The sequence below is a fragment of the Bradyrhizobium canariense genome (genome assembly GCF_018130465.1).
Classification (GTDB): Bacteria; Pseudomonadota; Alphaproteobacteria; order Rhizobiales; family Xanthobacteraceae; genus Bradyrhizobium; species Bradyrhizobium canariense_C.
In genome coordinates this window covers 843,812-900,777 of record NZ_JAFCKJ010000003.1, presented here as the reverse complement: position 1 = coordinate 900,777, position 56,966 = coordinate 843,812, and the positions used below count along the sequence as shown (strand labels likewise).

The following is a 56,966-nucleotide window of genomic DNA, read 5'->3' as shown; positions in this document are numbered from 1 at the left end:
TCTTCTTCTCCTCGATGGCGAAGGGGCGCGCCGCCATGAAGGCGGGATTGCTGGCGCCGACCAGCGATAGCCTGGGCGACTGGTCCGGCGGCATCTTGGTGCCGATGGCGGTGTGGAAGCGGCGGTAGGATCCCTTGAACGTCCCGCCGTTCCAGACGGTCTTCAGCGTCCCCGTGAACAGACCGTTGAATGTGCCGTCCTGCGAAAGCTGGTTGTCCTGGCAGCCAGAGATCAGCAGCACCGACGCCTTGAGCTTGCCGAGGGCCTCGGAGAGGTCGCGCCGCTTCAGGATCGGATCATAGGTCTTCCGGTTGGTCTGGTAGACGCGCAGTGCCACCTCGTCGGGCATCGCGCGAAAGACGGTGCCGGGGATAGCGCGGGCCCTGGCCTGATAATGCAACGCCTTGCTCACGCTGCCGCTGTGGCAGCTGTCCGAGAGCAGCAGGACGCGCACGCCTGCCGCAAACGCTCCCCACGACGAATACAGTTCGTCGTCGACGAGCTCGCCGTCGTAGAGGCACCAGGTCTCGTCCTTGCCGTCCGGCTCGTCACCGTTGAGGTCCGGCAGCTGACCGCCGTGGCCCGAATAGGTCACGAAGAACATGTCGCCGGATTTGAGGGTTTTTGCCGCGTGTTCGATGCCGTCGAGCACGGCCTTGCGCGTCGCCTTGCGAGTGAGGAGCTTGGTCGACGCAAAACCGTTCGTATGGGCGAGGTCCGCCATGTCGTTGGCGTCGGCCTCGCAGGCGTTGAGGGGACCGCTCCAGCCTTCGTAATGCTGCGGATCGACCGAGTTCAGTCCGATATGCAGGGAAATGCCGTTTGCCATGATCAATTCTCCACAGCCTTGTCGCTCGAAATTCACGATTGCTATTTCTTGCTCGCCGCCTTCTTCGTTGCGGGCGCTCGCCTTCCGTTCGCCTTGCGCGATCGGCTGGACGATATCTTCGGGCCCAGCGCCGCTCCGAGCTTGGCAGGGGGCTCGCCCTGTAAATTGCCCCACGGCACCGGCGCGTTGCAGCGGACCTTGGCGCCGACCAGATTGGGCGTCTGGTTGTATCGCATCCGCCTCAGCTTCTGCGTGACGAGGTCGTTCAGCTTCTTGAACGAGGGATTTTCGCCCTTGGTTCGCAGCTCGCGCAGCGCGGCGGCCATCGAATAGGTGTAGACGCCGTAGGACGTGACGCCGTCCCGGTATTCGTAGGAGAGCTGCTGCTCCTGACAGGCCTCGAGCAGGATCGGCATATACGGGCCGAGATGGTCGAGCTCCTTGCGTGCCTTGTCGTATTCCTTGTCCGGCTTGGTGCGCAGCATCATCGCGCGCCCCAGCCGTTGCGTTGCGCCGTTCTTTCCGAGAAAGTCCGCGCCGTCCTTCCGCTTCTCAAGGCTTCTGTTCAGAGGCGTGAAATCCCGCGGCAACCACATTCGCTCGGCCGCGTCCCACTTCAGCGCACGGTGACGGATATCGTCAGGAGGGCTCAGTCCGCGGACGCGGGGGCCGCCGTCGCGCGTCAAGCCGCCCGAATGACAGCAATCGAGCATCGCCACGAAATAGCTGTCATAGGGCAGTTGCGAGTACAGCTCGGCGAATTGGCGATCCAGGATGGCGTGGGCCGGGGACCAGTCGAAATCATAGGGCACGAGACATTCGTCGACGTGGTCAGGCTCGCCCTGGATGTTGTAGCGCGGAATCTGGGCGCCGTGTCCCGAATAGAACAGCATGCGCTCGTCGCCGTCGCGTACGCCGTCGAGCAGCCAGTGCAGCCGGTCCATGATCCCTTGGGTCGTCGCGCGGTCGTTGAGGACGATGCGGATATCCTCCGGTTCGAAACCGCTCTCCTGGAGCACTGAGCTCATCAGGAAGACGTCGTTGACGCAGCCTTCGAGCCTGCTGGCGGGATCGGGATAGTCGTTGATGCCGATCAGCAGCGCGCGGCGGTTGGGCTTGACCGCCAGGCTCGCCATCTCGCGCGCAGCGCTCATGATCGCGCGGGATACGGGCGCGGGGGCTGCGTCGTGCCAGACGGTTGCAACAGCGCTGGTGTGCGACAGGTACCACGTCGCATCGTGATTGAGCGCGTCGTTGGGAATGTCGAAGGACGTCGTGACCTGCTGATAATTGTCGGCGCGAACGTCGAGCGGGTAGGTCAGGACGTGATCGTTCGGATTGTAGAGGTGGTACCACTTTCGGCAGGTCAGCGGCTGAATGCGGCCGGCAAAGACGTCGCGCACCGCGGGGTTGCCGATTTGCGATCCGAAGCTGACGAAGATCGCGTCCTTGATCGCGTCGGTGTCGTGCAGGAAGGTGTCGTAGCAGATCAGCGAGCCGAGGCTGTGGGCCAGCACCATGTCGTAGGTCCTGGCGCCGATCTTGTCGAGAACGACCTGGCGCAGGTCCTTGCGCAACTGCTCGTCCGTCGACCACTGGGCGACCATGCCGGCGGTCCATTTGATGACGGCGGGAATGTCGCCGATGCCGCGCGAACCGGACAGGAGATCAGTGATGCCGTGCGCGACTGCGCTCGCCAGCAGCTTGGCCGCAGCGGCTGCATAGGTGAGGGGATTGAGCGGAGCCCTGTCGAAGAGATCGTCGTAGCGAACGAAGTCGATCGTCAGCTGAACGTCCTGATCGACGGACCCTGTGGCGTGCGTGATGGCCTTGGACCAGGCTTGCTGAAACCCGGAGTCGATTTCCGCGTGACCGACACCATGGACGCAAAGCAGGGAAAGGCGGGTGCTCATGAAGGCTGTCTCGGTAAAAATTCAATCTGAAATAGTATCTAGGTGAGTGTAAACGTCGGGGATGATGTCACGATGCCGCGACCTGCAAATGTGAACTAGCACACCAAAATCTCGCGACAGTTTGCCTCACCTTGCAGGTGTCTTGTCGGATCACCGCGCGCCCCATCGTCCTCGGGACAGACACCCCAAGGAGATCCGTGATGCCCTATGTCGATGGTTTCGTGCTGGCCGTGCCCAGGGACAGGATCGAGGCTTACAAGGCGCTGGCGCGAACGGCATGCGCGGTATGGATGGAGCACGGCGCGCTCGATTACGTCGAGTGTATCGGGGACGACGTGCCCTATGGCGAGCTGACGTCGTTCCCGCGCGCGGTGATCGCGAAGGAGGACGAGGTCGTCGTGTTTGCCTGGATCGTCTACCGCGACCGCGCGAGCCGCGATGCCGTCAACAAGTAGGTCATGGCCGACGAGCGCTTCCACGGCGTAGACATGCCGTGCGACGGCAAGCGCATGATCTACGGCGGCTTCACGACGCTGCTGCAGGCGAGCGACGTCGTCGGCTGACGGCGAGCTCGACAACGAACGGGCTACGGATTCCAACTGCTGCGGACAACGCCGCAGCAGTTGTCATTCCTGCCCCCCAGCGACGCCAGATAGAACGCCGCGCGTGCGAGCGCGTTCTCTGCTGTCTTATGCGGCATTGTGCAAGTCCGTTTCACCTTGCCGGTGTCCGATTGTCATGCCATCCTAGGGTCAGCCAGGCAAAATCAAACGGAAGCGGGCGCCAGTCCATTGCTTCCAAAAATTCCTGGTCGGGGAAACCCTTTGGGAGGTCTGATCTCATGAATTTGAAGCACGTCACCGGGCTGCTTTGCGCAGCCGCGATGTCGCTTGCGCTCGCCTCGGGCGCACAGGCGCAGGACAAGGTCGTCAAGATCGGCGCGATCCTGCCGATGTCCGGCGGCACCGCCTCGATCGGCGCGCATGCCAAGGCGGCGCTCGAGGTCGCCATGGACATCATCAACAACGCCCATCCCGAGCTCGGCAATCTGCCGCTGGCGAAGAACGCAGGCCTTGCCGGTCTCGGCGGCGCCAAGATCGAGATCGTGTTCGCCGACAACCAGGGCAACCCGGCGACGGGTCAGAACCAGGCGCTGCGCCTGATCACGGAAGACAAGGTGGCCGCCGTGTTCGGCTCCTATCAGTCCGGCGTCACGCTGACCTCGAGCGCGATCGCCGAGAAATACGGCATCCCCTTCCTGAACTCCGAATCGGTCGCCGCCAATCTCACCGAGCGCGGCTTCAAATGGTTCTTCCGCACCACGCCGATCGCCACCGACTTCGCCAAGGCCTATGTCGATTTCCTCGCCGACATCAAGGCGCAAGGCGCCAAGACCGATGCAATCGCGCTGGTTCACGACAACACCGAATACGGCACCTCTGTCGCCAACACGATCAGCGCCGCTTTCAAGGAGAAGGGGCAGGCCATCGCAGTTGACGTCGCCTATCCCGTCAACGCGACCGATTTGCAGGGCCAGGTGCTCCAGCTCAAGGACAAGAAGCCCGACGTGATCATCATGATCAGCTACACGTCGGACGCGATCCTGTTCGCCAAGACCATGCAGTCGCTCGACTACAAGCCGGCGGTGCTTTTGGCCGACGACGCCGGCTATTCCGATCCGTCCTTCATCAAGGCGGTCGGCAAGATATCGCAAGGCGTCTTCAACCGTTCGTCATGGTCGGTCGGGCCGGCCGGCTCACCTTCGGCCATCATCGCCGACATGTACAAGAAGAAGAGCGGCGAGGAGATGGACGACACCGTCGGTCGCCAGATGCAGGGCTTCTTCGTGCTCGCCGACGCCATCGACCGCGCCGGCTCGACCGACCCGGCGAAGATCCAGGCCGCGTTGAAGGCGACCGATCTGAAGGCCGAGCAATTGATGATGGGCTACAAGGGCGTGAAGTTCGACGACAAGGGCCAGAACGTGCTCGCCTCCGGCCTCATCATCCAGCTCCAGGATGGCGAGAACTACACCGCGGTGTGGCCCAAGGCCAATGCCGAGAAGCCGCCCGTGCTGCCCTACAAGGGTTGGTGAGAATATTTGAAGGTGGGGCCGCGCGTCCCGCCATTCCCGGAATGATTTGATCAGAGCAACGCGGCTCATGTCCTTTGTACTCGTACAGGTGATCGTCGGGGGGCTTCTGCTTGGCGCCGTCTACGCCCTGTTTTCTTCGGGCCTCACGCTGGTGTGGGGCATGATGAACATCGTCAATTTCGCGCATGGCGATTTCGTCATGCTTGGCATGTACGTCGCCTATGTCGTGTACACGCTGATGGGGGGAGGGCCGATCCTCGGCGCGCCGCTGGCGACGCTGGTGCTCGCGACCGTCGGCGTCGTGGTCTATTTCGCCCTGATCCGCGACATCATGAAGGGGCCGATGCTGGCGCAGATCCTCGGCACCTTCGGGCTTGCGCTATTACTGCGCTATTCCGTGTTCTGGTGGTTCGGCGCCAACTTCCTGTCGATGCCTCCGAACATCGTGGGCGGCACCTATGCGTTTGCAGGCCTGCGCATCGAGGCCTCGCGGCTGCTTGCCGGCGTGGTCGCGCTGCTCGTCACGCTCGGGCTGCATCTGCTGCTGACGCGGACCTCGCTCGGCTCGAAGATGTTGGCGGTGGCGGAGGATCAAACCGCGGCCCAGCTCATGGGCATCCGCCCCGACACCATGCAGGCGATCGCCTGGGCGATTGCGGCCGGAGCCACCGGGCTTGCCGGCGCGCTGATTGCGAACTTCTTCTACATCGTGCCGACCGTCGGCGAGACCCTCGGCATCGTCGCCTTCGTCACGGTGTCGCTCGGCGGTTTTGGGAGCGTGCCCGGCGCCCTTGTCGCAGGCCTGCTGATCGGCGTGATCGAGTCACTGTCGGGTTATCTGATCGGTGCGATCTACAAGGACATCGTCGTCTATGTCCTGTTCCTGCTCTTCCTCTGGTTCCGGCCACAGGGCCTGATGGGCAAGACCTGATGGGCAAAGACCCGATGAGCAAGACCTGATGAGAAAGCTGTGATGCCTCGCCTGATCTGGCTCTCGGTCGTCGCAGCGATTGCGATCGCCTATCCGCTGCTGCTGTCCTCGCCGTTCCAGCAGCGCCTGGGCGCACTGGTGCTGCTATATGCGATCGCTGCGTCCGCGTGGAACATCGTCGGCGGCTATGCCGGCCAGGTTTCGGTCGGCCACGTCGTGTTCTTCGGCTGCGGTGCCTATGCCGCGATGGGGTCCTACGCAAAGTTCGGCCTGTCGCCGCTGTTCGGCATTCCCGGCGGGATCGTGCTCGCCGTGGGCTTGGCTGCGATCATCGGCGTGCCGACGCTGCGTCTATCCGGTCATTATTTCAGCATGGCGACCATTGCAGTCGCGGAGACGATGCGGCTGATCGTCACCAACACCGATTGGCTCGGCGCGGCGGTCGGGCTCTCCGGGCCGACCGTGCCGCGCAACATCTTCGATCTCTCGTTCCTGTCGGCGCTGCCGTACTACTACCTCTTTCTCGCAATCCTCGCGATCACGCTGCTGATCACCTGGTGGATGACCAACAGCCGCATGGGATTTTACCTGCGCGCGATCAAGGATTCCGAACGGGCCGCGCGCTCGCTCGGCGCGCCCGCCAGCCGCACAAAACTCTACGCCTACATGCTGAGCGCGGCGCTGACGAGCGTCGCCGGCGCGCTCTATGCCATGATGTTCGGCTTTGTCGATCCCGAGTCCGGGTTTGGCATCCTGATCTCGGTGAAGATCCTGATCATGGCGGCGCTGGGCGGGGCAGGGCTGCTGTTCGGGCCGCTGGTGGGTGCCGCGATCCTGGTGCCGCTGGAGGAGATCTCGAACAGCTGGCTCGGCGGCAAGGGCGCCGGCCTCACCTTCGTGCTCTATGGCGCGATCATCGTGCTGATCGCGCGCTTCCAGCCCGGGGGTCTGCTCAGCCTGTTCACTCGGCGCAGCAAGCCGACGAAGGACACGGGAGCTGGCCATGCTCCTTGAGGCACGCGGGATCACAAAAGCGTTCGGCAGCTTCAAGGCGGTGGACGATGCCTCCGTGACCTTGGAGCAGGGCGACATCCTCGGTCTGATCGGCCCGAATGGCGCCGGCAAGTCCACCTTCTTCAATTGCCTGACTGGCGACCTCAAGACAACTTCTGGCCGTGTCCTGTTCGAGGGCCGCGACATCACCGACGTCACGCCGGAGCTGCGCGCCGGGCTTGGGCTCGCCCGTACCTTCCAGGTGCCGCAGACTTTTGAGGGCATGACGGTGCTGGAGAACGTCATGATCGGCGCCTTCCTGCGCACCCCGCATCGCAAGGAGGCCGAGAGCAGGGCGCGCGCGGTGCTCGAGCGCGTCGGCATGATCAGGCTTGCGGATGCGCCGGCGCGCTCCCTCGGCACGCCCGGCCGCAAGCGGCTGGAGATCGCGCGGGCGCTGGCAACCGAGCCGAAGGTGCTGCTGCTCGACGAAGCCATGGCCGGCCTCAACGCCCATGAGGTGAGGCTCGCCATCGACCTCGTGCGCGACATCCACCGTTCCGGCATCACCCTCGTGATCGTCGAGCACATCATGGAAGTGATCATGTCGCTTGCCAGCCGCGTGATGGTGTTCCACCAGGGCAAGGAGATCGCCCGTGGCTCGCCGCGCGAGGTCACCTCCAATCCGGCCGTGATCGAGGCCTATCTCGGCAAGCGTGCAGCCAAGGCGGCCGCCGGCCACACGCCGGTCGAGCTGATGGGCGGGCCGGACCTATGAGCGGGGCGTTGCTGCGGATCGAGCACCTCGAGGTGCGCTACGGCGATCTCATCGGCGTGTCCGACGTGTCGCTGGAGGTTCCCGAAGGCAGCGTCGTCGCGCTGCTCGGCTCCAATGGCGGCGGCAAGACCACGACGCTGAACGCGATCGCCGGCCTCATTCCCGTGCATTCCGGTTCGATCAGCTTTCGCGGCGAGGAGATCGGAGGGCAAAAGGCCTTTGCGATCGTGCGCAAGGGGCTGGCGCTGTCGCCGGAAGGTTGGCGGCTGTTCGTGCAGCAGAGCGTCGAAAACAATTTGCTACTCGGCGCAACGCCGCTGCACGACAAGTCGCGCCAGGCAACGCTGCTCGAACGCGTCTACGAGTTCTTTCCGCGCCTGAAGGAACGGCGCAACCAGCGCGCCGGCACCATGTCCGGTGGCGAGCGGCAGATGCTTGCGGTCGGCCGTGCGCTGATGAGCGACCCGAAACTCCTGATGCTGGATGAGCCGTCGCTCGGTCTCGCGCCGGCGGTGGTCGAGTCCATGTACGAGACGTTCGGCCGCCTGCATCGCGAGGGCCTGACCATCCTGCTCGCCGAGCAGTCGATCGAGCTCGCGCTGGAGGTGTCGGATTTCGCCACGGTGCTCCAGGTCGGCAAGAGCGTGCTGTCAGGCACGGCGGCCGCGCTCGCGCAGGACCCGCAGGTGCAGAAGGCTTATCTGGGCGTGGACTGACTGATTTCCGCCTGAAGCAGCAGCAACAGGCAGCCGGCGAGCCGCGTCTCCATCTCTTTCGACGAAAGCGACAGCGGCCCGGGATCGTTGAGGATCGCGTTCACCAGCGTTCCGAGTACGACCTGGAAACCGAACGCGATGGTGCGGGTCTTGGCCGCCTTGCGCCCCTTGCCCATGGCCGGCAGCAGGAGAGGGGTGGCGCGTTCCGTGGTCGCCTTCGCGAGGGCCTTGAATGCGGTCCATTTGTCCGGGCGAGTGTCGTCGTGCTGAAGGGCGGCGCGCAGCACGCCCTCGTTGTTGCGCATCCAGGCGATGATGCCGCTGATGATGATCTGGCAGAGCTTGTCGAGGCCAGTGTCATGCGATGGTGGCCTGATTTCCTCGAGCCGCCGCTCGCCGTCGCGCGCGGCCAGCGCCATCAACGCGTTGAAATAGGCCTCCTTGCTCTCGAAGCGGCTGTAGAAGGCGCCGACGGTGGCGCCCACTTCAGTGCAGAGCACCTCGATCGAGAGTTCGGCAAGGCTCCGCGTTCGCAGCATGTCGGCGCCGGCGCGCAAGAGCGCCAACGTCGTCTCCCGGCTGCGCTTCTGCCGCGACGGGGCGACGCCCGGCAGGTCGAAATCGCGAAACCCGAGCTTGTCCAGCGATGGCCGCATCCGCGCTTGCATCCGTCTTAAAGTATAATCATAATTCGGATTATAATTTAGGCGTGACGGGGCTGCGGGTCAACCGTGCAGTTCACGAAAGCAGGCAGGGAGGATCGGATGAGCGCAGGCAGCGGCACGCCGTTTCGCGGCACCGTCGGCAAGACGGTTACGGAGTCAAAGCCCTGGTGGCCGGATTCGCCAAGGCCGCCCGAGGGCGCGCCGAACATCCTGGTGGTGCTGTTCGACGACGTCGGCTTCTCTGATTTCGGCTGCTACGGCTCGGCGATCAGGACGCCGACCATCGACCGGCTCGCCGCGGAAGGCTTGCGCTATTCCGGCTTCCACACCACCGCGATGTGCTCGACGACGCGGGCTGCGCTGCTGACGGGGCGCAACCATCACTCGGTCGGGGTCGGGTGCCTTGCCAATTTCGATTCCGGGTATCCAGGCTACCGCGGCAAGATCGCGCGAGAGGCGGGGACGCTCGCCGAGATGCTGCGCACCCACGGCTATCGCAACTACATGGTGGGCAAATGGCATGTGACGCCGCTGACCGAGAGCGGCGCCACCGGGCCGTTCGACGGCTGGCCGCTCGGCCGCGGCTTCGATCGCTTCTACGGCTTCCTCGACGCCGAGACCGACCAGTACGCGCCGGAGCTCGTCTCCGATAACACGCATATCGATCCTCCGGGCACCTATGCCGACGGTTATCATCTGACCGAGGACCTGATCGACCAGTCGATCCGCTTCATCGGAGATCACGTCGCCGATCGTCCGGATATCCCGTGGCTGACCTGGGTGGCGCTGGGGGCCTGCCACGCGCCGCACCAGGCCCCGGCCGAGATCATCAGGAGTTACGACGCGACGTTCTCACACGGCTGGGACGTCGAACGCGAGCAGCGGCTCTCGCGTCAGAAGGCGATGGGACTGGTGCCGGAAGGAACGCGGATGCCGGCGCGCAATGACGGCGTGAAAGCCTGGGAAGATCATTCGGCCGACGAGCGTCGCGTCTTCACGCGCCTGCAGGCGGCCTTTGCCGGAATGCTCGACCATTCCGATCGCCATCTTGCACGCCTTGTCTCATTTCTGGAGAAGGCCGACATCCGTGACAATACGATGATCATCGTGATGTCCGACAACGGCGCGAGCCAGGAGGGCGGGCCGCTCGGCTTCGTCAACGCGATGGGCCCGTTCAACTTCAAGCCGGAGCCGATCGCGGAGAAGCTTGCGCGCATCGACGACATCGGCGGGCCCGACACCCACAGCAATTTTCCGCATGGCTGGGCGATGGCGTCGAACACCCCGCTGCGCCGCTACAAGCAGAACACCCATGGCGGCGGCATCCGTGATCCCTTCGTCATCAACTGGCCGAACAAGATCGCAGGCACAGGCGAGCTGCGGCATCAGTTCGTGCACGCCTGCGATCTCACGCCGACGCTGCTGGAGCTGATCGGCATCAAGGCGCCCACGACGATCGCGGGCTGCCGGCAGATGCCGCTGGAAGGCGAGAGCTTTGCGCGCTCGATCATGGATGCGTCTGTGCCCTCAAGGAGCTCGCCGCAATATTTCGAGATGTTCGGCCATCGCGGTCTCTGGCAGGGCGGCTGGAAGGCGGTCGCCTTTCATCCATCGGGTACGCCGTTCGAGAGCGACAAATGGGAGTTGTTCCATCTCGACGAGGATTTCTCCGAGACCGATGATCTCGCGGCGAAAGAGCCCGAGCGGCTCAGTCGGATGATCGCGACATGGTGGGAGGAAGCTGAAAAGCACAACGTACTGCCGCTCGACGACCGTTTTGGGCCGCGCTTTGCAGAGAACGCCGCGCGCTTCCACGGCGCGCGCCACCATTTCGTCTTCCATTCCGGCATGGGCCATGTGCCGACCGACGTTGCGCCCGACGTACGCAGCCGCAGCTATACGATCGAGGCGCATGTCGAGATCGACGAGCAGGGCGCGAACGGCGTGCTGATCTCACACGGCGATGCGACGTCTGGCTACAGCCTCTACGTCAGCGACGGCCATCTGGTGCACGACCTCAACATCGGCGGCAGTCACCAGATCATTCGCTCGGACCGCAAGGTGCCGTCGGGCACGCGGCGGCTCGGCGTGCATGTCGAGCGTCTCGTGCGCAAGGAGCCGCCGGCGAAGGGCTCGCGCACCGGCGTCACCGACTACACGCTGCTGATCGACGGCGAGCCGGCGGGAGCGCTGCAGACCCAGCTGGGATTCCACACGCTGATCTCATGGTCCGGCCTCGACATCGGCCGCGACCGCGGCAGCCCCGTGTCGCATTACGATGCGCCGTTCGAATTCACCGGACGGCTCTCGCACGTCAGCGTGACCATGCACAACGACCAAAATCTCGACGGCGACGCCGTCGGCAACGCGCAGATGGCGCGGCAGTAGGAGTAAACCGGTGCACCGCGAAGGCGGGGGTCCAGTACTCCGAGGCAGCGCGGCTAGAAGCGAGCCGCCGCGGCGTACCGGATCGCCCGCCCCAGTGCGCAATTGCGCACAAGGCGGGCGATGAAAGTGTGCCCTTACTTGATCTTGTCGTAGGCGGCCGCGAAATCGCCCAGCGGCATCGGGATCGCGATGGTTTCCTTGGCCATGTTCTGGAAGGAGACCTTCAACTGCTTGCCTGACCTTAAAGTGCCCAGCAGGTCCGGCGCGATCGGCGTCGAGGCGTAGCAGCCGCGGTTCTCGCAGGTCTGGATCTGGAGATCGACCGTCTTGCCCTCGTCGACCTGGAGCTTGGCGCCGATGGGAAGGTTGAGGCCGAGCGGCAATTGCAGCAGCGCCACCGGTGTGCGGGTGTCGGGCGCGATGCGGATGTTGATCAGGACGATGGTCTGGCCGGTCTTGGTCAGCACCGCGTTCTGCTCCATCGCGCATTCGAGCGGCGCGTCGCGGCTGACGCTGGTGCAGCGCACGACCCAGCCGGGTTGCTGCGCCGGAGCGCCGTCAGCCTGCGGTTGCGTCGGAGCCGGTGCGGGCTGCGCCGCCGGAGAAGGAGCTGCGTTCTTCTTGGCGCCCTGCTGGGCATGCGCGGCACCCGCCGACAACAGGACAGTGGCGGCAAGGGCGGCAAGGGCAGCAAGTCTGGATTGCATGGGCATGGCAAGACCGCGTTGGCGTGAACCGAGGGCCTCGCTGTAACGTCGTGAGGCGCGCGGTGCAAGCTGCTACTCGGCAGCTTCCTTAACGGTGCCGTGCTCGACCGTCTCGTCGCCTTCGCCGTCACCCTTGCGGCCCCAGCCCGAGAACCAGTTGTTGAGCTCGTCGAGATAGAGATAGACGACCGGAGTGGTGAACAGCGTCAGCGCCTGGCTGACGATCAGACCGCCGACCATGGCGTAGCCGAGCGGCTGGCGAATCTCGGCGCCGGTGCCGTGGCCGAGCATCAGCGGCACGCCGCCGAGCAGGGCAGCCATCGTCGTCATCATGATCGGACGGAAGCGCAACAGCGCGGCCTGCCGGATCGATTCCGCCGGCGTCTTGTGCTCGTCGCGCTCCGCGGCGATGGCGAAGTCCACCATCATGATGCCGTTCTTCTTCACGATGCCGATCAGCAGAATGACTCCGATCAAAGCAATGAGGCTGAACTCGAAGCCGGCCGCCATCAGGATCGCGAGCGCGCCGACGCCGGCCGAGGGCAGGGTCGACAGAATCGTGATCGGATGGATGTAGCTCTCGTAGAGGATGCCGAGGATCAGATAGACCACGACCAGCGCCGCGAGAATGAGGAGCGGCACGGTGCCCAGCGACTGCTGGAACGCCTGTGCCGTGCCCTGGAAGCTCGAATTGAGCGTCGGTGGCGCGCCGAGATCGGCCATCGCCTTCTGCACGGCCTCCGTGGCCTGACCGAGTGCGACGCCCTGGGCGAGGTTGAAGCTGATCGTGATCGCCGGGAACTGGCCCTGGTGGCTGATCGAGAGCGGGCGAACCGGATCGGTGGTCCAGGTCGCGAATGTCGACAGCGGCACCTGGTCCCCGGTCAGCGGCGATTTCAGATAGAGCTTGTTCAGGCTTTCGAGGCTGCCCTGCATCTCCGGCAGGATCTCGAGGATCACCTTGTAGGTGTTGAGCTGGGTGAAATACTGCGTGACCTGGCGCTGTCCGAAGGCGTCGTACAGCGTGTCGTCGATCAACTGCGGCTGGATTCCGTAACGCGCTGCGGTATCGCGGTTGATCTTGAGCTGAACCGTGGTGCCCTGGGTCTGCTGGTCGGTCGCGACGTCGCGCAGTTGCGGCAACGTCTGCATCTTGGCGAGGATCTTCGGCGCCCAGTCGTTGAGCTCGGCGAGATCGGCGTCCTGCAACGTGAACTCGAACTGCGTGCGCGTCGGCCTGCCGCCGAGCCGGACGTCCTGGGCGGCCTGCATGTAGAGGCGGGCGCCGGACACCTTCTCGAGCTTGGGACGCAGCCGCGCGATGATCTGCTGCGCCGAGGCATTGCGGACGCCGAGCGGCTTCAGCGTGATGAACATGTTGCCGTTGTTGCCGGCGCGGCCGCTGCCGCCGATGTTCATCGCGATCGTTGCGACGTCGGGATCGTCCATCACGATCTTGCCGAGCTCGACCTGGCGGCGCTGCATCTCCGCGAACGAGATGTCCTGGGAGGCTTCCGAGGTTGCGGTGATCAGGCCGACGTCCTGCTGCGGGAAGAACCCTTTCGGGATCAGGACGAATAGATAGACCGACAGGGCAAGGGTCGCGAAGAAGATCGCGAGCGTCGTGCGGCGCCAGCTCAGGGCATGGTCGAGCACCCATTCGTAGCCGCGCAGCATCGCATCGAAGCCGCGCTCGCTCCATTGGTAGAACCTGCCGTGGGTCACTTCGCCATGGGCGCGCAGGAAGCGCGAGGCCATCATCGGCGTCAGGGTCAGCGACACGAACATCGAAACGAAGATCGTCATCGCCAGCACGACGGCGAATTCGCGGAACAGGCGCCCGATGATGCCGCCCATCAGCAGCAGCGGAATCAGCACCGCGACCAGCGAGATGCTGATCGACACGATGGTGAAGCCGATTTCCTTCGAGCCCTTGAAGGCGGCCGCCATCGGCGATTCGCCTTCCTCGATGTAGCGGGTGATGTTCTCGAGCATCACGATGGCGTCGTCGACGACGAAGCCGACCGCGATCGTGAGTGCCATCAGCGACAGATTGTCGAGCGAATAGCCGACGACCCACATCAAGGCGCACGCGCCCAGCAGCGCCAGCGGCACCGTGATGGTGGGAATGACGGTCGCCCAGAAACTGCGCAGGAAAATGAAGATGACCATCACCACCAGCGCAATGGTCAGCAGCAGCGTGAACTGGACGTCCTCGACCGCGGCGCGGATGGTCGTGGTGCGGTCGCTGATGAGCTCGATCTTGATCGCGGGCGGGATCGCGGCCACGAGGCGAGGCAGGGTGGCCTTGATCCGGTCGACGGTCTCGATGACGTTGGCGCCGGGCTGCTTGAAGATCACCAGGAACACGCCGCGCTTGCCATTGGCCCAGGCCGCCTGCTTGGCGTCTTCAGCGCCGCTGACCGCCTGGCCGATATCGCGGATTCGCAAGGGACCGCCATTGCGATAGGCAATGATGACGTCGTTCCAGTCCTTGGCCTGGGTCAGCTGGTCGTTGGCGTAGATCGTGTAGGCACGCTTCGGGCCGTCGATGTTGCCCTTCGGGCTGTCGACCGTGGTGATCGCGATCTGGCTGCGCACGTCCTCCATCGACAGGCCCTTGGCGACGAGTTTCGCCGGGTCGATCTGGATGCGGATGGACGGTTTCTGCTGGCCGCCGATGAAGACCTGCGCTACGCCCGAGAGCTGGCTGATCTGCTGGGCGAGCTGAGCATCGACCGCGTCGCTGACGCTGGTCAGCGGCAATGTGTCCGAGGTCGCCGACAGCAGCAGGATCGGGGCGTCGGCCGGGTTGACCTTGCGGTAGGTCGGCGGCGAGGGCAGGTTCTTCGGCAACTGCCCGCTCGCGGCGTTGATGGCGCCCTGCACGTCGTTGGCGGCGCCGTCGATGCTGCGGTTGAGATCGAACTGGATGGTGATCGACGCCGTACCCAGATAGCTCGTCGAGGTCATCTGGGCGATGCCCGGGATCTGGGCGAATTGCCGCTCGAGCGGCTGGGCCACCGACGAGGCCATGGTCTCGGGGCTGCCGCCCGGCAAATTGGCGGTGATCTGGATGGTCGGGAAGTCCACCTGCGGCAGCGGCGCGACCGGCAGGAGGGGATAGGCGACGAGACCGACAAAGAGAATGCCGGCCATCAGCAGCGAGGTGCCGATGGGATAACGGATGAAAGGTGCCGAAATCCCGCCCGCGTTCATTCCTGTCGAACCTTGTTCTGGGTCGGATCCGAACTCGCCACAGCCGTAGAGACGAGGCTTCCGGGCTGGACCTTGAATTGGCCGCCGGTGATCACCTGCTGCCCGGGCGTCAGCCCTTCGTCGACGACCGAACGTCCGTCGATGGCGTAGCTGACCTTGATCTTGTGCACTTCGGCCTTGTTGTCCTGATTGACGGTATAGGCGTAGAGGCCGTTGGTGGAGTGCTGGACCGCGTCATCGGGGATAACGGTCGCGTCTTTCAGGGTGCGCACCAGAAGGCGCGTCGACACCGACTGCCCGGGCCACAGCGCGTGGTCCTTGTTGTCGAACACCGCCTTGAGCCGGATCGTCCCGCTGCTGGTGTCGACCTGGTTGTTGATGACCGCGAGCTTGCCCTCGGCCAGCGTCTTCTTGCCGTCGGTGGTGAAGGCGATCACCCTGAGCGCGCCGGCCTTCTGGCCCTCGCTGATATAGGGCAGCTGATCTTCCGGCGCGGTGAAGATCACCGAGATCGGCTCGACCTGCGAGATCGTGACGATGCCGGTCTGCGTGGAAGCAGTGACGATGTTGCCGACGTCGACCAGACGCAGACCGGCGACGCCGGTGATCGGCGACTTGATCTGGGTGTAATCGAGCTGGGTCTGGGCGTTGGAGATCGCAGCTTCGTCAGCGGCGATCTGGGCGTTGAGCTGGGCGACGGTCGAACGCTGCGTATCAACCCGTTGCGCGGTCGCGAATTCGCCGAGCTTCATCGCGCGCTGGAGCTCGAGATTGGCGTTGGCCACATTCGCCTCGTCCTGCGCCTTCTTGGCCTTGGCCTGGTCGAGCGTGGCTTGATAGGGGCGGGGATCGATCGAGGCCAGAAGCTCGTCCTGCTTGACGATCTGGCCTTCGGTGAAGGCGATCTTGTCGATCTGGCCGTCCACCCGAGTCCGGACTTGGACGGTGTTGAAGCCCTGAACCGTGCCGAGACCGGTCAGGTAAACCGGAAAGTCGACCTTCTGGACCGGCGAAACGCTCACGGGGATGGCGGGCGGGCGCTGCGGACCCTTCTGCGCGGTCTGGGTTTTTCCGGCGTCGGGCGAGCCGAATTTCTGCCAACCGTAGTAACCCGCGGAGGCCGCGGCCGCGATGATCAGAATCCAGAGGATCGGCCGGGACTTTTTCATATCGTCTCGTGTCGGCTCTTGTGCCCTAAGCTACGAATTATGAGGCAATCATAGGGTTCCAGGGCGCTTGTATAATACACGCCAAGTTCCAGTGTAAACAGCACTATCGGTCGAGAATCCTAAACAATTGGAAAGCTTTGCACTGCCTAGGCAGGTGTCTGGCGCGGCGGTGTGCAGTGCTGCATTTTCCCGGCACGGACGATCAGCGTGCAAACTCTGTGCAATGCTCGAACGCGGTGTGTGCCGGGCTGAGTGGCGCCGCTCGGGGCCGTGAGGCGGGCGGCCCGCAAGAACGGTTCTAAATCGCGCGGAGGCCGTTTCGGTTGTCAGGAAAATCAGCATCGTTCATATCGGCCGCCACAAAGGGAGCGCAGGATGGACGAACTGAACGGCAAGCTGATCGCGTGTCAGATTCTGATCACGGGACTGATCGCACGCGTTGCCAACGAGCAACGTGATCCCCTGCGCTTTCTCACCGACTTCCGCGACGAGATCAAAGCAGTCGTCAATGGCGTCAACATCGCCGGCATGGACCACAGTGATCGCGTGCGCGCCGTGGCACAGAAGACCGTCGACGAATTGTTCTCGCTGATGAAGCCGCCGAGCAGCGATTGATGTGGGGCGCGCGATCGCAAATATCGGTGCATTCTCGAGCTCTCTTTAGAACCAGTCCAATCTTGTTTTAGAACGATTTCAAACTGTAGTTTAGAATCGTTTTGATCTGGACTTATTCAAGGGTTCTCGCGGCTTGCTCGCATTGACCCGCTATTTTGCGGTCGATACCAACACTCCAATCGTTCGTCGAAGTGAATGAGCGAACAGGAATATGGGGCGTGTGGTAATGGGGCAGGTGGTCGCACCGAAATCGTTGCGTTCGGTCGCAGCATTCGATGAAAAGTTCACGAGCGTTTCCGGCAAGAAGGTCTCCGCTGTCGCGGGCCTGATCGCGGCAGCGTCGGTGTCGAGCGGCGCGGAGGCGCAGCAGTCGAATCTGCCGCCGGTGACGGTCGACGCTCCCGTCGCGCGTCCGCGTCCGGTGGCTTCGAAGCCGACGGCGGATCAGGTCCGCGCGCGCAATGCGCTTCGCCGCGCCGCGCAGCGGCAACAGGCGGCGCAGCAGACCGCTCCCACCGTCCCCGCCGGCGAAGTCGACCGCAATCCGTATTCCGATCCGGCGGCGCCCTACAAGGTCGACCACGTCCAGGCCTCCGGCAAGTTTCCCGAGCCGATGCTGAACACGCCGAAGACCATCACCGTGCTCAGCAAGGAAGTGCTCGAGGACAAGAACGCCACGACGCTGAAGGAGATCGGGCGCTCGACCGCCGGCGTGACGCTGGGATCGGGGGAAGGCGGCAACGCGTTCGGCGACCGCTTCTTCATCCGCGGCTTCGATGCGCGCAACGACGTCTTCATCGACGGTATCCGCGATCCCGCGGTCTCGATCCGCGAGAACTTCTTCACCGAGCAGATCGAGATTCTGCGCGGCCCGGCCTCGTCCTACGCCGGCCGCGGCACCGCCGGCGGCGCCATCAACATCGTCACCAAGCAGGCCGGCGACGTCAATTTCAAGCGGATGGACACCGAGTTCGGCACCGACAGGACCAAGCGCGTCACGCTCGACGTCAACCAGGTCATCGACCCGACGTTCTCGGTGCGCACCGGGGGCTTGTTCCAGGACGCCAACGTCGCCGGCCGCGATTACGTGACCGACAACCGCTGGGGCAGCTTCATCTCCACCAAGTATACCCCGACCAACGACATCAAGATCACGACGAACTACGTCCACACCGACCTCAGCGGCTACCCTGATTTTGGCGTGCCCTACTACAAGCAGGGCAACGTGCCGGTGACCTCGGCCGGCATTCCGCGTGGCAACTGGTACGGCTTCCTCAACCGCGACTTCCAGACCGCGCGGCAGGATTTCGGCACCGGCACGATCGAATACAAGGTCAACGAGGCCATTACGCTGAGCAGCAAGGTGCGCGGCGAGCATTCGCTGCTGAACTATATCGGCACGCTGCCGCAGAACCCGAACACGACCAGCCCCAATCCGCTGCTCTGGACCACGACGGCCAGTGCGCAAAGCCGCTACCAGAACGTGGACGTGTGGGCCAACCAGAACGAGGCCACGTTCAAGCTCGACACCGGCGGGGTCAAGCACACCGCGGTGTTCGGCGTCGAATATTCGAACGAGAACATCTCGATCGATCGTTACACCGGCCTCTCGTCGGAACTGTTCGGCGGCGGTTCGACCAGCAACGGGGCGGTCACGGGGGTCAACCTCTACTCGCCGCAGTACACCTACATTCCCTTCAGCAACACGCCGTCGCTGGTTGGAAATCCGACGCGCTATGGCGTCAACACCAGCAGCGTCTACGTCATGGACACCGCGAACTGGCAGGACACGATCATCGTCAATGGTGGCGTGCGCTATGATGGCTACAGCCAGAGCTCGTCGACCAACGCGGATCATCTCAAGCAGAACGCCGATCTCGTCAATTACAATGTCGGCCTGGTCTACAAGCCGATGTCGATCGGCAGCCTCTATGCGGCCTATGCGACCTCGGCCAATCCGTTCGGATCGGAGCTTGACGCGACCGGCACCGATTACGGCGGCATTCCCGCCAACACGGCTATCTTGCTCGGGCCGGAGCGCAACAAGGCCGCCGAACTCGGTACCAAATGGGAGCTGGCGGATCGCCATTTGCTGGTCAGCGCCGCGCTGTTCCAGACCACGAAGGACAATGCGCGCGAAACCGTCAGCGGCCTGCTGACTTCGGGCGCTGCCTACAGGATCCAGGGCATCGACATCGAGGCCGAGGGCAAGATCACCGACCGCTGGAGCATCTTCGGCGGCCTGGTGTTGATGCAATCGAAGGTCACGCAGAGCGGCGTCGCCTCAAATCTCGGCCTGCAGCTTGCCAACGTGGCCCATCAGTCGTTCAGCATGCTGACCAAGTACAAGTTCGACGACGGCTGGGAGCTGGGCGGTCAGGCGGTGTACCGGTCGAAGGTCTATGGCGGCACGTTCGCGGCCAATACCGGCAACGAGCTGCCGAGCTACTGGCGCTTCGACGCGTTCGTCGAGAAGAAGATCGACAAGAACTGGACGATGAAGTTCTACGCCCAGAATCTCACCAACAAGCTCTATTACGACACGCTCTATCGCAGCGCGGTGCCGTTCGTCGCGGTCGCGCCGGGGCGGGCGTTCTACCTCATCACGACGGCGAAGTTCTAATCATGTTGACGTGCCTGCCTGGCGTTCTGAGCAAGGATGATGTGGCGGATTTCCGCCGCATCATGGACGCCAGCGAATGGGAAGACGGCCGTTCCACGGCCGGCTCGCAGTCGGCGATGGTCAAGCGCAACGAGCAATTGGCCCCCGACGGCGAGGTCGCGCGAAAACTCGGCAACCGCATCATCTCGGCGCTGACGTCGAACCCGCGCTTCATCGCGGCGGCAATTCCGCTCCAGATCTTCCCGCCGCTGTTCAACCGCTATGCGGCCAACAGCGGCCACCATTTCGGCCTGCACGTCGACAATGCGATCCGCGGCGACCGCCTGACCGGCCTTCGCATCCGCACAGACCTGTCGGTCACGCTGTTCCTGGCCGAGCCGGAGGAGTACGACGGTGGCGAACTTGTGATCGAGGACACCTACGGTTCGCACGAAGTCAAGTTGCAAGCTGGGGACTGCGTGCTCTATCCCTCGACCAGCCTCCATCTCGTCACCCCGGTGACGAGGGGAACGCGGGTTGCGTCTTTCTTCTGGCTTCAGAGCATGATACGGGACGATCAAGCCCGGAGCATGATCTTTGACCTCGACACCGCGATACAGGCGCTGGTGGAACGGCTCGGGCGTGACGATCCCGAAACGGTCAAATTGACGGGTATCTATCACAACCTCATTCGCTACTGGGCCGAAGTATGAAGATCATGTCCTTCCAAGCAAGCCTTGCCGCAGCTCTGGTGCTGGCGGCCGCCTGGCTTGCATCCCCTGTTTCTGCCCAGACACAGGCCGGGCCCGCGGCACCGGTCCAGTCGACGGCTCAGCCGTCCGCGGTCAGCCCGGCCCCGGTTGTTGCTCCGCCTGCGGCGCCCCAGGCTGCCGCGCCTGCGGCCGCAAAGTCCGATACGGCAGCCGGCATCGCGCCCGCCATGAAGGAATTGTCGCCCTGGGTGATGTTCCAGTCGGCGGATATCATTGTGAAAGCGGTGATGATCGGGCTCGCCTTCGCATCGCTCATGACTTGGACGGTCCTGATCGCCAAGTCGATCGAATTGTCGATCGCCGCGACCAAGCTTCGTTCGGCGCTGAAGAAGATCGCGGAGGCGCGCTCGCTCGCGGAAGCGCAGATGGCGCTCGGCTCCAAGGAGGGCATCCTGCCGTCGTTCCTGGCGGCGGCGCTGCGGGAGGCGCGGATGTCGGCCGGCCTGTCCAGCGATACCGGCATCAAGGAGCGCGCGGCTTCGAGCTTCTCCGAGATCGTGCGCGCGGAGGCGCGGCGCATCCGCGTCGGCATGGGTGTGCTCGCGACCATCGGCTCCACGTCGCCCTTCGTGGGCCTGTTCGGCACGGTGTGGGGCATCATGAACAGCTTCATCGGCATCTCGAAGTCGCAGACCACGAATCTCGCCGTCGTCGCGCCCGGTATCGCCGAGGCGCTGCTCGCCACCGCGATCGGGCTGGTCGCCGCCATTCCCGCCGTCATCATCTACAACTACTTCTCGCGCGTCACGAAGAGCTATCTCGAGCTCGTCAGCCGTGCCTCGGGCGCGGCGGGGCGGTTGCTCTCGCGCGATCTCGACCGCAGCCACGGCAGCGTGCATTCGCGCGCGGCGGAGTGAATCATGGGCGTTTCGCTCGCAGACAATGATGACGACGACGATTTCGGCGAAACGCATGAAATCAACGTCACGCCGTTCATCGACGTCATCCTGGTGCTGCTGATCATCTTCATGGTCGCAGCGCCGCTCTCGACCGTCGACCTGCCGATCGATCTGCCGACGTCGAGCGCGACGCCGCAGAAGAAGCCGGACAAGCCGACCTATCTCAGCATCAAGCCCGATCTGACGCTTGCCATCGGAGAGAACCCGGTCCACCGCGCCGAGTTGATCGGCACCCTCGACGGTCTGTCCGACATGAGCAAGGACAAGTATGTCTTCCTGCGCGCCGATCGCTCGGTGCCGTATGGCGAGTTGATGGGCATCATGGAGCTCTTGCGCTCAGGCGGCTATTCTCGGGTGAAACTGGTTGCGCTGGAAGGCGCTCCGGGGGCGCCTGCGGCAGGCGCCGCTCAGCCTTAGAGGCCCGCGATGTCGGACGAGTCCAGACCACCCCGGACGCTTTGGATTTTAGCTGCGGTGGCGGCGCTCGCGCTGCATCTGGGTGGTGCCGCGCTCGCGCTGGCCCATCTGCGGGCCGATGACGGCGACGATGGCCTCGGCGCGGCCGGCGCGGAGTTCGCTGTCGAGATGGCCTCGCCGAAGGCGCCTGACACCGACCTTCCGCCAGGACCGGATAGCGAAGCGATGCAGGAGCAGCAGGCGCTTCCCGAGCAAAAGGCCGAGACCAAGGAAACCGAGCTTCCAAAGGATCAGTCGCAACAGGTCGACGATCCCGATCGGGTCGTCACCGAAAACATCTCGAAGAAGCCGCAGGACGAGGATCCGAAGATTGCGGCGGTCGAAACGCCCGCTGCGGAGGCCTCGCCGAAGTCCGTTGCGACGGCGCGGCAGACACTCGATGAGGACGCGCGCGAGGCCGAGAAGGCGCTGGCGCCTGTGCTTGGCATCGGCAAGGACATGCTGAAGCTGACGGCCGACTGGAACCGTAAAATCAGCGCGCACCTCACGGCCCACAAGGTCAACCCGGAGGGCAAGGAGCCCAACAATCAGAAGGTCAAGGTCTCCTTCGCGATCAACCGACGGGGCAACGTGCTTTCAGTCGACGTCGTGGAGTCGTCCGGGGATGCAGCTTACGATACGGCCGCGATCTCGATTGTCCGCAAGTCAGATCCCATCCCGCAGCCGCCTGCCGGACTGACCGAAGATCGGTTCGAGCGCACCGTCGACATCATCTTCACGCCGCCGGACGCGAAGAAAAAGAAGAAGACGGCTCAGCGCCAGTAGAGCCGGATCCCGACATAGACCACGACCAGGCAGACGAAGATCAGCGCGACCGGGAGCGGCCGTTTCTGGGTTACGCTTGCGGTCGCTGTCCCGAAGAAATTTGCCTTCTTCGGCTTCGGTTCTGGGCGGCGGAAAGCGGTAACATTGTCCGCCGCCGGCTCAGCCGCCCGGGAACGGACGTCGGGCGGGGTTCCCGCGCCGCCCATCTCGGCATAGTAGGCCTTATAGATTGCGGCGATGGTGGCCTCGGTAGCCTCACCCTCGTTCATCTGCGCCAGCAGGTTCTTGTAGCTCACGAGGAACTCCTGCGCCCCCGGAGGCAGCGCGGACGACCCGTTGAGCTTGGCCATCATCTTCCAGGTGGCGAAATCGGCGCGGGCACGGGTATCGGCGCGTCGCGCGATCAGCATATCGGCAGCTTTGACCAAGTCGGCCTCTGGCCCTTCGGCTTGTGTTCGGGTGTGGCTGTTCAACTAAGCATTGCCGGTCAGGAAGAGAACAGCCTGAATCACATAACCGGTCAACGTTCGCAGTATTGCTGAAATAACATCAAGATTTAGACCGAACTGGGAGCCCGCCAGCGGCAGCAGGATCAACAGACCGATCAGGATCAGCATCCCGAACGGCTCGAGCCGGGCCAGCGGCAGGGCGAGCGGCCGGGGCAGCAGCCCGACCGCGACGCGCCCGCCGTCGAGCGGCGGGATCGGCATCATGTTGAACACCGCCAGCACCGCGTTGATCAGCAGTGCATTCTTGAGGTTGTCGAAGATCCATTGCGCCGAGTTGGCCGGAGCCCAGGGCAGGGCGTGGAGGGCGAGAGCCGCCACGAGCGCCAGCAGGATGTTGGTGGCGGGCCCGGCCAGCGCCACCCAGACCATGTCGAGCCTGGGGTTGTTGAGCTTGCGGAAATTCACCGGCACCGGCTTGGCATAGCCGAACAGGAACGGCGAATGCGCGAACAGCAGCATCGCCGGCAATATCAGCGTGCCGAACGGGTCGATGTGGCGGAGCGGGTTAAAGCTGACACGGCCGAGCTGCGAGGCGGTGTCGTCACCGAGACGGTATGCGACGAAGGCGTGCGCAGCCTCGTGGAAGGTGATGGCGAGCACCAGCGGCAGCACCCACACCGAGAGGTCATACAAAGAAATGTTCACGGCTCGTCTGTCCCGGTTTGCCTTCGGTCTTGCAGCCGACCCAGCCAAACCGGTGGTGCAGCAACGATTCACCTCAACATAGGGTGGCCGGTTCCGAAATGCCACGCCGCAAATGATCCGCCAGCAGTGCCGCCGGGTGCGACAGGTTGCGCGCGCAATGGAGGCGGATGTCCGCCGCCGGCAGCGGCGGCAAGCCGTCGCGTTCCGACAGGGCGCGCAGGCGAGGAGGCATGGTGCCGGCTTTCACGACCGTGATCGCGAGGCCCTCCGCCGCGATCGCCTCCACGGCGGCAAGCGTGCGGCTGACAAAGGCGAGCCGCCAGGGCCGGCCGGCGGCATCGAGGGCCTCCGTGGCCCATTGCCGGAACAGGCAGCCCGGCGGGTAGAGCGCGACGGGCAGCGTGTCCTGTGCCTGTGCCGGATACGATTTGGCCGCGGCCCACACCGCCTGCTCGGGTCGCAGCAGTTCGCCATCGCCGCATCCTTCGGGATGCATGGCGATGACGAGGTCATAGGCGTCGCCGAGTCGCGCCGGCATCGTCGCGGTCAGCCCGGTCTCGATCTCGACCCGGATCTCCGGATGGCATTTGGCAAAGTGCGCCAGCAGGGGCGGAATGACGATCGTGCCGTAATCGTCCATCACGCCGAGGCGAACCACGGCTTCGCGCTTGCCCGCGCGAAGCGCATCGACGGCCTCGGCATTGAGGTCGAGAAGCCGCTTCGCATAGACGAGCAGCTCGTGACCGGCCACGCTCAGTGTCACGCCCGACCTCGTGCGGTGAAACAGCCGGACGCCGAGCCGCTCCTCGAGGCGCCTGATCTGGACACTCACCGCCGACTGGGTGCGGTTGAGCACGTGGGCTGCGCGCGTGAACGAGCGATGCTCGGCAACGGCGAGAAAGGCCTTCAGCAGATCAGGATCGAGCACGGGTGCGGTCATGACGAAAACTTATCCCAGCATGACGGAAATTCCATTCCCTGTTTCGGCGCGCCTCGTATGCTGCTCCTGGAGTTCATCGAGGGAGGAAGCGTGGGCGAGACTTTCGGCGTATTCGCCGCCATCCTGTCGAGTGCACTTGGTGGCACCTCGATCGGCGCCACGCGCTATCTCGTCAGCGCGATCGATCCGCTGGTGATCGGCTCGTTCCGGTTCGGGATCGGCTTTCTCCTGTTGTTGCCCCTGACGCTGCTGCGCGGCGACCGCTGGCCGGGGCGAGGGGACTGGGCCGCCGCGGTCGGGCTCGGCCTTCTGTTCTTTGCCCTGTTCCCAATTCTGTTCAATGCATCCCTGATCTTCACGACCGCCGCGCGCGGCGCGCTCGCTTTGTCGACGCTGCCGCTGTTGTCGCTCGTGATCGGGGCCGCGCTTGGCGCCGAGGCGCTGACCTGGCGCAAATCGATCGGCGTCGTGATTGCGACGCTTGGCGTTGCCGTAGCGCTCCTCTCCGACCTGACCTCGGCGCCGCCGGGCGCCTGGCGCGGCGACCTCCTGATGATGGTGGCGGCACTGTGCATGGCGCTCTACGGCATCTGGTCGAAGCCGCTGATTCGGCGCTCCAGCCCGCTTGCCTTCACGACCATGAGCATGGCGGCGGGCGCAGCCTGCCTCATCCTGCTCTCGTGTGTCCGCGGCAGCTTTGCGCCTGTCGCCGGTTTCGGCGCCCCGCAATGGCTGGCCGCTTTCTATCTCGGCGCCTTCGGCGCGGCGCTGACCTTCTATCTCTGGGCTTTCGCACTGGAGCGAACGACGCCGACGCGTGTTGCGATCTCGGTGACGGTCAATCCGATCACCGCGTCGCTGGTCGGCGCCTGGCTGCTGAACGAGCCGTTGCGCTGGAATCTGGCGGCGGGCATCGTCGCGGTGTTCGCCGGGATCTGGATCGCGACGACGACGGGCCCGCGTGCTCAGGCGGCGGGCGCGTCTGCGTCAGGCCAGACCTGACATCACGCCGGAATGGTTCCCGGATATTGCGTCAGCCCGTCGTCGAGCTTCAGCCAAGCGAGCTTCTCCGAGACCCAGATGTGCTCGGTCGGCGCGAAGGCATTGCGATCGTCGAACGTCGTCAGTGCGACGCCCGCCAGCGTGCCGTTGCGCCGCCAGGAGAACAGCCGTGTGCCGCAGCGTTTGCAGAACACGCGGTCGATGTTCTCGGACGACGCATAGCGGGCGGTGTCGCCCTCGACGGTCAGTGCGCGCTGGTCGAACTGCGCGCGGACGAAGTAGGGCGAGCCCATTGCCTTCTGGCACATGCGGCAATGGCAGATGCGAACGTTGAGCGGCTCACCTTCCGCCTTGAACCGCACCGCGCCGCACAGACATCCGCCTTCTCTGATCATGACGCCCTCAGTAAGTTGCGCGCCCGCCGGATATGTCGAACACCGCGCCGGTCGAGAACGCGCAGTCCTCCGAGGCGAGCCAGGCCGCCATCGCGGCGAGCTCTTCCACCAGCACGAAGCGCGCTTTGGGAATCTTCGACAGCATGAAATCGATATGCTGCTGTGTCATCTGGTCGAAGATCGCGGTCTTCGCAGCCGCGGGCGTCACCGCATTGACCATGATGTCATGTGCCGCCAATTCCTTGCCGAGCGACTTCGTCAGCGCGATCAGGCCGGCCTTGGACGCCGAATAGTGCGAGGCGTTCGGATTGCCTTCCTTGCCGGCGATCGAGGCGATGTTGACGATGCGCCCGTATTTCTGCTTGAGCATCGTGGGCACGATGGCCTTGCAGACGATGAAGGGGCCGTCGAGGTTGATGCGCAGGACTTTCCGCCATTCCTCGAGATCGGTTTCCCAGACCGGCTTGTTGACGCCGGCGATGCCGGCATTGTTGACCAGGATGTCGATCTTGCCGAAGGCGGCAAGCGTCGCATCGCGGGCCTGCTCGACGGCCGCGGTGTCGGTGACGTCGACCTTGAAGACGCGGGCGTTGTCGCCGATTTCCTTCGCCGTCTTCTCGGCCAGTGCGGCGTCGAAATCCCAGATCGCCACCTTGGCGCCGGAGGCGACGAAGCGCTGTGTGATGGCGCGGCCAAAGCCCTGCGCGCCGCCGGTGACGATGGCGACGCGGCCGTTGAGATCGATCTTGTTCATGCTGGATGCCTTGGCGTCAGAGCATGTAGCCGCCGTCGACGACGAGGTCGACGCCGGTGGTGAAGGCGCTCTCGTCACTGCCGAGATAGACCGCCATGGACGCGATCTCGTCGGCGGTGCCGAGCCGGCCCATCTTCTGGCGGGAGACGAACATCTCCTTGCCCTGCGGCCCTTGCGCGGCGGCGCGGTCGAGCATCGAGGGCGTCTCGACGGTGCCCGGGCAGATGCTGTTGCAGCGGATGCCCTTGGTGATGAAGTCGAGCGCGACCGCGCGCGTCAGCAGCGACACCGCGGCCTTCGAGGAGCTGTAGACGTAGCGGTTGGCCGGCGGCCGCAGCGCCGCGCAGGAGGAGATGTTGACGATGCTGCCGCCGCCCCCCGCGAGCATGTCCGGCAGGAACGCCCTGATGGTCCGGTGCATCGACTTGACGTTGAGGTCGAACGAGAAATCAAAATCCTCTTCCGAACACTCCAGGATGGTGCCGTGATGCACGAAGCCCGCCGCGTTGAGCAGGATGTCGACCTTGCCGACGCGCTTGGCGAAGGCGTTGACGTCGGCGGTGTTGCGCACGTCGAGCTTGGCGGTCTCGGCGATGCCTTCCTTGGCCAGGCTCGCGATGCCGCTCTCGTTGATGTCGGTGGCGATGACGGTTGCGCCTTCACGCGCGAATGCGATGGCGCATGCGCGCCCGATGCCTGCCGCTGCAGCCGTGACGACGGCTCGCTTTCCCTTGAGGCGGTCTGCCATGGTCTTGTTCTCCTCACTTATTTGTCTGTTGCATCGTCATTGCGAGCGAAGCGAAGCAATCCAGAATCTCACCGCGGAGACAGTCTGGATTGCTTCGTCGCTTCGCTCCTCGCAATGACGCGTGGTTAGTGATTATCCCGCGCCACACCAAACGTGCCGGCGACGTTCTGGTAGCGCGTGGCGAGCTCCATGCAGGCACCGGTCGACTGCTGGCCAACGGTGTTGCGATAGAGCTCCTGCCACGGCGTCTGGTTCGGCGGATGCTTGAAGCCGCCATTGGCCGCCAGTTCGGCGTGGCGCTTCTTCACCTCCTCGTCGGAGATGAGAATGTTGGCGCTGCCCTTGTTCAGGTCGATGCGCACCTTGTCGCCGTTCCTGAGGATCGCCAGCCCGCCATTGGCGGCGGCTTCCGGCGAGGCGTTGAGGATCGAGGGCGAGCCCGATGTGCCGGACTGGCGGCCGTCGCCGATGCAGGGCAAAGCGAGGATGCCGCGTTTGATCAACGCCGCGGGCGGTTGCATGTTTACGACCTCGGCGCCGCCGGGATAGCCGATCGGACCGGTGCCGCGGACGAACAGCACGCAATGCTCGTCGATGTCGAGCGAGGCATCGTCGATCCGCTCGTGATAGTCCTCCGGTCCTTCGAACACGATGGCGCGGCCCTCGAAAGCGTTGAGGTCCTTGGGGTTGCTGAGATAGCGGTCGCGAAACTCCTTGGAGATCACGCTGGTCTTCATGATCGCGGAATCGAACAGATTGCCGCGCAGCACCAGGAAGCCGGCGTCCTTCACCAGCGGCTTGTCGTAAGCCCAGATCACGTCGTTGTCGGGCTTTGGCGCATTGGCGCAGTTCTCGCCGATGCCGCGGCCGTTCACGGTGACCGCGTTCTCGTGGATCCGCTTGTGCTTCATCAATTCGCGCACCACCGCCGGCACGCCGCCGGCGCGGTGGAATTCCTCTCCGAGATAGAAGCCGGCCGGCTGCATGTTGACCAGCAGCGGCACGTCGTGGCCGACCTTCTGCCAGTCGTCGATGGAGAGCTCCACGCCGATGTGGCGCGCCAGCGCGTTGATGTGGATCGGCGCGTTGGTCGAGCCGCCGATGGCCGAGTTGATCACGATGCAGTTCTCGAACGCTTCGCGGGTCAGGATGTCGGAGGGTTTTAGATCCTCCCAGACCATCTCGACGGCGCGCTTGCCCGTCTCATAGGCGATCTGGCCGCGCTCGCGATAGGGAGCGGGGATCGCCGCACAGCCCGGCAGCGAGAAGCCGAGCGCTTCCGCAAGCCCGTTCATGGTCGAGGCGGTGCCCATGGTGTTGCAATGGCCGACCGAGGGCGCCGATGACGCCACGATCTCCATGAATTCTTCATAGTCGATCTCGCCAGCGGCGAGCCGCTCGCGCGACTTCCAGACGATGGTGCCGGAGCCGGTGCGCTCGCCATTGTGCCAGCCGTTCAGCATCGGCCCGCCCGACAGCACGATCGCGGGCAGGTTGACGGTCGCCGCCGCCATCATGCAGGCCGGCGTGGTCTTGTCGCAGCCGGTGGTCAGCACCACGCCGTCGAGCGGATAGCCGTAGAGGATCTCGACCAGGCCGAGATAAGCAAGGTTGCGGTCGAGCGCCGCGGTCGGGCGCTTGCCGGTCTCCTGGATCGGATGGGTCGGGAATTCCATCGCAATGCCGCCGGCCTCGCGAATGCCTTCGCGGACGCGATGGGCAAGCTCGATGTGGTGGCGGTTGCAGGGGGAGAGGTCGTTGCCGGTCTGGGCGATGCCGATGATCGGCTTGCCGGACTGGAGCTCGGCGCGGGTGAGACCGTAGTTCAAATAGCGCTCCAGATAGAGCGCGGTCATGCCCGGATTATGCGGATTGTTGAACCATTCCTGCGAGCGGAGGTGGCGGCGAGCGCCGTTGCCGGCGGGGGCATGCCCATTGGTTGGTTTTTTTGTCATTGGTTTCTCCTGCAATGCAAACGCACTGGCGTCCGTTTTATGGTGTCGGCTTGTGCGATGCCCAACGGCGCAAGCAATGACTTGCCTGCCCGCTGGCGGGGCGTTTCTTCACAAATCCGATACTAATCATGGCCACTTGGTAACGCTACCATTTTGTTCGCGGCACCCGCGCCTGAAACGGCCGGGCGGTTGTCCGCACGCCGCGGCGACGAGCTTTGCCGCTCGATCACCTTGAAGCCGAGATCGAGCACCGGATGCTCCGGGCGGCGTCCGTCGATCGCGTCGATCAGCATGGTGGCGGCGGTGTTGCCCATCTCGTAGCGGTTGGTGCGCACGCTCGTGAGGGTCGGGACGGCGGAGGCCATGAATTCGAGATCGTTGAAGCCGACGATCGCGATCTGTTCGGGTATCGCGATCTCGCGGCGCCTGCATTCGAACAGCACACCCAGCGCGAGGTCGTCATTGGCGCAGAACACCGCGTCCATGCCGGGCTCGCGCGCCAGGAGATCGGTGAACAGGGCGCCGCCGAGCGTCACCGAGGTCGGTGTCGCCGTCGTGACGACGAGGCGTTGCTCGAACAGTCCGGCGTCCTTCATGGCCGAGACGTATCCGTCGAGCCGCCGCTGCACCCGCGGATCCATTCGCGCGCCGACGAAGCCGATCTTGCGGTGACCTTGCGCGAACAGGTGTGCAATCGCCGCGCGGGCTGCGTCATAGTGCGAAAAGCCGATCATCATGTCGACCGGATTAGGGCCGATCTCCATGATTTGCACGATCGGGCAGTCGGCGGCATCGAGCATCGCGCGCGATTCCGTGGTCTGGTCGATGCCGGTGACGATCAGCCCGGCCGGCTTCTGCGCAAGAAACAGGCGCAGCAGCTTCTCCTCCTGGAGAATACTGTAGCGTGTGTTGGACAATTGGATCGAGTAACGGCTGTTTTCGGAGGCGTCGTAGATGCCGCGCAGCACGTCGGAGAAAACGTTATTGGTCAGTGACGGAATCAAGACACCGATCACCTCGGTGCGCTGCGAGGCCAACGCGCGTGCCGCCAGGTTCGGCACATAGCCGAGCTCCCTGGCCGCGCTCTCGACCCGTGTCCGCTTGGCCACCGACAGCGCCTCGGGATTGCGGAAGAAGCGGGACGCCGTGATCGGGCTTACGCCGGCAAGCTCGGCGACTTCCGCCAGCCGGATTTTGCCTGACTTGGTGCGGTTTCGACCCATTTGCTGCTCTTAACACACTCACTGTCGCAAACAAAGGAACGTTGACAGCGCTACCAGCACAGACTAACCAAAGACAAATTGCCAAAACCGCACAAACTGCCGACAATGTCGCCCGCTAAGGTGGGGCTTCGGTTGGTGAAGTCTGAAAAAACAAGACGGTCGCGGCGCGAGAGGCGTCGTGGACTTTCGAGGAGGGAGCTAGATGTCGTCTGTGCAAATCCGCGACGTGCGGAAATCGTTCGGCAATTTTGAAGTCCTGCACGGCGTTTCGATTCCGATCGAGGACGGCCAGTTCGTCGTCCTGGTTGGCCCCTCCGGCTGCGGCAAGTCGACGCTTCTGCGTATGCTCGCCGGTCTCGAGAACATCACCTCAGGCACGATCTCGATCGGCGACCGCGTCGTCAACAATGTCCAGCCCAAGGAGCGGGACATTGCGATGGTGTTCCAGAACTACGCACTCTATCCGCACATGACGGTCGGCGAGAACATGGGCTTCTCGATGAAGCTGCGGGGCGAGAGCACCGAAGAGATCAACAAGCGCGTCAAGCGCGCCGCCGAGATCCTGGCGCTGTCGCCGCTGCTCGAGCGCTATCCGCGCCAGCTCTCCGGCGGCCAGCGCCAGCGCGTCGCCATGGGCCGCGCCATCGTGCGCGATCCGCAGGTGTTCCTGTTCGACGAGCCGTTGTCGAACCTCGACGCCAAGCTGCGCGTCGCGATGCGCACCGAGATCAAGGAGCTGCACCAGCGGCTGAAGACCACGACCGTCTACGTCACCCACGATCAGATCGAGGCCATGACCATGGCCGACAAGATCGTCGTCATGCATGACGGCATCGTCGAGCAGATGGGTACGCCGCTCGAACTCTACGACAAGCCCGACAACCAGTTCGTCGCCGGCTTCATCGGCTCGCCGTCCATGAACTTCCTGAAGGGTCATGTGCGCGTCAACGGCGTGGCGACCTTCGAGGGGCCGAACGGCGTCAAGCTTCCGCTCCAGAACGCGCCGGCGGCGTCCGACGGCCGTCCTGTCGTTTACGGCGTACGTCCCGAGCATTTCACCATCGCTGACGACGGTGCCGATGCCGAGATCGTCGTGGTCGAGCCGACCGGCTCGGAAACGCAGGTGTTTGCGAAGCTCGGTGGTGAGCAGGTCGTTGCGGTCTTCCGCGAACGTCACCAGTTCAATCCGGGTGACAAGGTCAAGCTGAAGCCCGATCCCTCCGTGGTTCATCTGTTCGACGAGGCGACGGGAAAACGCGTGTAGCGACGCCGAAGAACTGCCCAAGCAGAACTGCCCAATACAAGACGACCCAATACAAATATAAAATTTAGGGAGAGAACGATGAGCGATTTCGACAGGCGAAGTGTGCTTAAAGTCGGCCTGGGTGGCGCAGCGTTGCTGGCCGGCCCGGGCATCGTCCCGGTGCGTGCGGCGGAGTGGACCAACACGCCCGAGCCGAACGCCTCGATCCGGGTGCTGCGCTGGAAGCAGTTCATCCAGGCCGAGTTCGACAAATTCGCCGAGCAGACCAAGGCGTTCTCCGAGAAGACCGGCGTCAAGGTCAAGCTCGAGGCCGAGAGCTGGGAGGACATTCGTCCCAAAGCTGCGGTCGCCGCCAATGTCGGCGCCGGTCCCGACCTGATCATCGGCACGCTCGATGATCCGCACAAATTCCCGGAAAAGCTGATCGACATGACTGACATCGCCGACTATCTCGGCGCGCAGTATGGCGGCTGGTATCCGGTTGCCGAACGCTACGGCAAGAAGGGTAACAGCTGGATCGCCATTCCGCAGGGCGCAACCGGCGGCTGCCTAAACTACCGCATCAGCCACGTGAAGGCCGCCGGCTTCGATGAGTTTCCCAAGGACACCGCCGGCTTCCTCAAGCTCTGCCAGGCGCTGAAGAAGAACAACACGCCAGCCGGCTTCGCGCTCGGCCACGCAACGGGCGACGCCAACGGCTGGTGCCAGTGGGCGCTGTGGGCATTCGGCGGCAAGGTCGTCAACGACAAGAACGAGGTCGTGATCGACTCGCCGGAGACGATCGCCGCGCTCGAATACGTCAAGCAGCTCTACGAGACCTTCATCCCCGGCGTGCTGTCGTGGAATGACTCGAACAACAACAAGGCGTTCCTCAACGGCGAGCTCAGCCTGACGCTGAACGGCATCTCGATCTGGACCGTCGGCAAGAACTCCACCGACCCGAAGCAGCAGGAAATTGCCAAGGACATGAACCACGCGCCGATGCCGATCGGTCCCGTGGGCGTGTCGACCGAGCAGCAGAACGTGCTCGTCTATTACGGCTACAAGCACTCGAAGTATCCGAAGGCGGTCAAGGAATACATCAAGTTCATGATGGACAAGCCGAACTACGACGCCTGGGAGGTCTCCTCCAACGGCTACGTGTCGCCGCCGCTGCCGGCCTACAACGACAACCCGGTGTGGACGTCGGACCCGAAGATCACGCCGTATCGCGACTGCCTGAAACGCTGCCGCGACAACGGCTTTGCCGGCGATCTCGGCTACGCCTCCGCCGCCGTGATGGGCGATTTTGTCGTCGTCGACATGTTCGCCGAGGCGGCGTCGGGCTCGGTGACGCCGAAGGCGGCAGCCGCACGCGCAGCCGAGCGCGCCAAGCGCTACTACCAGGTCTGATCAGCTCCAATCTACGCGGCGTCCGGTTCGCCGGACGCCGCGACTTTTCGTTGAGGGGAATCCGACATGGCAGTTATGGCCGAGCCCGTTGCCGCGCAGGTCAAGCGCAGCAGCTTGTGGACGAGAGCATTCGAGAGCCGGCATTTCCTCGGCGCGATGTTCATGGTGCCGGCAATCGCCATCCTCATCCTGTTTCTGGCTTACCCGCTGGCGCTGGGCTTCTGGCTCGGCATGACCGATACCAAGATCGGCGGGGCCGGGCGTTTCATCGGCTTCCAGAACTTCGTCTCGCTGTCGAAGGACTCGGTGTTCTGGCTGTCGGTGTTCAACACGATCTTCTACACGGTCGCCGCCAGCGCGGTGAAATTCGCCATCGGACTTTACCTGGCGCTGCTGCTCAACGAGCGGCTGCCGTTCAAGTCGATGGTCCGCGCCATCGTGCTGTTGCCCTTCGTCGTGCCCACGGTGCTCTCCGCGATCGCGTTCTGGTGGATCTATGATAGCCAGTTCTCGATCATCTCCTGGGTGTTGATCAAGGCCGGCCTGATCACGCGCTATATCGATTTCCTCGGCGATCCCTGGAATGCGCGCTGGTCGGTCGTCGCCGCCAATATCTGGCGCGGCGTGCCTTTCGTGGCGATCACGCTGCTGGCGGGACTTCAGACCATCTCGCCCTCGCTCTATGAGGCCGCCAATCTCGACGGCGCGACCAATCTGCAGCGCTTCCGCCACATCACGCTGCCGATGCTGTCGCCGATCATCGCGGTCGTGATGACGTTCTCGGTGCTGATGACCTTCACCGACTTCCAGCTGATCTACACCATCACGCGCGGCGGGCCGATCAACTCCACCCATCTGATGGCGACGCTGTCGTTCCAGCGGGCCATCACCGGCGGCAATCTCGGCGAGGGCGCAGCGATCTCGAACGCGATGATTCCGTTCCTGGTCGCGGCGATCCTGCTTAGCTTCTTTGGGCTTCAGCGTTCCCGCTGGCAGCAGGGCGGGAGGGACTGACCATGAGCACGACGGACGACCAAAGCGTCGGAATGGACTATCTGGAAAGTTTTCCGCGAAAATTTTTCCGCGTCTACCTTCCGCTCGGCCTGATCATCTTCTTCCTGCTGTTCCCGTTCTACTGGATGGCGGTCGCGACGTTCAAGCCGGACGCGGAGATGTACGACTACGAAAAGTACAATCCGTTCTGGATCGTGCATCCGACGCTGGAGCACATCAAGAAGCTGTTCTTCGATACCGACTATCCGCTCTGGATGTGGAACACCGTGATCGTCTCGGTGTCCTCGACCTGTATCTCGCTGTTCGCCAGCGTCTGCGCTGCCTACGCGATCGAACGCCTGCGCTACAAGGGCTCGCGCTATGTCGGCCTTGCGATCTTCCTCGGCTATCTCGTGCCGCCCTCGATCCTGTTCATTCCGCTGGCGGCGATCGTGTTTCAGCTCGGCCTGTTCGACGGCAACCTGGCGCTGATCCTGACCTATCCGACCTTCCTGATCCCGTTCTGCACCTGGCTCCTGATGGGCTATTTCCGCACCATCCCCTATGAGCTGGAGGAGTGCGCGCTGATCGACGGGGCGACGCGGCTGCAGATTCTGATGAAGATCACGCTGCCGCTTTCGCTGCCGGGAGTGATCTCGGCGGGCATCTTCGCCTTCACGTTGTCCTGGAACGAGTTCATCTACGCGCTGACCTTCATCTCCTCGTCCGAGAACAAGACGATCCCCGTCGGCGCGATCACCGAGCTCGTCAATGGCGACGTCTACCATTGGGGGGCGCTGATGGCGGCGGCTCTGACCGGCTCGGTTCCCGTAGTTATCCTTTATTCCTTCTTCGTGGAGTACTATGTGTCGGCGATGACCGGCGCCGTGAAGGAATGATCGCGGGGCCTGCCTTGAGAGCGCGCCTGGACGAATCGCCAAGGGCGGCGCGTTCCGGCCAATAAGAAGGAGTAGGCTCTTGCACATTCTGGTTCTGGGCGCCGCCGGCATGGTCGGCCGCAAATTGTGTGAACGGCTGTTGCGCGACGGCCGGCTCGGCAAGAGCGACATCACCAAGCTGACCATGCATGACGTGGTCGAGCCGAAGACGCCGGAAAAAGCCGGTTTTGCCGTCGAGACCGTGTCGAGCGATTTCGCCGTCCCCGGCGCCGCCGAGAAGCTGATCGCCGGCCGTCCGGACGTGATCTTTCATCTCGCCGCGATCGTCTCGGGCGAGGCCGAGCTCGATTTCGACAAGGGCTACCGCATCAACCTCGACGGCACGCGGATGCTGCTCGATGCCGTCAGGCTCGCAGGCGGCGGTTACAAGCCGCGCGTGGTCTTCACCTCCTCGATCGCGGTGTTCGGCGCGCCGTTCCCCGATGCGATCGGCGACGAGTTCTTCCACACGCCGCTTCTGAGCTACGGTACGCAGAAGGCGATCGGCGAACTGCTGCTGGCCGACTATTCCCGCCGCGGCTTCCTCGACGGCATCGGCATCCGCCTGCCGACCATCTGCATCCGGCCCGGCCTGCCCAACAAGGCGGCATCGGGCTTCTTCTCCAGCATCCTGCGTGAGCCGCTGGCCGGCAAGGAGGTGGTCCTGCCGGTCTCCGAGGACGTCCGCCACTGGCACGCCACGCCGCGCTCCGCCGTCGGCTTCCTGCTGCATGCCGGCACCATGGATCTCGCCGCGGTGGGGCCGCGCCGCAACCTGACCATGCCGGGCCTGTCGGCGACGGTTGGCGAGCAGATCGCTGCGCTGAAGCGCGTCGCGGGCGACAAGGTCGCCGCCCGCATCAAGCGGGAGCCCGATCCCTTCATCGTCGGCATCGTCGGCGGCTGGCCGCGCAACTTCAATGCGAAGCGGTCGCTCGAGCTCGGCTTCACCACCGCCGAGAAGACTTTCGACGACATCATCCGCATTCACATCGAAGACGAGCTCGGCGGCAATTTCGTCGCCTGACCTCTGACTGAGCGGGTAAAGTGATGGCGAGCGTTGCTTGCATCGGCGAATGCATGGTCGAGCTCCGGCAGGCCCAGGGTGGACAATCCGCCGGACATTCCAGCGGGCAGGGTGGGGGCCTCTACTCGCGTGGATTCGGCGGCGACACCCTCAACACGGCGGTGTATCTCGCGCGGCTCGAGGTCAAGGTCGATTATCTCACCGCGCTTGGCGACGACGCCCTGAGCGATGAGATGATCGCGGCCTGGACTGCGGAGGGCGTCGGCACAAGGCGCGTCGCGCGGTTGCCAGGCAAGCTGCCCGGCCTCTACATGATCCAGCTGGATGCGAAGGGCGAGCGCCAGTTCTTCCACTGGCGCGACAGTGCGGCGGCGCGCCAGCTGATGAATCTGCCGGAGACGGACGATCTCCTCAACTCCCTGATGAGTTACGACGTCGTTTATCTCTCTGCGATCACGCTCTCGATCTACGACGCGGCCGGGCGCGAGCGCCTGTTCGCGGCGATCAAGCGCGCGCGCCTGCTCGGCACCCGCTTCGTGTTCGACACCAACTTTCGCGCGCGCGGCTGGCCCGACCGCGATGTCGCGCGCGAGGTGTTTGCAGCGACCTTCGCGGCTGCCGACATCGTGCTGACCTCGACCGAGGATCTGCTCGCCCTCTATCCCGGCGAGAGCCACGAGCAATTGATGGCGCGCATCCCCACGCCCGAGCTGGTGTTCCGTCTGGCCGAGCCCGTCAGCCTGCTGCGCTTCCCCGGGGCGACCCATGAGGTCCGCGCCGAGCCCATGACCAAGCCCGTGGTCGACACCACCGCGGCCGGCGACAGCTTTGCGGCGGCCTATATCGCGGCGCGGCTCGCCGGTTCCGACCCGGTCGAGGCCGCCCAGGCCGGGCACCGCCTCGCCAGCCTCGTGATCTGCTATTCCGGCGCCATCATTCCGGGTTATGCCATGCCGCCGAAGAAACGGCACCGGCCGGCGACCTCTCGCCAAGCGACCAAGTAAGATCGAGGCCCATGACCACGACCGCCCAACAGAACCACCTCGTCGCGCTCTTTAAGGCCGCGACCGTCATTCCCGTCCTCACCATCGAGCGTATCCAGGACGCCGTGCCGCTGGCGCGTGCGCTGGTGGCCGGCGGTGTCCGTACGCTGGAGGTGACCATGCGCACCCCCGTTGCGATCGAGGCTGCGAGGGCGATGATGGCCGAAGTCCCCGAGGCGGTCGTCGGCATCGGCACGATTCTCAATCCGGCCGACTTCGTCCGTGTCGAGAAGCTCGGCGTCGCGTTCGGTATCAGCCCGGGTCTGACCCCGGACCTGTTGGAGGCCGCCACCCATAGCTCCTTGCCGTTTGCGCCGGGTATCGCCACGGCGTCCGAGTTGATGATGGCGCTGTCCTACGGCTTCGACGTCGCAAAATTCTTCCCGGCCGAGCAGGCCGGCGGCATCAAGGGGCTGCGCTCGCTGGGTGGGCCGTTCCCGAACGTGCGGTTCTGCCCCACTGGCGGCGTCGGCGAGGCCAATGCGGCCACCTGGCTCGCGGAGCCCAATGTGGTCGCGGTCGGCGGTTCCTGGCTGTGCCCGACGGCGGAGATCAGGGCCGGGAACTGGGCCGGCATAACTGCCATCTGCCAGCGCACCCTCCAGGCCCTTAAACCCGCGTGAAGTCTTGCCATCCCTGGGCTAAGACTTAGGTCAGCAAGGGACCGCAGGGAGAATGACCATGACCGCCAGCATCGTCGGATGGGCGCATACGCCGTTCGGCAAGTTCGACACCGAGACCGTGGAAAGCCTCGTGGTGAAGGTCGCCAACGAGGCGCTTGCGGATGCCGGCATTTCGGCAGGCGACGTCGACGAAATCGTGCTCGGCCATTTCAACGCCGGTTTCTCGCCCCAGGATTTCACGGCCTCGCTGGTGCTTCAGGCCGACCCGAAGCTGCGCTTCAAGCCGGCGACCCGGGTCGAGAACGCCTGCGCCACCGGCTCCGCCGCCGTCCATCAGGGCGTGCGTGCGATCGCGGCCGGCGCGGCCAGGATTGTCCTCGTTGTCGGCGTCGAGCAGATGACGCGCACGCCGGGGCCGGAGATCGGCAAGAACCTGCTCAAGGCGTCCTATCTGCCTGAGGACGGCGACACCGTCGGCGGCTTCGCCGGCGTGTTCGGCAAGATCGCCAGCTCCTATTTCCAGAAATACGGCGACCAGTCCGATGCACTGGCGCTGATCGCGGCCAAGAACCACAAGAACGGTGTCGCCAATCCCTTCGCCCAGATGCGCAAGGACTTTGGCTTCGAGTTCTGCCGCGCCGAGAGCGAGAAGAACCCCTACGTTGCCGGCCCCCTGAAGCGCACCGACTGCTCGCTGGTCTCCGACGGTGCCGCGGCGCTGATCCTGGCCGATGCCGAGACCGCCAAGGGCATGAGCAAGTCGATCGGCTTCCGCGCCACCGCGCACGCCCAGGATTTCCTGCCGATGTCCAAGCGCGACATCCTCCAGTTCGAGGGCTGCACGGTCGCCTGGCAGCGCGCGCTGGAGAAGGCGGGTGTTGCGCTCACCGATCTCTCTTTCGTCGAGACCCATGACTGCTTCACCGTCGCCGAGCTGATCGAGTACGAAGCGATGGGCCTGACGCCGAGGGGGCAGGGCGCCCGCGCCATCAAGGAAGGCTGGACGCTCAAGGACGGCAAGCTGCCGGTCAATCCGTCCGGTGGCCTGAAGGCCAAGGGCCATCCGATCGGCGCCACCGGCGTCTCCATGCACGTGATGACCGCGATGCAGCTCGCAGGGCAGGCGCCCGAGGGCATGCAGCTCAAAAATGCACAACTCGGCGGCATCTTCAACATGGGCGGTGCCGCGGTCGCCAACTACGTCTCCGTGCTGGAGCCGCTGAAGTAAGGCTGCAGGGTGGGCAAGGCGAGAAGCGCCGTTCCCACCTTCCTTCTTGCGCTAGATCATGGTGGGCCCGCCCCGGGCCCTTAAAGCTCTTGATCGATTTGCAGGGAATACATCATGAGCAATGACTACGAAGACTCGCTGTCGATGGACACACTCAACGACCGCATCGCAATTCTCGAGGACAATATCCGCCAGCTCATCGAGCAGGCCGCGGCCGCCTCGGGTGAGCAGAACGAGTCGCGGATCGCGGACCGCATCAACCAGCAGAATGAGGAGCTCGACCGCCTCATCAAGATCCGCGAATCCCGCCAGAAGAAATAGCGGCCTTTTCGCCGCCGGCGCATGCGGCCATACGCCGGCCGCCCTTGCGCACGCGCCGCCGCTGCCGTTAGCTGGACCGAAATCGTAGGGCCGCCTTGAGCCCGCGCAATCGGGAGTGAACGATGGGGCCGCTGAAGGGCATCAAGGTCGTCGACATGACCACCGTGCTGATGGGCCCCTATGCGACCCAGATGCTCGGCGACTACGGCGCAGACGTCATCAAGGTGGAGTCTCTGGACGGCGACGTCACCCGCCTGATCGGCCCGATGCGGCACGCCGGCATGGGCCCGGTGTTCCTTAACACCAACCGCAGCAAGCGCTCGATCTGCCTCGACCTGAAGAAGCCCGCCGGCCGCGAGGCCGTGCTGCGCTTGCTGAAAGAGGCCGACGTTCTCGTCTACAACGTCCGCCCGCAGGCGATGGCGCGGCTTCAACTCGGCTATGACGTCGTTTCCAAGATCAATCCGCGTCTGGTCTATGCCGGCGTGTTCGGTTTCGGCCAGGACGGGCCGTATGCTGCAAAACCCGCCTATGACGATCTGATCCAGGGCGCCACCGCGCTGCCGGCTCTGATGGCGCAGACCGGTGACGGCGTGCCGCGCTATGTGCCGAACGCACTGGTCGATCGCATCGTAGGCTTGACCGCCGTCGGCGCGATCTGCGCCAGCCTCGTGCACCGCGACCGCACCGGATGCGGCCAGCGCGTCGACATCCCGATGTTCGAGACCATGGCCGGCTTCGTCATGGGCGACCACATGGGCGGATTGACCTACGAGCCCCCGCTCGACAAGGGCGGTTACGCCCGCCACCTCTCGCGCGACCGACGGCCCTACAAGACGTCGGACGGCTATCTCAGCGTCATCGTCTACAACGACAAGCAGTGGGAGAACTTCTTCAAGGCGACGGGACGCGAGGATCTGCGCGCCGATCCGAAATTCGCGAGCTTTGCCGGCCGCGCCGCCAACATAGACGTCGTCTATGCCGAGCTCGCGCGCATCTTCGAGACGCGCAGCACCGCGGAATGGATCGACCTGCTGACCAAGGCGGACGTTCCTGTGATGCCGATGCACGACCTCGCGTCGATGCTGCACGATGAGCATCTGGAGGCGACCAACTTCTTCCCCGTCGTGAACCATCCGACCGAGGGCCCGATCCGCAGCATGAAGGTCACGGCCAGTTGGTCGGAGACCGAAGCCGAACCGGTGCGGCTCGCACCGCAGCTCAACGAGCACGGCGCGGAGATCTTGCGTGAGATCGGCTATTCCGCGGACGAGATCGCGGCCATGGTCCGCGACGGCGTCACCCGTTCGCCGCCTCGGAATGACGACGCACAGGTGCGCCCATGAGCTTCATCACCGGCGTCGGCCTCACGCCTTTCGGCAAGCACGAAGGCTCGTCCTCGCTCGACCTGATGAGCAAGGCCGCGCAGGCCGCGCTCGACGATGCCGGGCTCAAGCGCGCCGAGATCGACGGCATCCTCTGCGGCTACTCCACGGTCTCGCCGCACATCATGCTGGCGACCGTCTTTGCCGAACATTTTGGCATCCGCCCCAGTTACGCCCACGCCGTCCAGGTCGGCGGCGCGACCGGGCTCGCGATGACCATGCTCGCCCATCATCTCGTCGAAGCAGGCGTCGCCCGCAATGTGCTCGTCGTCGCCGGCGAGAATCGCCTCACCGGGCAGAGCCGCGACGCCTCGATCCAGGCGCTGGCGCAGGTCGGCCATCCCGACTACGAGGTGCCGCTCGGCCCGACCATTCCCGCCTATTACGGCCTCGTTGCTAGCAGCTACATGCACGAATACGGCGTGACGGAAGAAGACCTCGCCGAATTCGCGGTGCTGATGCGCGCCCACGCCTGCACGCATCCCGGTGCGCAATTCCACGATCCCATCACGGTCGCCGAAATCATGGCCTCGAAGCCGGTGGCGCTGCCACTGAAGCTGCTCGATTGCTGCCCGGTGTCCGACGGCGGTGCCGCCTTCGTCGTCAGCCGCGAGCGCACCGGAGAGGCCGGCGTGCGCATTCGCGGCTGTGCCCAGGCCCATACCCATCAGCACGTCACGGCAGCGCCCGCCTTGAGCGAACTCGGCGCCGAGATCTCCGTTGCCCGCGCCAGGGAGGCCACCGGCCTTGCGATCTCCGACGTGCGCTACGCCGCGATCTACGACAGCTTTACGATCACGCTCGCGATGCTGCTGGAAGACCTCGGCCTCGCTGGCCGGGGCGAGGCAGCCGCGCGCGTGCGCGCCGGCCATTTCAGCCGCGACGGCGCGATGCCGCTGAACACCCATGGCGGCCTGCTCAGCTACGGTCATTGCGGCGTCGGTGGCGCCATGGCGCATCTGGTCGAGGCGCATCTGCAGATGACGGGGCGGGCGGCGAATCGCCAGGTGCGCGACGCCTCGATCGCGCTGCTGCACGGCGACGGCGGCGTGCTGTCGTCCCACGTGACCATGTTCCTGGAGCGGGTGCGATGAGCGAGCGTCTGGCCGACTGGACCAAGGGTGAGGAGGCCGTCACCTATCAGACCTGCACCGCATGCGGCCATGTGCAGTATTTTCATCGCGCCTTCTGCGCGGCCTGCGGCGCGTCCGATCCGCGCGAGCAGCGCGCCATCGGCAAGGGCAGGGTCTATGCGACGTCGCTGGTCTGCCGCGCCGCGACGCCTGAGACGCGGGCGCACGTGCCCTACAACATCCTGCTGGTCGATTGCACCGAGGGTTTTCGCATGATGGCGCATGGTGAGAATGACCTCGCCATCGGCGATGAGGTCAATGCGAGCTTCAAACCGTTCGCCGGCAGGCTGGTGCCATTCTTCGTGAAAAGGAAATAGTGGGATCCGTCATTCGGGGGCGGTCCTGAGAGACCGAGCCTGGAACGGGAATTCTGGGCCTGGCCTGTGCGAGAGCCACCCCGGAATGACGAAAACTGCAAAACTCTTACTAGCGCCCGTAGAACAAGATGCTGGCGATGACGAGCATCGCCATCACCGCCAGCATATGCGCGAGCGCTCCCGAGGCCGCCCCCTTGGTGGCTTCCTTCATGCCATTTTCTCCCTAGACTTGGGCGTGACTCATCGTTGCGCGACTAGCGCACCCGACGGCCAATTGTTTTTACTCGGAACACCCCTTGCGAGTATTCGCTGCGATCAAGTCCCCACGCAGCGAATATCGACTGTGCCAAGGTCGATCAGCAATGCGGCGGCATTTTGACTCGATGTTGTTGCTCCTGCGGACGCGCAAGAATACAGTTTCGTGGAACTTTCGCCGCGAACGACAAAAAGCATCAAGGCTTAGGGAAAAACTTCAGGAAAATCATGGCCCGCATCAACTACAGCGACCCGTCCAAGGCATCCGACCGCACCCGCGAAATTCTCGACAAGAATCGCAATGCCAACATCTTCCGGATGATGTCGCATTCGCCGAGCTATTTCGAGCAGTACTGCCGGCTCGGCGGCGCCATCCGTCACAAGGGCGAGCTCGATCCGATCGTTCGCGAGCTGGCGATCACCCGAACCGGCATTTTGTGCGAGGCGCCGTATGAGATCGTCGCGCACAAGCGCATCGGCAAGAATGTCGGCGTCACCGACGAGCAGAACGAGGCGCTCGAGAACTGGCAGGCCGCTTCCTGTTTCGACGAGACGCAGCGCGCCGCGCTCGCCTTCACCGACGAGATCGTCAAGCTGAACAAGCCGACGGGTGCGACCTTCAAGGCGATCGCGTCAAAACTGACGCCGGCCGCGCTGGTCGAGCTGCAGCTCTCGGTCGGCTTCTACATCATGACCTCGAAATTCCTCGAGACGTTCGAGATCGACCTCCAGCCTGTCACGGAAGTGGTGGGCTGATCCAAAAACCGCGGCGAGGTTTGCCGATGACGATCGATGAATACGCGGCCTGGGCCGCGAGCATTGCGAAAGTTGATGAGCATCCGTCCAACGAGCGGCTGTCCTATCTCGGTCTCGGCCTCGCCGGCGAATCCGGCGAGGTCGCCGAGCACATCAAGAAATTGCTGCGCGACGACTGGCTCGATCAGGCAGGTCTCGTCGATGAGCTCGGCGACGTCATCTATTACTGGGCCTGCCTGTGTGCGGCGACCGGCCAGAAGCCATCCGAATTGCTCAAGGCGAGTGCGGCCAAGATCAATCGGCGGCTGAGCGAGGCGGCGAGCCGCTAGGGGGAACGATTTTCCCTGTGGCCATCCTTCGAGACGCCCGCCGCAGGCGGGCCCTCAGGGTGAGGTCCGAGCGCGCGGCAGCGGTTTCAACGAGTGCCGACGCCGCTTAGCCTCATCCTGAGGAGACCGCGAAGCGGTCGTCTCGAAGGACGAGGCGCGCGCTCAGGTGGACGTCAGGATGTCGACTTTGGCGTTAGCCACGATCAGGCGGTCGGCCAGGAGCTTTGCCAGATTGCGCATGATGCGCTCGCTTGCCCGCGGATGCTGCTCGCGGAAACGCTCGAAATCCTTCAGCGGGACTTCGAAGGCGGTCGCCGCCATATCGGCGAAGACGTCGGCCGAACGGGTCTGCTCCAGCAGCGCCATCTCGCCGAACGCCATGCCGGCGGTGAGCGTCGCCAACCGGATGCCGTCGGGCAGCGTGACGTGGACCGCGCCGCTGCGCAGGAAGAACAGGGAATCGGCGGGGTCGCCTGTGGTGAGGATCTTTGCGCCGGATTGGTAAGTCTTGATGGTGCAGGTCGCGCCGAGCTCGGTCAGCTCTTTCTCGTTGAGGCCTTCGAGCAGCGGCTGTTCGGCAAGCTCGGTGGTCTCGTGGAAATCGATCGAGCCGCCGTAGCGGTAGACGATCTGGTCTTCGGCCCATTCGATCGCGGTGTCGAGCAGGTAGAAATCGCGGACGTTCTTGAGCTCGGCGGTCCATTCCCGCAGGCTGTCCCATTCCTTGGTGGCGCGCCCGACGCCTGACAATACGACGGTCACATTGAGCGCCGCGAGTTCCTCGAACGCTTCGGCCACCAGCCGCGCCCCGGCGCGCGTGGTGGAGGTGACGCGGTGGAGATCGAAGATCACGAATTGCGGCCGTGGCCGGCCCGCAAGCCGCCGCGAGACATAGTCGACCGCCGACAGCGACAGCGTGCCGACCAGCTCGATGACCCGCACCTCCTGCTCGTGGGCCGCGAGAATATCGCGCTCCTGCGGGCGGCGCACGCGCCGCGACGGGCTCTTGCCGATGTCGTAGTCGGCGATGACGGCGTTGCGTGCATCGTCGCTGCGGTTGAGCATATGCAAATCGTAATGCGAGGACAGCGCCTCGCACACCTTGATGCCGCGCACGCTGTTGCCGTGCTTGTCGAGCCTCGGCGAATAGCTGCCGAGCCCGAGGCGGGCGGGGAGGGCAGAGAGAATTCCGCCGCCGACGCCGCTCTTGGCGGGGATGCCGATCCGGTAGATCCATTCGCCGGCATAGTCGTACATGCCCGACGACGTCATCACCGACAGCGTGCGCGAGATCGCGTAAGGTGTCAGCACCTGCTCGCCCGTGACCGGGTTGACGCCGCGGTTGGCCAGCGTTGCCGCCATCACCGCGATGTCGCGCGCGGTCACCAGCACCGCGCATTGCCGGAAATAGACGTCGAGCACGGCAGCGACATTGTCCGAGATCACCGCATTGGTCTTGAGCAGATAGCCGATGGCGCGGTTGCGGTCGCCGGTCTGGCTTTCGGAAGCGTAGACGGCCTCGTCGACAGCGAGGTCGCGGCCGGCAAAACGACCAAGCGCGAGGCGAATTTGCTCGAAGGCGTCGGTACCCTTGCTGTCGTAGATCAGCCCGGTGCAGGCGATCGCGCCGGCATTGACCATCGGGTTGAACGGATGGTTCTCCGAGTTGAGCCGGATCGAGTTGAAGGGATCGCCTGAAGGCTCGACGCCGATCGCGCTCTCGACCCTGTTTGCGCCGAGCAGGTCCAGCGCCAGTGCGAACACGAACGGCTTTGACATCGACTGGATGGTGAAGGGCACCCTGGAGTCGCCGACCTCGTAGACATGACCGTCCAGGGTCGCGAGGCTGATGCCAAAACAGGCAGGATCGGCCTTGCTCAGCTCGGGAATGTAGTCGGCGACCGCGCCCGAGGTCTCCGCCGAGAATTCGTTGAGGCAATTGTCCAGAAACCGCAGCAAAGGCGGCTTCGAACGGGTCCAGGCGGTGGCGACAGGCGAAAGCGGGTTCATCGCCTCTCTTTGTGCAACGCAATCAGGGCACGCGCAACCCGTCCGGCACCATGGTCTGCCGCCGGACCAGGAGCAGGGCGAGCAAAACCGTGGGGACGAGGATGGCGAGGCCGAGCAGCGTCACCTGCATCTGCGACAGCGGCATGATGCCGCCGCCGGGGGTGGCCACCACGAACCCGCCGATCACCAGCAGCACGCGGATCGGCCATTCCAGGGCACCGGCGCCGCGGAGATCGCCGACGAAGGGCTGGTAGCCCTGGATGCCGCCGCAGATGAACAGCGTGCCGAACGCCGCAAGCGCCATCAAGCCGAGGCCGGCGAGGTAGGGGCTCGGCCCTTGCAGCACCAGCGCCGGATTGAGCACGAAGAAGAACGGGATGAAATAGATGATGCTGCCGACCCACATCGATTCCCAGCCCGTCTTCATCGCAGGCGAGCCGGCAATGCCTGCGGCTGCGAATGAAGCAATCGCGACCGGCGGGGTGATCGACGACAGCATGCCCCAATAGAAGATGAACATGTGCACGGCCATCTTGTTGAGCCCGAGCTTCTCCAGCGCCGGCGCGACCAGGATGGCGAGGAAGATGTAGCAGGCCGTCGTCGTCAGCCCGAGCCCGAGGATCAGGCTGGTGAGGGCGCACATGCCGAGCAGCAGGAACGGATTGTCGCCGGCGATGCGCAGCAGGTCGTTGGCGAGGCTCGACACCACGCCGGTCATCGAGAAGGCGCCGATCAGCAGGCCGCAGCCGGCGAGGATGCCGACGAGCTCGACGAAGGTGCGCCCGTTGACCTCGAGGAATTTGCCGATCGTCGGGACAGTCCAACGCGTGTCCTTCGAGAAGAGCTGGTTGAGGACCAGAAGCAGGGCGGTGGCGTAGAACGGCGCATGGCTCTCGCGCTTGAAGTAGAGCAGCATCACGATCAGGAGCGCGATCACGAAGACGTAGTACCAGCCGTCCTTGATCGTATCCATGACCCGCGGCAGCTCCGCGCGCGGAATGCCCTTCAGCCCGTGTCGTGCGGCATAGGAATCGACCTGCATGAACAGGCCGACATAATAGAGCGCGGCGGGAATGATGGCAGCGATCGCGACGTCGGCGTAGCTGACATTGAGAAACTGCGCGATCACGAAGGCGGTCGCGCCCATCACCGGCGGCGCCAGCACCGCGCCGGTCGAGGCGCAGGCCTCGATCGCGCCGGCGTAGGAGGCGCGAAAGCCGCTCTTCTTCATCACCGGGATGGTCATGGTGCCGGCGGTGAGCACGTTGGAGATGATCGAACCCGACATCATGCCGAGCAGGCCGCTGGCGAAGATGCACACCTTCGCCGCGCCGCCGCGGAACGTGCCGCACAGCGCGAAGGCGAGGTTGATGAAGAACTTTCCGGCGCCGGTCATCATCAGCGCGGTGCCGAACACCAGGAAGCCGATCACGGTGTCGGCAAACGCCTGGATGGGAATGCCGAGCAGGCTCTCGCCCGACAGCACGTGATAGGCGGTCGCCTGCTCAAGCGTCGACTGCGTGCCGCGGAACGGCCCGAGCCAGCTGGATTCTGCGAACAGCGGATAGACGGTGAAGGGGAGCACGCTCAATAGCAGGCTCCAGCCGCCGGTACGGCGCAGGGCCTCCATCAGCATCACCCACATCACGAGGCCCGCGGCGATCACGCTGTTCGGTGCGCCGCCGAATTCCCAGCCGGCCTCCGCGGCCTTGCGCACGTTCGTCATCAACAGCAGCGCCGCGGCAAAAGTCACGACGAAGAAGGCGATATCATACCAGGGAATGCGGTCGAGCGGCGCACGCTCGGTCCCCGGGAAGATCAGGAAGGTGAAGGGCAGCATCAACGCGATCAGGAGGTAGAAGTACTCCGTGTTGAGCTGAGTGTAGCCGACGAAGAAGCGTAGCGAGAATTGCTGGTTGATGCAGAGCAGGATGGTCGCGGCGGTCGCGGCCACCAGCGTCCAGCGCCACGCGCCGCGCAGCGTGCGCACGCGCGTGACCTCCGCTTCCTGCATGTTGCCGGCGGCGCCATGCGGATCGTCGAACACAATCCGCTTGGCCTCGTCCTGCGGGGCGGTGGTGACTGAAGCAGACGACATGATCGACCCCGCGCGTGGGCAATTAACGCTGAGAACTAATCCTCGAACCCGTTCGGCATGTCGGCCTTCGCAAGCGCCGCGGCGCGCGCCTTCATCCAGCCGTCGAGGAACGCCTTGTCATCCGCGGGCGGATTGGATTTTCCGTAGTCGGTCCACGCTGCACCCAGTACTTCCTGCCGCTTGATCAGCCTGTTGTTGTGGGTGTCCTGCGCGTCGCTCCATTGCCCGGCTTCCTTCAGCGCCTTCACCGCGCCGGGATGCACCGGCACCACCCAGTTCTTGGTCTGCCGGTCGGCGCCAAGACCACCGGCGCCGGGCGCGGAGTCCTTGTAGGAATCGTAGTTCACGATCATCGCCTTGGTGATCGCGTAGATCTGGTCGGCCGGCTGCGAGGCGTAGGCGACGAAGATCGGGTAGGGATAGTTGCCGAGCTCGATCGGTTTGTCCGGCGAGATGCCGGCGCCGCAGGTCGCAAGCTGCGGGAAAAAGAACGAGCCGACCTTCTGCATCCGCGCCCAGCCTTCCTTGTCCTTGGCGGGCAGCGGCGGCCAGATCAGGCCGCGCGGCGAGGTCTCGGCTTCCTTGGCGGGGCCGGTGATGGTGGTGCCGAAGGCCGCGTCGGTGTCGTTGTTGATCAGGCCCTTCCACATCGCGCCGTAGCTTGCGAACTCGACGACCTTGACGTCCTTCTGTGTCAGGCCGGCGAAGGCGAGCACCGCGAGCGAGTTCTGGTTCAGTGCCGGCGAGCCGACGACGAATCCGACACGCTTGCCCTTGAGATCCCTAAGCTCCTTCACGCCTGTATCGGCGGCCACGCCGAGCGTGCCGCAGTTGCAGTCGACACTGGACAACAGGATCTGGAGCGGCTGCGGGCCCCATTCCCTGGCCCCGAACTCGAACACGCCTTCTTGCGCGAAATAGGTACCCGATCCCATCGCCGCGGAAGCCGCGCGCTTGGCGCGCAGCGGCGCGAGACGCGCGACGTCGTTGCCTGCGGGGAGCACGCGCACGTCGGTTGAGTATTTGTCCTTCATCATCTTGCCGACGCCGACCGCGATGTTGAAGCCGGCGGTGCCGGTGTCATAGGCGGTGAACGTCAATGTCGCCGGCAGCTTGATGTCTTCGGCAAATGCATAGCGTGTAGACACAAAAGAAATGCCCGCAACCAAGGCAGGCGCGAGCATGATCAGCCCACGAAGCATGTTTCCCTCCAATGATCCTCGCGTTTGCCGCGACGATTTTCTTTCTTTGTTTGAAACAGGTTTTGTTTGAAACAGATCATGTCATCGCGATCAGGCGATGGCAACGCCGTACCGCGAACGCAGCAACGAGGCAGACAGATTGTCGCGGAAGCTGCGGAGAATGCAGTCAGTTCGCGATAATCGCGATCGCCTGTCCTTCGGCCACGACGTCGTCGAGCTTCACAAGAACCGATGTGATCTCGCCGCTCGTGGGAGAAAGCACGGGTATCTCCATCTTCATCGCTTCGACCACCACAATCTCATCGCCATCCGCAACGGTTCCTCCAACTTGCACGGGCGTTGCGCAGATGCGTCCGGCGACCTCAGTGACGATTTTTATATCTGGCATGCCATCGCCTTTTTGTTGTCGTCGCAAAATGCCTGAGGTAGCGTCATCTGCAAGTGGAATTTAATTCCGCAGAGCGGAACAAGCGGTAGGGATCATGGGACGACGTTCAGAGCGGTTGAGTAGACAAGGTGCGCTCGCTGGCGATGCCGGCGAGGGTGATGTCATCCAGGTGGTGTCGCGCGCGTTCGACGTGTTGCGATGCTTCGAGGGCCACGAGGCCAGGCTCGGCAATCTCGAGATTTCAAATCGCTGCGGCCTGCCGCGCTCGACGGTGTCGCGGCTCACGCACACGCTGACGCGGATGGGGCAACTGGTTTACCTGCCGCGCGATCAGAAATATCGCATCGGCCCGAGCGCGGTGGCGATGAGCGCCTCGATGATGAAGGGCGCGCAGCTGCGCAGCATGATCCGCCAGCGGCTCCAGGAAGTCGCCGAGCAGCTGCCCGGCACGGTGGGCTTCGTGGTCCCCGATCGCTTCCATCTGGTCTATCTCCAGTTCGCGCGCTCGGCCTCGGCGCTCGGCCTGCACGAGGGCACCGGCAGCCGCATCTCGATGGCTTCGACCGCCGCGGGCGCGGCCTACACCGCGGCATTGGCGCCCGAGATCAGCGATGCCTTCATCGCTGACATGGAGCGGGAAGCTCCCGAGGCTGCGAAGATCCTGCGGCCCCGCATCGAGGCCAACCGGCAGTCGCTGCGCGATCACGGCTATGTCGTGGCCTGCGGCCTGTGGAGCCCGCACATCAACGGGCTCGCGGTGCCGATCTGGTCGCCGCAGTACCAGACCTTTGTGGTGATCACGATCGGCCTGTTGTCCTCCATGTACGACGAGCAGCGTCTGCGGACGGAAGTCGCGCCGCTGATGGTCGGGCTCGGCCGATCGCTCGGCAGCCTGCTCGAGGGCGCGGAAGGCGACGTCTTCAACAACCGCATCTCGCGCAAACCGGTCGCAATGGCCGTGCACAACAATAACAAGCCGATCAACTCGGAGGGAGTGAATGAACTGGAAGCCGGAACTCGACGAGCTCGCCCGGCGCGAAGCCTTCGCGCGGGAGATGGGCGGCGTTGACAAGGTCAAGCGTCAGCATGACCAGGGCCGACTGACTGTTCGGGAACGTATCGACAGACTGACCGACAAAGGCAGCTTCCACGAGATCGGTGCCGTCTCCGGCATCGGCGAGTACGATTCCAGCGGCGAGCTGCAGAAATTGACGCCGGCGAACTGCGTGTTCGGCCGCGCGCGCGTCGACGGCCGCACCGTCGTCGTGGTCGGCGACGATTTCACCGTACGCGGCGGCTCGGCGGACGCGTCCATTTCCGCAAAACCGCTGATGGCGGAGGAGATGGCGCATGATTTCCGCCTGCCCATCGTCCGCATCATCGAAGGCTCCGGCGGCGGTGGCTCGGTCAAGACCATCGAGACCAAGGGCGCGGCTAACTTGCCGGGCGGCATCGGCGGCACACGCTGGTATCGCTTCACCACGGAGAATTTGTCGCGCGTGCCCGTGGTCGCGCTCGGTCTCGGCTCGGTCGCAGGCCTCGGTGCCGCGCGTCTTGCCGCCAGCCACTATTCCATCATGACCAGGAAGTCCGCGATGTTCGTCGCAGGCCCGCCGGTGGTGAAGGCGCTGGGGCAGGACCTCTCGAAGGAAGAGCTCGGCGGCGCCGACATCCAGACCCGCGCCGGCGCGGTCGATCATGCCGTCGACACCGAGGAGGAGGCGTTTGCCTGCGCGCGGCGATTCCTGTCCTATCTGCCGTCGTCGGTCTATGAGCTGCCGCCGACCTTGCCCTGCACCGACAATCCGGAGCGCACCGAAGAGGCGCTGATGAGCGCGGTGCCACGCAACCGCAAGCAGGTCTACAAGATGCGGCCGATCGTCGAACAGGTCGTAGACAAGGGCTCGTTCTTCGAGGTTGCCAAGAATTTCGGCAAGCCGGTCATCGTCGGCCTCGCACGGCTCGAGGGCAGGGCGGTGATGGTGCTCGCCAGCGACAGCTTTCACTATGGCGGCTCCTGGACGGCGGATGCCTGCCAGAAGGTGGTGCGCTGGGTCGACTTCGCCGAGACCTTCCATTTGCCGATCGTCTATCTCATGGACTGCCCCGGCTTCATGATCGGCCTCGATGCGGAGAAGGCGGGCACCATCCGTCAAGGCGTCCGCGCCATGGCCGCCGTCAACCAGACCACGGTGCCCTGGTGCACGGTGATCCTGCGCAATGCCTTCGGCGTCGCTGGCGTCGTGCATCAACCCGCCGACCGCTTCTCGATCCGCTACGCCTGGCCGTCGGCCTATTGGGGCTCTCTCCCGCTCGAAGGCGGCATCGAAGCCGCCTACCGCGCCGACGTCGATGCTGCCGAAGACAAGGCCGCGAAGCTCAAGGAGATCGAGGAGCGCCTCAACAAGCTGCGCTCGCCGTTCCGCTCCGCCGAAAAGTTCTGGGTCGAGGAGATCATCGATCCCAGGAAGACGCGGTCGCTGCTGTGCGAGTTCGCGCGGCTTGCGGAGCCATTGCGAAAGCCGGGACCGCCGGGGAATTTTTCGATCAGGCCGTAGGTTCAGCCGTCACTGCGAGCTGCTGATGCCGACCTCCGCCCAATTGCAGTTGGGCAAAATTGATCTATCGCAACGCCACGCGTCCAATTGTCTGCAAGCGTCTCGTTCGGAACGAGGGAGAGACGTCATGTCAAACGCGGCAAACGCGATGCTTTGGACAGCCATATTCTTCTGTCTGTCGTTCGCGGCAATTTTTGTAGTCTGGTTTGCCGAGCGGTTGCGCGCGGGCTCCACAAGGAAGCGGTAGAGCCTTCTGGTCCGGTAGCTCGTCACCTGCCGATCCGACGGCCGCCGGCCTGTGCGCTCGCGCTTTGCCGCGGCAGCGATGGCGTGACCTCAATACAATAACGCGCTACCCTCTCCGGACAAGAACAAGAGGAAGCGCCAATCGTGTATGACTTCATTATCGTGGGCGGCGGCTCGGCGGGGTCCGTGCTGGCCCACCGGCTCTCCGCAAAGAGCGCCAACAAGGTCCTGCTCTGCGAGGCCGGACAGGACACACCGCCCGGAGACGAGCCGGCCGAGATCAGGGACAGCTATCCGGGTACGGCCTATTTCGATCCGCGCTTCCACTGGACCGAGCTCAAGGTCACGACCCAGATCGTCAGCCACAACAATCCGAACGAAGGACGTCCGCCCTTACGCAAATACGAGCAGGCACGCGTGCTTGGCGGCGGCTCCTCGATCAACGGCCAGATGGCCAACCGCGGCGCGCCGACCGATTACGACGAATGGGAATCGCGCGGCGCTGTGGGGTGGAGCTGGAACGATGTGCTGCCCTTCTTCAAGAAGGTCGAGCGCGACCTCGATTTCGACGGTCCGTACCACGGCAGGGACGGCCGGATCCCGGTCCGCCGAATCCCCAGGGAGCATTGGACGCGGCATTCGCAGGCGTTCGCGCAAGCCTTCCAGCAGGCCGGACATCAGTTCGTAGCCGACCAGAACGGCGAGTTCGTCGACGGGTTTTTCCCGGTGACGCATTCGAACCAGGCCGAGCAACGCGTCTCGGCTGCCATGGGCTATCTCGATCGCGACACGCGCAAGCGCGCCAACCTCACGATCTCCACCAACACGCAAGTCAGGGAGTTGCTGTTCGAAGGCACGCGGTGCGTCGGGGTGAAGGCCGTGGTCGAGGGGCGGGAGCAGGAATTCCGCGCCCGCGAGATCATTCTCTCCAGCGGCGCCATCCATTCGCCGGCGCATCTGTTGCGCGCCGGCATCGGCCCGGTCGGTCACCTCAAGGATATGGGCATTCCCGTGCTGATGGGGCTGCAAGGCGTCGGCCAGCGCCTGATGGATCATCCCTCGGTCTCGCTGTCGTCCTTTGTCCGCCGCGGCGCGCGCATGAACGAGCACACCAGGCGCCACATGCAGCTTGGCCTGCGTTACTCGTCCGGGCTCGAAGGCGTACCGAAGGGCGACATGTTCGTCGTCCTGCTCAGCAAATCAGCCTGGCACGCCGTCGGCGAGCAGATCGGATCGCTGCTGACATTCGTCAACAAGACCTATTCCGAGACCGGACAGGTCAAGCTAGCCTCGCGCGACCCGGCAGCCGAGCCGATCGTCGAGTTCAACCTGTTGTCCGACCGGCGCGACCTCGATCGCCTGATGAGCGGTTTCCGCAAGATGGCGGCCGTGCAGATGAGCGACGTCGTCAGGGCCGTGACGGACAAGCCGTTCCCGGCCTCCTATACCGACCGCGTGCGCAAGATCGGCGTGGTCAACACCAGGAACAGGATTCTCACCAAGATTGCCGCGGCCCTGATGGACGGGCCGGCAGCGCTGCGCCACTACATGATCGACAATTTCGTGGTCGAGGGCTTCACCTTCGACGACGTCATCAACGACGACGAGGCGCTGGAAGCCTTCGTGCGCAAGGCGACCATCGGCGTGTGGCACGCCTCCTGCTCGTGCCGCATGGGCCGGGCCGACGATCCGATGGCGGTGGTCGATCCAGAGGGGCGGGTCAAGGGCGTGCAGGGCCTGCGCGTCGTCGACGCCTCGATCTTCCCGGTGGTGCCCTGCGCCAACACCAATTTTCCGGTCCTGATGTCGGCGGAGAAGATCGCGGCCGCGATGATGCAGTGAGCTGGTGCGGCTTTTCGGGGGCCGAACTGGCTTGCCGGCATGGACCCTCCGATCCTCCGGGAAGCCGATGATTAGGCCGTACAAGCTGACATGAAGGTGCAGAACTGTTCCGCAGGGGACGGTCTGGCGGGCATGCGCCTTGAGACGGAACTTGGAACCCCGCCTCGGCGTTCTTTGCCAGATCTTGCCTTCCGGTTGGAACCGGGCCGCTGACCTGCGCGGCCCGTCTCTCGGGCCGGGGGCGCACGGTGTTCAGCGATGGAACTTGACGGGGGGTTCAATGATCAATTCATCGAGCGGAGCGCAAGCCAGCGACTCCCAAGCCAGCGACCCCCAAGCCAGCCACCCCCAAGATTTGCCCAGGATTTCGACCGGGAGCGACGGTCTGGACGACATCCTCTTTGGCGGGCTCGATCCCAATCGCATGTATCTCTACGAGGGTCGGCCCGGCTCGGGCAAGACCACCATGGCGCTTCAATTCCTTCTTGAGGGTGCCCGCTGCGGTGAACGCGTGCTCTATGTCTCCTTGTCGGAAACCAAGCGAGAGCTGACGCTGGTTGCGCAGCGCCACGGCTGGTCGCTGCAAGGCGTCGACATCTTCGAACTGGTTCCGCCGGAGACGACGCTCGATCCGGACCGGGAGCTCACCGTCTTCCATCCCGCCGAAATGGAGCTGAGCGAAACCACCGGCCTGATATTCAAGGAAGTCGAACGGATCAACCCCGCGCGCGTGGTGCTGGACAGCCTGTCCGAGCTGCGCCTCCTTGCGCAGAATCCGCTGCGGTACCGGCGTCAGGTTCTGGCCCTGAAGCACTTTTTCACCAACCGCAATTGCACGGTCATTCTCCTCGACGACCTCTCGTCGTCCCAGGACGACCTGCAACTGCATTCGATCGCGCATGGCGTCGTGATGCTCGAACAGCTCGCCATCGATTATGGAGCAGAGCGCCGGCGGCTTCGCGTGATCAAGATGCGCGGCATTCGATTTCGCGGCGGCTTCCACGATTTCACGATCGAAGCGGGAGGGGTGCGGATATTCCCCCGTCTGGTGGCGGCAGAGCATCACGCCTCGTTTGTCGGTGAGTTGACGCCCAGCGGCAATGCGGAGCTCGACCTCCTCCTGGGAGGAGGGCTCGAGCGCGGGACCAGTGCGCTGCTTTTGGGCGCCGCAGGTGTCGGCAAGTCGTCTCTCGCGCTGACCTATGCGATCGCGGCGGCAGGCCGCGGTGAGCATGCGGTGTTCTTTGCCTTCGATGAAGGCCGCGGTACGGTGGAGGCCCGGGCTCGAACGCTTGGGCTGCCCCTTGAACGCTACCTGCAATCGGGACTCATCCGATTTCAACAGATCGATCCCGCCGAGCTGTCCCCCGGGGAATTCGCCGCCAATGTACGCAAGAGCGTCGAAAAGGATAACGCCCGAATTGTTATCATCGACAGTCTGAACGGCTACCTCAACGCGATGCCGGATGAGCGATTTCTCATCCTCCAGATGCATGAGCTCCTGAGCTATCTCGCGCAAAAAGGCGTGCTGACCGTGCTGATCCTCGCCCAACACGGGCTGGTCGGTCCGATGGAGACGGCTCTCGATATCAGCTATTTGAGCGATGCCGTGCTCATGCTGCGCTATTTTGAGGTCGGCGGAACGGTGCGGCGTGCCATCTCGGTCGTGAAGAAGCGCAGTGGCAATCATGAAAATTCCATCCGCGAGTTTCGTCTTTGCCGTGCCGGCATCACGCTAGGTCCTCCGCTGAGCGAGTTCAGCGGCATCTTCTCCGGAAACCCACGTTATACGGGCACGGAGATGCCGGAAGGGCCGGCGGAATGAGCGCCGCCCGCGATCATTGCGTCCTTGTGTTTGCTCCGATCGGCCGCGATGGACCGGCATCGGTCGAGCTTTTCCGCAATTCGAATCTCGCAGCAATCAATTGTCGAGGTCTCCCTGAACTGGTCAGCGAGATGTCGGCGGGCGTGGGCGCGGTCCTCCTCGCCGAGGAGGGGTTGTTCGGGAAGGATACCCAGCCGCTGGCACATTGGATCGAGAGGCAGCCGCCCTGGTCTGACCTGCCGTTTGTCATTCTCACCAGCCATCGGGAGCAGCCGGCGGTCGTTGCCTGGCGCCGCAGTATCGTCGAGACACTCCGCAACGTTTCGCTGCTTGAACGCCCGGTTCAGCCGATCACGCTGACGAGCGCGGTTCAATCCGCAATGCGGGCCCGCCGGCGGCAATATGAAATTCGGACCTTGCTGCAGGCGCGCGAGCGGGCGGCCCAGGAGCTCGAGAAGCTCGTGGTCGAGCGCACCCGTGCGCTCGAGGAGTCCAACAAGCATCTGCGGGCCGAAATGGAAGAGCGCGCTCGCGTCGAGGAGACCCTTCGTCAGGCCCAGAAGATCGAAGCCATCGGACAGTTGACCGGCGGCGTAGCTCACGACTTCAATAACCTGCTGATGGTGATCTCCGGTGGCTTGGACATGCTCGACCGGCAGACAGATCCTGATCGGCGGCGTCGTCTGTTGGAAGGAATGGTTCAGGCGGCGCAGCGTGGTGCCGGCCTGACCAGGCAGCTTCTGGCTTTTTCACGGCGGCAGAAGCTCCGGCCCGAGGCCGTCGACATCCCGTCGCAGATCGGCGGCATGCGCGAATTGCTCGATCGGAGCCTGAGAGGCGACGTTCACGTCGAGTTCGATTTTCCGGATGGTCTTTGGCCGGTGGAGGTCGATCCGGGAGAGCTCGAACTGGTCATTCTCAACCTGGCGGTCAACGCCCGCGATGCGATGCCGAACGGTGGCACGATCGTTGTCCGTGGCGAGAACCTGGCCGGCCTGAACGAGCATGAGATCGCGGGCGATTACGTTCGTCTGTCCGTGGTCGATAGAGGCGTTGGAATGAGCCCCGAGATCCTGGCGCGGGTCTTC

General features: G+C 64.2%; 50 protein-coding genes and 1 pseudogene (2 of these 51 running past the window's edge). 33 read left to right on the top strand and 18 right to left on the bottom strand.

The features are described from left to right. A protein-coding gene (locus tag JQ591_RS13140; RefSeq protein ID WP_211396383.1) for a caspase family protein crosses the window boundary here: on the bottom strand, positions 1 to 829 show its 5' portion. It extends 68 nt beyond the left edge of the window; only the first 829 of its 897 coding nucleotides appear in the window; its start codon is at positions 827 to 829; its stop codon lies off the left edge, out of view. 41 nt (positions 830 to 870) lie between these two features. Beyond that, positions 871 to 2,742, bottom strand: coding sequence for a caspase family protein (locus JQ591_RS13135; RefSeq protein WP_211396382.1), 1,872 nt, complete (start codon positions 2,740 to 2,742; stop codon positions 871 to 873). A gap of 200 nt (positions 2,743 to 2,942) precedes the next feature. Between JQ591_RS13135 and JQ591_RS13130 the strand changes: the two are divergent. The 6 genes and pseudogenes from JQ591_RS13130 (at position 2,943) to JQ591_RS13105 (ending at position 8,255) form a co-directional block, all read left to right on the top strand. Continuing rightward, a pseudogene (locus tag JQ591_RS13130) lies at positions 2,943 to 3,305 on the top strand (DUF1428 domain-containing protein). 278 nt (positions 3,306 to 3,583) lie between these two features. Beyond that, positions 3,584 to 4,837, top strand: coding sequence for an ABC transporter substrate-binding protein (locus tag JQ591_RS13125; RefSeq protein ID WP_211396381.1), 1,254 nt, complete (start codon positions 3,584 to 3,586; stop codon positions 4,835 to 4,837). Positions 4,838 to 4,904: 67 nt separating this feature from the next. Then, complete coding sequence (locus tag JQ591_RS13120; protein WP_211396380.1) at positions 4,905 to 5,768, top strand: branched-chain amino acid ABC transporter permease; 864 nt, start codon at positions 4,905 to 4,907, stop codon at positions 5,766 to 5,768. Positions 5,769 to 5,810: 42 nt separating this feature from the next. Then, positions 5,811 to 6,782: a branched-chain amino acid ABC transporter permease gene (locus tag JQ591_RS13115; RefSeq protein ID WP_211396379.1), complete on the top strand. Its 972-nt coding sequence runs from the start codon at positions 5,811 to 5,813 to the stop codon at positions 6,780 to 6,782. Continuing rightward, a complete protein-coding gene (locus JQ591_RS13110) occupies positions 6,772 to 7,539 on the top strand; it encodes an ABC transporter ATP-binding protein (protein WP_211396378.1) in 768 nt (255 codons plus the stop codon). The genes JQ591_RS13115 and JQ591_RS13110 overlap by 11 nt, the downstream gene beginning before the upstream one ends. After that, positions 7,536 to 8,255, top strand: a complete 720-nt coding sequence (locus JQ591_RS13105) for an ABC transporter ATP-binding protein (RefSeq protein WP_211396377.1) — start codon at positions 7,536 to 7,538, stop codon at positions 8,253 to 8,255. The genes JQ591_RS13110 and JQ591_RS13105 overlap by 4 nt, the downstream gene beginning before the upstream one ends. On the opposite strand, the gene JQ591_RS13100 is transcribed toward JQ591_RS13105, so the two are convergent. Beyond that, the gene (locus JQ591_RS13100) at positions 8,237 to 8,911 is read right to left on the bottom strand and encodes a TetR/AcrR family transcriptional regulator (RefSeq protein WP_211396376.1); all 675 of its coding nucleotides are present in this window, start codon (positions 8,909 to 8,911) and stop codon (positions 8,237 to 8,239) included. The two genes, JQ591_RS13105 and JQ591_RS13100, sit on opposite strands and share 19 nt — an antisense overlap. A gap of 108 nt (positions 8,912 to 9,019) precedes the next feature. Between JQ591_RS13100 and JQ591_RS13095 the strand changes: the two genes are divergently transcribed. After that, positions 9,020 to 11,308, top strand: coding sequence for an arylsulfatase (locus tag JQ591_RS13095; protein WP_211396375.1), 2,289 nt, complete (start codon positions 9,020 to 9,022; stop codon positions 11,306 to 11,308). 134 nt (positions 11,309 to 11,442) lie between these two features. Here the strand turns inward: JQ591_RS13095 and JQ591_RS13090 are convergent, their stop codons facing one another. The 3 genes from JQ591_RS13090 to JQ591_RS13080 all read right to left on the bottom strand — a co-directional run bounded on the left by JQ591_RS13090 (position 11,443) and on the right by JQ591_RS13080 (position 16,403). Then, positions 11,443 to 12,021, bottom strand: coding sequence for an invasion associated locus B family protein (locus JQ591_RS13090; protein WP_211396374.1), 579 nt, complete (start codon positions 12,019 to 12,021; stop codon positions 11,443 to 11,445). A gap of 66 nt (positions 12,022 to 12,087) precedes the next feature. Then, positions 12,088 to 15,234 (bottom strand): efflux RND transporter permease subunit, encoded by a 3,147-nt coding sequence (locus JQ591_RS13085; protein ID WP_211396373.1) that lies wholly within the window; start codon positions 15,232 to 15,234, stop codon positions 12,088 to 12,090. After that, a complete protein-coding gene (locus tag JQ591_RS13080) occupies positions 15,231 to 16,403 on the bottom strand; it encodes an efflux RND transporter periplasmic adaptor subunit (protein ID WP_211396372.1) in 1,173 nt (390 codons plus the stop codon). Before JQ591_RS13080 ends, JQ591_RS13085 begins: the two co-directional genes overlap by 4 nt. A 375-nt stretch (positions 16,404 to 16,778) precedes the next feature. On the opposite strand from JQ591_RS13080, the gene JQ591_RS13075 reads away from it, so the two are divergent. The 6 genes from JQ591_RS13075 (at position 16,779) to JQ591_RS13050 (ending at position 22,534) form a co-directional block, all read left to right on the top strand. Further along, complete coding sequence (locus JQ591_RS13075) at positions 16,779 to 17,018, top strand: hypothetical protein (RefSeq protein WP_211396371.1); 240 nt, start codon at positions 16,779 to 16,781, stop codon at positions 17,016 to 17,018. Positions 17,019 to 17,244: 226 nt separating this feature from the next. Then, positions 17,245 to 19,641 carry a TonB-dependent receptor gene (locus tag JQ591_RS13070; RefSeq protein WP_211396462.1) on the top strand — a complete coding sequence of 799 codons (2,397 nt, stop codon included), beginning with the start codon at positions 17,245 to 17,247 and terminating at the stop codon, positions 19,639 to 19,641. Positions 19,642 to 19,643: 2 nt separating this feature from the next. Beyond that, positions 19,644 to 20,333, top strand: a complete 690-nt coding sequence (locus JQ591_RS13065; RefSeq protein WP_211396370.1) for a Fe2+-dependent dioxygenase — start codon at positions 19,644 to 19,646, stop codon at positions 20,331 to 20,333. Then, complete coding sequence (gene exbB, locus JQ591_RS13060) at positions 20,330 to 21,250, top strand: tonB-system energizer ExbB (RefSeq protein WP_211396369.1); 921 nt, start codon at positions 20,330 to 20,332, stop codon at positions 21,248 to 21,250. Before JQ591_RS13065 ends, exbB begins: the two co-directional genes overlap by 4 nt. A 3-nt stretch (positions 21,251 to 21,253) precedes the next feature. After that, a complete protein-coding gene (gene exbD, locus JQ591_RS13055) occupies positions 21,254 to 21,709 on the top strand; it encodes a TonB system transport protein ExbD (protein ID WP_211396368.1) in 456 nt (151 codons plus the stop codon). Positions 21,710 to 21,718: 9 nt separating this feature from the next. After that, a complete protein-coding gene (locus tag JQ591_RS13050) occupies positions 21,719 to 22,534 on the top strand; it encodes a TonB family protein (RefSeq protein WP_211396367.1) in 816 nt (271 codons plus the stop codon). On the opposite strand, the gene JQ591_RS13045 is transcribed toward JQ591_RS13050, so the two are convergent. The 3 genes from JQ591_RS13045 to JQ591_RS13035 form a co-directional block, all read right to left on the bottom strand. Further along, positions 22,522 to 22,944 carry a hypothetical protein gene (locus JQ591_RS13045; RefSeq protein WP_211396461.1) on the bottom strand — a complete coding sequence of 141 codons (423 nt, stop codon included), beginning with the start codon at positions 22,942 to 22,944 and terminating at the stop codon, positions 22,522 to 22,524. The genes JQ591_RS13050 and JQ591_RS13045 overlap by 13 nt on opposite strands. A gap of 63 nt (positions 22,945 to 23,007) precedes the next feature. Then, positions 23,008 to 23,688 carry a site-2 protease family protein gene (locus JQ591_RS13040; RefSeq protein ID WP_211396366.1) on the bottom strand — a complete coding sequence of 227 codons (681 nt, stop codon included), beginning with the start codon at positions 23,686 to 23,688 and terminating at the stop codon, positions 23,008 to 23,010. Positions 23,689 to 23,761: 73 nt separating this feature from the next. Next, entirely contained in the window at positions 23,762 to 24,628 is an 867-nt protein-coding gene (locus JQ591_RS13035) for a LysR family transcriptional regulator (RefSeq protein WP_211396365.1), read from the bottom strand. Between the two features lie 90 nt (positions 24,629 to 24,718). Here JQ591_RS13035 and JQ591_RS13030 point away from each other — a divergent pair, with 90 nt between their 5' ends. Continuing rightward, positions 24,719 to 25,630, top strand: coding sequence for a DMT family transporter (locus tag JQ591_RS13030; RefSeq protein WP_211396364.1), 912 nt, complete (start codon positions 24,719 to 24,721; stop codon positions 25,628 to 25,630). Between the two features lie 2 nt (positions 25,631 to 25,632). On the opposite strand, the gene JQ591_RS13025 is transcribed toward JQ591_RS13030, so the two are convergent. The 5 genes from JQ591_RS13025 to JQ591_RS13005 form a co-directional block, all read right to left on the bottom strand. Beyond that, positions 25,633 to 26,025 carry a GFA family protein gene (locus tag JQ591_RS13025; protein WP_211396363.1) on the bottom strand — a complete coding sequence of 131 codons (393 nt, stop codon included), beginning with the start codon at positions 26,023 to 26,025 and terminating at the stop codon, positions 25,633 to 25,635. A 7-nt stretch (positions 26,026 to 26,032) separates the two neighbouring features. Next, complete coding sequence (locus tag JQ591_RS13020; RefSeq protein WP_211396362.1) at positions 26,033 to 26,779, bottom strand: SDR family NAD(P)-dependent oxidoreductase; 747 nt, start codon at positions 26,777 to 26,779, stop codon at positions 26,033 to 26,035. Between the two features lie 16 nt (positions 26,780 to 26,795). Then, on the bottom strand, positions 26,796 to 27,527 hold the full coding sequence (locus JQ591_RS13015) for an SDR family oxidoreductase (RefSeq protein WP_211396361.1): 732 nt from the start codon (positions 27,525 to 27,527) through the stop codon (positions 26,796 to 26,798). A 125-nt stretch (positions 27,528 to 27,652) separates the two neighbouring features. Then, a complete protein-coding gene (locus JQ591_RS13010; protein ID WP_211396360.1) occupies positions 27,653 to 29,482 on the bottom strand; it encodes an IlvD/Edd family dehydratase in 1,830 nt (609 codons plus the stop codon). Positions 29,483 to 29,604: 122 nt separating this feature from the next. Beyond that, the gene (locus JQ591_RS13005) at positions 29,605 to 30,705 is read right to left on the bottom strand and encodes a LacI family DNA-binding transcriptional regulator (protein ID WP_211396359.1); all 1,101 of its coding nucleotides are present in this window, start codon (positions 30,703 to 30,705) and stop codon (positions 29,605 to 29,607) included. Between the two features lie 202 nt (positions 30,706 to 30,907). On the opposite strand from JQ591_RS13005, the gene JQ591_RS13000 reads away from it, so the two are divergent. The 14 genes from JQ591_RS13000 (at position 30,908) to JQ591_RS12935 (ending at position 43,709) form a co-directional block, all read left to right on the top strand. Continuing rightward, positions 30,908 to 31,969 (top strand): ABC transporter ATP-binding protein, encoded by a 1,062-nt coding sequence (locus tag JQ591_RS13000; RefSeq protein ID WP_211396358.1) that lies wholly within the window; start codon positions 30,908 to 30,910, stop codon positions 31,967 to 31,969. 78 nt (positions 31,970 to 32,047) lie between these two features. Then, positions 32,048 to 33,361, top strand: a complete 1,314-nt coding sequence (locus tag JQ591_RS12995; RefSeq protein WP_211396357.1) for an ABC transporter substrate-binding protein — start codon at positions 32,048 to 32,050, stop codon at positions 33,359 to 33,361. Between the two features lie 66 nt (positions 33,362 to 33,427). Next, on the top strand, positions 33,428 to 34,375 hold the full coding sequence (locus JQ591_RS12990) for a carbohydrate ABC transporter permease (protein ID WP_211396356.1): 948 nt from the start codon (positions 33,428 to 33,430) through the stop codon (positions 34,373 to 34,375). Between the two features lie 2 nt (positions 34,376 to 34,377). Continuing rightward, positions 34,378 to 35,253: a carbohydrate ABC transporter permease gene (locus JQ591_RS12985; protein ID WP_211396355.1), complete on the top strand. Its 876-nt coding sequence runs from the start codon at positions 34,378 to 34,380 to the stop codon at positions 35,251 to 35,253. Positions 35,254 to 35,332: 79 nt separating this feature from the next. Beyond that, entirely contained in the window at positions 35,333 to 36,319 is a 987-nt protein-coding gene (gene denD / locus JQ591_RS12980; protein WP_211396354.1) for a D-erythronate dehydrogenase, read from the top strand. A 23-nt stretch (positions 36,320 to 36,342) separates the two neighbouring features. Beyond that, positions 36,343 to 37,323: a sugar kinase gene (locus JQ591_RS12975; protein WP_211396353.1), complete on the top strand. Its 981-nt coding sequence runs from the start codon at positions 36,343 to 36,345 to the stop codon at positions 37,321 to 37,323. Between the two features lie 11 nt (positions 37,324 to 37,334). After that, entirely contained in the window at positions 37,335 to 37,985 is a 651-nt protein-coding gene (eda, locus tag JQ591_RS12970; RefSeq protein ID WP_211396352.1) for a bifunctional 4-hydroxy-2-oxoglutarate aldolase/2-dehydro-3-deoxy-phosphogluconate aldolase, read from the top strand. Between the two features lie 58 nt (positions 37,986 to 38,043). Then, on the top strand, positions 38,044 to 39,213 hold the full coding sequence (locus tag JQ591_RS12965; protein WP_211396351.1) for an acetyl-CoA acetyltransferase: 1,170 nt from the start codon (positions 38,044 to 38,046) through the stop codon (positions 39,211 to 39,213). A 114-nt stretch (positions 39,214 to 39,327) separates the two neighbouring features. Further along, positions 39,328 to 39,534, top strand: a complete 207-nt coding sequence (locus JQ591_RS12960; RefSeq protein ID WP_211396350.1) for a hypothetical protein — start codon at positions 39,328 to 39,330, stop codon at positions 39,532 to 39,534. Between the two features lie 122 nt (positions 39,535 to 39,656). Further along, a complete protein-coding gene (locus JQ591_RS12955) occupies positions 39,657 to 40,880 on the top strand; it encodes a CaiB/BaiF CoA transferase family protein (RefSeq protein WP_211396349.1) in 1,224 nt (407 codons plus the stop codon). Further along, complete coding sequence (locus JQ591_RS12950; RefSeq protein WP_211396348.1) at positions 40,877 to 42,013, top strand: thiolase family protein; 1,137 nt, start codon at positions 40,877 to 40,879, stop codon at positions 42,011 to 42,013. Before JQ591_RS12955 ends, JQ591_RS12950 begins: the two co-directional genes overlap by 4 nt. Beyond that, entirely contained in the window at positions 42,010 to 42,369 is a 360-nt protein-coding gene (locus JQ591_RS12945; RefSeq protein WP_211396347.1) for a Zn-ribbon domain-containing OB-fold protein, read from the top strand. Before JQ591_RS12950 ends, JQ591_RS12945 begins: the two co-directional genes overlap by 4 nt. Before the next feature lie 483 nt (positions 42,370 to 42,852). Next, entirely contained in the window at positions 42,853 to 43,380 is a 528-nt protein-coding gene (locus JQ591_RS12940) for a carboxymuconolactone decarboxylase family protein (RefSeq protein WP_211396346.1), read from the top strand. A 26-nt stretch (positions 43,381 to 43,406) separates the two neighbouring features. Further along, a complete protein-coding gene (locus JQ591_RS12935; protein WP_211396345.1) occupies positions 43,407 to 43,709 on the top strand; it encodes a nucleoside triphosphate pyrophosphohydrolase family protein in 303 nt (100 codons plus the stop codon). A 162-nt stretch (positions 43,710 to 43,871) separates the two neighbouring features. Here the strand turns inward: JQ591_RS12935 and glsA are convergent, their stop codons facing one another. The 4 genes from glsA to JQ591_RS12915 form a co-directional block, all read right to left on the bottom strand. Further along, positions 43,872 to 45,719 (bottom strand): glutaminase A, encoded by a 1,848-nt coding sequence (gene glsA, locus JQ591_RS12930; RefSeq protein ID WP_211396344.1) that lies wholly within the window; start codon positions 45,717 to 45,719, stop codon positions 43,872 to 43,874. Positions 45,720 to 45,741: 22 nt separating this feature from the next. After that, positions 45,742 to 47,817, bottom strand: coding sequence for a TRAP transporter permease (locus JQ591_RS12925; protein WP_211396343.1), 2,076 nt, complete (start codon positions 47,815 to 47,817; stop codon positions 45,742 to 45,744). A gap of 35 nt (positions 47,818 to 47,852) precedes the next feature. Beyond that, positions 47,853 to 49,019, bottom strand: coding sequence for a TAXI family TRAP transporter solute-binding subunit (locus tag JQ591_RS12920; protein WP_211396342.1), 1,167 nt, complete (start codon positions 49,017 to 49,019; stop codon positions 47,853 to 47,855). 166 nt (positions 49,020 to 49,185) lie between these two features. Then, positions 49,186 to 49,407: an acetyl-CoA carboxylase biotin carboxyl carrier protein subunit gene (locus JQ591_RS12915; protein WP_211396341.1), complete on the bottom strand. Its 222-nt coding sequence runs from the start codon at positions 49,405 to 49,407 to the stop codon at positions 49,186 to 49,188. Between the two features lie 94 nt (positions 49,408 to 49,501). On the opposite strand from JQ591_RS12915, the gene JQ591_RS12910 reads away from it, so the two are divergent. From JQ591_RS12910 to JQ591_RS12890, 5 genes are all read left to right on the top strand, one after another. Then, positions 49,502 to 50,476 carry an IclR family transcriptional regulator gene (locus tag JQ591_RS12910; protein WP_211396340.1) on the top strand — a complete coding sequence of 325 codons (975 nt, stop codon included), beginning with the start codon at positions 49,502 to 49,504 and terminating at the stop codon, positions 50,474 to 50,476. Beyond that, positions 50,406 to 51,965 (top strand): acyl-CoA carboxylase subunit beta, encoded by a 1,560-nt coding sequence (locus JQ591_RS12905; RefSeq protein WP_211396339.1) that lies wholly within the window; start codon positions 50,406 to 50,408, stop codon positions 51,963 to 51,965. The genes JQ591_RS12910 and JQ591_RS12905 overlap by 71 nt, the downstream gene beginning before the upstream one ends. Positions 51,966 to 52,355: 390 nt before the next feature. Beyond that, positions 52,356 to 54,053 (top strand): GMC family oxidoreductase, encoded by a 1,698-nt coding sequence (locus tag JQ591_RS12900; RefSeq protein WP_211396338.1) that lies wholly within the window; start codon positions 52,356 to 52,358, stop codon positions 54,051 to 54,053. 280 nt (positions 54,054 to 54,333) lie between these two features. After that, a complete protein-coding gene (locus JQ591_RS12895) occupies positions 54,334 to 55,878 on the top strand; it encodes an ATPase domain-containing protein (protein ID WP_249136789.1) in 1,545 nt (514 codons plus the stop codon). Then, positions 55,875 to 56,966, top strand: the 5' portion of a protein-coding gene (locus JQ591_RS12890) for a response regulator (protein ID WP_211396337.1). 630 nt of this gene lie beyond the right edge of the window; only the first 1,092 of its 1,722 coding nucleotides appear in the window; its start codon is at positions 55,875 to 55,877; its stop codon lies off the right edge, out of view. The genes JQ591_RS12895 and JQ591_RS12890 overlap by 4 nt, the downstream gene beginning before the upstream one ends.

What these genes read in the sequence shown, in the direction of transcription:
- JQ591_RS13135 (WP_211396382.1), bottom strand. Translation starts at nt 2,742, where the DNA reads ATGAGCACCCGCCTTTCCCTGCTTTGCGTCCATGGTGTCGGTCACGCG.
- JQ591_RS13125 (WP_211396381.1), top strand. Translation starts at nt 3,584, where the DNA reads ATGAATTTGAAGCACGTCACCGGGCTGCTTTGCGCAGCCGCGATGTCG.
- JQ591_RS13120 (WP_211396380.1), top strand. Translation starts at nt 4,905, where the DNA reads ATGTCCTTTGTACTCGTACAGGTGATCGTCGGGGGGCTTCTGCTTGGC.
- JQ591_RS13115 (WP_211396379.1), top strand. Translation starts at nt 5,811, where the DNA reads ATGCCTCGCCTGATCTGGCTCTCGGTCGTCGCAGCGATTGCGATCGCC.
- JQ591_RS13110 (WP_211396378.1), top strand. Translation starts at nt 6,772, where the DNA reads ATGCTCCTTGAGGCACGCGGGATCACAAAAGCGTTCGGCAGCTTCAAG.
- JQ591_RS13105 (WP_211396377.1), top strand. Translation starts at nt 7,536, where the DNA reads ATGAGCGGGGCGTTGCTGCGGATCGAGCACCTCGAGGTGCGCTACGGC.
- JQ591_RS13100 (WP_211396376.1), bottom strand. Translation starts at nt 8,911, where the DNA reads ATGCGGCCATCGCTGGACAAGCTCGGGTTTCGCGATTTCGACCTGCCG.
- JQ591_RS13095 (WP_211396375.1), top strand. Translation starts at nt 9,020, where the DNA reads ATGAGCGCAGGCAGCGGCACGCCGTTTCGCGGCACCGTCGGCAAGACG.
- JQ591_RS13090 (WP_211396374.1), bottom strand. Translation starts at nt 12,021, where the DNA reads ATGCCCATGCAATCCAGACTTGCTGCCCTTGCCGCCCTTGCCGCCACT.
- JQ591_RS13085 (WP_211396373.1), bottom strand. Translation starts at nt 15,234, where the DNA reads ATGAACGCGGGCGGGATTTCGGCACCTTTCATCCGTTATCCCATCGGC.
- JQ591_RS13080 (WP_211396372.1), bottom strand. Translation starts at nt 16,403, where the DNA reads ATGAAAAAGTCCCGGCCGATCCTCTGGATTCTGATCATCGCGGCCGCG.
- JQ591_RS13075 (WP_211396371.1), top strand. Translation starts at nt 16,779, where the DNA reads ATGGACGAACTGAACGGCAAGCTGATCGCGTGTCAGATTCTGATCACG.
- JQ591_RS13070 (WP_211396462.1), top strand. Translation starts at nt 17,245, where the DNA reads ATGGGGCAGGTGGTCGCACCGAAATCGTTGCGTTCGGTCGCAGCATTC.
- JQ591_RS13065 (WP_211396370.1), top strand. Translation starts at nt 19,644, where the DNA reads ATGTTGACGTGCCTGCCTGGCGTTCTGAGCAAGGATGATGTGGCGGAT.
- exbB (WP_211396369.1), top strand. Translation starts at nt 20,330, where the DNA reads ATGAAGATCATGTCCTTCCAAGCAAGCCTTGCCGCAGCTCTGGTGCTG.
- exbD (WP_211396368.1), top strand. Translation starts at nt 21,254, where the DNA reads ATGGGCGTTTCGCTCGCAGACAATGATGACGACGACGATTTCGGCGAA.
- JQ591_RS13050 (WP_211396367.1), top strand. Translation starts at nt 21,719, where the DNA reads ATGTCGGACGAGTCCAGACCACCCCGGACGCTTTGGATTTTAGCTGCG.
- JQ591_RS13045 (WP_211396461.1), bottom strand. Translation starts at nt 22,944, where the DNA reads ATGCTGATCGCGCGACGCGCCGATACCCGTGCCCGCGCCGATTTCGCC.
- JQ591_RS13035 (WP_211396365.1), bottom strand. Translation starts at nt 24,628, where the DNA reads ATGACCGCACCCGTGCTCGATCCTGATCTGCTGAAGGCCTTTCTCGCC.
- JQ591_RS13025 (WP_211396363.1), bottom strand. Translation starts at nt 26,025, where the DNA reads ATGATCAGAGAAGGCGGATGTCTGTGCGGCGCGGTGCGGTTCAAGGCG.
- JQ591_RS13020 (WP_211396362.1), bottom strand. Translation starts at nt 26,779, where the DNA reads ATGAACAAGATCGATCTCAACGGCCGCGTCGCCATCGTCACCGGCGGC.
- JQ591_RS13015 (WP_211396361.1), bottom strand. Translation starts at nt 27,527, where the DNA reads ATGGCAGACCGCCTCAAGGGAAAGCGAGCCGTCGTCACGGCTGCAGCG.
- JQ591_RS13010 (WP_211396360.1), bottom strand. Translation starts at nt 29,482, where the DNA reads ATGACAAAAAAACCAACCAATGGGCATGCCCCCGCCGGCAACGGCGCT.
- JQ591_RS13005 (WP_211396359.1), bottom strand. Translation starts at nt 30,705, where the DNA reads ATGGGTCGAAACCGCACCAAGTCAGGCAAAATCCGGCTGGCGGAAGTC.
- JQ591_RS13000 (WP_211396358.1), top strand. Translation starts at nt 30,908, where the DNA reads ATGTCGTCTGTGCAAATCCGCGACGTGCGGAAATCGTTCGGCAATTTT.
- JQ591_RS12995 (WP_211396357.1), top strand. Translation starts at nt 32,048, where the DNA reads ATGAGCGATTTCGACAGGCGAAGTGTGCTTAAAGTCGGCCTGGGTGGC.
- JQ591_RS12990 (WP_211396356.1), top strand. Translation starts at nt 33,428, where the DNA reads ATGGCAGTTATGGCCGAGCCCGTTGCCGCGCAGGTCAAGCGCAGCAGC.
- JQ591_RS12985 (WP_211396355.1), top strand. Translation starts at nt 34,378, where the DNA reads ATGAGCACGACGGACGACCAAAGCGTCGGAATGGACTATCTGGAAAGT.
- JQ591_RS12975 (WP_211396353.1), top strand. Translation starts at nt 36,343, where the DNA reads ATGGCGAGCGTTGCTTGCATCGGCGAATGCATGGTCGAGCTCCGGCAG.
- eda (WP_211396352.1), top strand. Translation starts at nt 37,335, where the DNA reads ATGACCACGACCGCCCAACAGAACCACCTCGTCGCGCTCTTTAAGGCC.
- JQ591_RS12965 (WP_211396351.1), top strand. Translation starts at nt 38,044, where the DNA reads ATGACCGCCAGCATCGTCGGATGGGCGCATACGCCGTTCGGCAAGTTC.
- JQ591_RS12960 (WP_211396350.1), top strand. Translation starts at nt 39,328, where the DNA reads ATGAGCAATGACTACGAAGACTCGCTGTCGATGGACACACTCAACGAC.
- JQ591_RS12955 (WP_211396349.1), top strand. Translation starts at nt 39,657, where the DNA reads ATGGGGCCGCTGAAGGGCATCAAGGTCGTCGACATGACCACCGTGCTG.
- JQ591_RS12950 (WP_211396348.1), top strand. Translation starts at nt 40,877, where the DNA reads ATGAGCTTCATCACCGGCGTCGGCCTCACGCCTTTCGGCAAGCACGAA.
- JQ591_RS12945 (WP_211396347.1), top strand. Translation starts at nt 42,010, where the DNA reads ATGAGCGAGCGTCTGGCCGACTGGACCAAGGGTGAGGAGGCCGTCACC.
- JQ591_RS12940 (WP_211396346.1), top strand. Translation starts at nt 42,853, where the DNA reads ATGGCCCGCATCAACTACAGCGACCCGTCCAAGGCATCCGACCGCACC.
- JQ591_RS12935 (WP_211396345.1), top strand. Translation starts at nt 43,407, where the DNA reads ATGACGATCGATGAATACGCGGCCTGGGCCGCGAGCATTGCGAAAGTT.
- glsA (WP_211396344.1), bottom strand. Translation starts at nt 45,719, where the DNA reads ATGAACCCGCTTTCGCCTGTCGCCACCGCCTGGACCCGTTCGAAGCCG.
- JQ591_RS12925 (WP_211396343.1), bottom strand. Translation starts at nt 47,817, where the DNA reads ATGTCGTCTGCTTCAGTCACCACCGCCCCGCAGGACGAGGCCAAGCGG.
- JQ591_RS12920 (WP_211396342.1), bottom strand. Translation starts at nt 49,019, where the DNA reads ATGCTTCGTGGGCTGATCATGCTCGCGCCTGCCTTGGTTGCGGGCATT.
- JQ591_RS12915 (WP_211396341.1), bottom strand. Translation starts at nt 49,407, where the DNA reads ATGCCAGATATAAAAATCGTCACTGAGGTCGCCGGACGCATCTGCGCA.
- JQ591_RS12910 (WP_211396340.1), top strand. Translation starts at nt 49,502, where the DNA reads ATGGGACGACGTTCAGAGCGGTTGAGTAGACAAGGTGCGCTCGCTGGC.
- JQ591_RS12905 (WP_211396339.1), top strand. Translation starts at nt 50,406, where the DNA reads ATGAACTGGAAGCCGGAACTCGACGAGCTCGCCCGGCGCGAAGCCTTC.
- JQ591_RS12895 (WP_249136789.1), top strand. Translation starts at nt 54,334, where the DNA reads ATGATCAATTCATCGAGCGGAGCGCAAGCCAGCGACTCCCAAGCCAGC.